Here is a 56,595-nt window from a genome sequence, read left to right as displayed (position 1 = left end):
ACAACCTTATCACGGGTGACAAAAAGAATATAGAACACCTTTTCAGGCTCGAGAATTTTGAATTCTACCATCACGATGTGACCACTTTTGTGCATGTGCCGGGAGAGCTCGACTACATCCTGCATTTCGCTTCTCCTGCCAGCCCTATAGATTACCTCAAGATTCCCATTCAAACCTTAAAAGTGGGCTCTTTGGGAACTCATAACCTTTTGGGGCTCGCCATGGTAAAAAAGGCGAGGATACTTATCGCTTCTACTTCGGAAGTCTACGGCGACCCGCTGGTGCACCCCCAAACCGAAGAATACTACGGGAACGTGAATACCATTGGCCCCCGCGGTGTGTATGATGAAGCTAAAAGGTTTCAGGAAAGCATCACCATGGCCTATCATCGTTTTCACGGCCTGGAAACCCGAATAGTGCGTATCTTCAATACCTATGGGCCGCGAATGAGGCTGAATGACGGGCGCGTGATCCCCGCTTTTATTGGTCAGGCGTTAAGGGGCGAAGACCTCACCGTCTTTGGGGATGGTTCACAAACCAGGTCGTTCTGTTATGTAGATGACCAGGTAGAGGGAATTTACAAACTGTTGCTGAGTGATTATGCTTACCCGGTAAATATTGGAAACCCGCATGAGATCACCATAAAAGATTTTGCCGAAGAAATCATAAAACTCACCGGTACCAGTCAAAAGATCATCTACAAACCCCTGCCCGAAGATGACCCTATGCAGCGGCAGCCCGATATTTCCAAAGCTAAAGAAGTTTTAGGCTGGGAGCCTAAGGTGTCCCGTAGCGAAGGCATGAAAAAAACTTACAATTACTTTAAAGATCTTGGAAAGGAAGAACTTTATCGAAGCGAGCATAAAGACTTCTCAAAACACATTAGAAAATAGCATTTTTGAAGCCTTATGTTTTGGCTGTTTCGCAGGATTTTTTATAATGGCTAAAACCTGAAAATGAAGAAAAAGCCGCTGGTTTCTGTCATTATGCCGGCCTATAATGCTGCCGGTTTTATTGCTGAAAGTATTCGCTCTGTACAGCAGCAAACCCATGCCAACTGGGAATTGCTGGTGATAGACGATGCTTCTCAGGACGCTACTTCAAAAATAGTCGAAGCTTTTAAAGCCGATGATGACCGAATCAAACTGCACGTGCTGCCCACCAACCAGGGAGCCGGTTTCGCCCGAAATATCGGAATAAAAGCAGCTGCAGGAGATTTTATCTCTTTTCTGGATACCGATGACCTCTGGAAGCCTCACAAGCTGGAAAAACAGCTTAAACTGATGCAGCAGGAGCGTATTCAGGTATGTTATGGGAGCTATGAACTTATGAACGAAGATGGGAAAAGCCTTCACCAGCAAATAAAAGCTCTCAAAACCCTTACTTTTTCTAAGCTGAAAAAAGCCAATTATATAGGCAACCTTACCGGCATCTATAACGCCCGTACCCTGGGAAAGATCTACTGCCCGCTCATTAGGAAAAGGCAGGACTGGGGGCTATGGCTGCTGGCCCTCCAAAAGGCTGGCGAGGCAGGGGGTATCGGGGAGCCGCTGGCAATATACCGCCAACGCCGGGGTTCAATTTCTCAGAACAAAATGGAAATGCTTCAGTACAACTACAAAGTTTATAGGGAGGTGCTGGAATATTCTGCTCCAAAAAGCCTTTTGTGGATGCTATTGTTTTTATGGGAGCAGTTTTTTGTTAAACAAAGGCAGAGAGTTCCTTTACAGAAGTGATTCAAACTGCTTCAGTTTACCTCTATTACTGCGGTCAAGCAGCGTTTTGTGCTCAAAATGCAGCTCTAATCCCTTTTCCAGGTAAGTTTCCATGGCTGCTTCAATCTTTTTCTTTTGTTGAGCCTGCAGTTCCTCTCCAGAAACATAAATGATCCTGAAAGAGCCCCGCGCGGTTTGCTGTACAACGAATTCTTTGATTTTTCCGGTGTTTTCTATCACCGTTTTGGTGACGTAATAGAAGGTGAGCCCCGGAACTACTTTTCCGCCAGGCAAAACAGCCACATCGTTAGTCCTGCCAAAAAGTTGCTTTAAAATGGCCTTTTTGGGGCCGGAGTTTTCAGCAAAAGCTCCGCTGTCGCCAATCTCATAGCGGATGAACGGATGGGCTTTGTTGTAGAGGGAAGTAATTACAATACGGCCTTTTTCACCCGGCGCAACGGCTTTTCCTGCCTCATCGAGCACCTCTACAAACTGGGTTTCGCTATTGATTATCATCTCGCCTCCAGTATTTTGAAAAGCCAGCAGCCCGGTTTCACTTGCCCCGTATTCATTGACCACAGCAACTCCAAATACCTCTTCCAGCAGCTTTTTATCTTCCTCAAACAGCATTTCACTGGTAACTATACAGAGACCTAAACTGGGGCAGAGTTCTTTTAAAACCAGGTTTTTTTTCTGAAGGAATTTTGCAAAGAGCACAATTGAGCTGGTGTACCCGTTTATGTATTCGAAAGGCTTTTTCTGAAAATCTTTCAGGAAAGCCTCCATTTTCTTATCGCTGAGGTCAAAGATGGGAAACCTGTACCTCCTGCCCAGGTAATCCTTCAGGCGCTCCCGGTAATACCCGAACTGATCGTGCGGAATTCCGTAGAAACGGGCCTGCAGAGACCGGTCCAGGTCAATGTTGTACCAGCGGTAACGATCGTAAAATTCGGCCCAGGAGAGGGCGTGGCAGAATTTATCTTTGGCAAAAATAAAAGGATGTCCGCTGGATCCGGAAGTTTTTCCCACATGGCTGTTTCGGGTGTTAAATCCTTTGCTGAAGCGCTCTTCCAGCGGTCGTTGCAGATGTTTCTTCTGCATTAGCGGCACATTTTCCCAGGTCTCAAACTGCCCTTTTCCGAAGAATTCCCGGTAAAAAGGGTTGTGTTTTAAGTGGAATTCGACTATTTCCCGCTTTTTGTTTTCTATGTGAGCAGGGTAGTGTGCCGGGGGGATGTTTTGTATCTCTGCCAGCACTTTTCTGGCCGTTTGAATAGGGAAACCCTTGAGTTGTAAAGAGAGGCCGAACCAGTTCAAGATTTAAATTATGTGTTTTTTACGCCAATTAGTTGGTGCTTCAATTTACAAACATTTATTTTTGAGCCAAGAAAGAAAACACACACCTATGAATATTCTCATCCTTGGTTCGGGAGGCCGCGAGCACACCTTCGCACACCAGCTGTCACAAAGCAGTCGCTGCGACAAACTCTTTATAGCTCCCGGTAACGCCGGCACCGCAAAAATAGCAACAAATGTTCCCTTAAGTGCAACCGATTTTGAAGCTGTAAAGAAGCTGGTCTTAAAAGAGGGTATCGAGATGATGGTGGTGGGGCCCGAAGACCCGCTGGTCAACGGGATTGTAGATTTTTTTAAACAGGATGAGCAACTAAAGCAGGTACGCGTGATAGGCCCTTCTAAAAGAGGCGCCCTGTTAGAAGGAAGCAAAGAGCGGGCTAAAGAGTTTATGGCCATGCACAACATTCCAACCGCAGCCTATGAAAGTTTTACCAAAGAAAGCCTGGAAGCCGGTAAGGAGTTTCTTACTACTCTTAAGCCACCTTACGTGCTTAAAGCCGACGGACTTGCTGCCGGAAAAGGGGTTTTGATCCTTAATTCTTTAGAGGAAGCCCAAACCGAGCTGGAAAACATGCTTTCCAACAATAAATTTGGTACTGCCGGGAATACGGTGGTGATCGAAGAATTTCTTGACGGCATTGAGCTTAGCGTTTTTTTGCTTACCGACGGGAAGAATTACAAGATCCTGCCCACGGCCAAAGATTACAAACGTATTGGCGAAGGGGACACAGGGCTTAACACCGGCGGAATGGGCGCAATTTCCCCTGTTCCTTTTGCCGATGAGGTCTTTATGCAGAAGGTGGAAGAGAGAATTGTAAAACCTACCATTGCTGGTCTTGAAGCCGAAGATATAGACTATAAAGGTTTTGTGTTTATAGGGCTTATCAAAGTAGGAGAGGAGCCTTACGTGATTGAGTACAATGTGAGAATGGGTGATCCTGAAACCGAAGTCGTGCTGCCGCGGCTAAGCTCTGATCTTGTTGAGGTTTTTGAAAAAGTTTCTGAAGGAAAACTAAGCGAAATAAATCTCAAGATAAAAGAAGAATCGGCTGCTACACTCATGCTGGTATCAGGCGGGTATCCCGAAGCATACGAGAAGGGAAAGGAAATTACCGGGCTAAACAATATTGACCAATCAATCGTATTTCATGCCGGAACCGTTGAGAAAGACGGGAAGGTCTTGACTAACGGAGGTCGCGTGATTGCGATCACTTCATTTGGGAAAGACTTCAAAGAGGCCATAAAAAAATCTTATCAAAATGCCGAAAAACTTCATTTTGATAAGATGTATTATAGAAAGGATATAGGTTTTGACCTCTAGCCCAGGAAAGAATGTGCGCTGGTTTCGCGCTTTTCTTCGTTGCGGTCATTGAATTTTTTCAACTGCTTCATCCAGTAGATGAAAGCGGCAAATGCGATAAGAATAAATATCCAGTTTACAGCGTTTGCCAGCCACCAGCTATCCAGTTCTAAACTGGCCAGCTCGTTGAACGGTGCAAACAGGTAATCTTCAAAAATGGTCTGTATCCCCTCGAAAAAATCCTTCATAGTAGCTATATTTAATGCCACAAAAATATAAAAAACCCTAATGCTAACAAGCTTTTTTAGCAATTCCAGGCCCATTAACTTTATTGTGGTGGCCATCTATATCCTTATTTTTTATCTTTTTGCCAACCTGCAGGCCCTGTTCCAGGCAGCTTTTTGGGGCATTTGGCAGGAGGTGGGAATGTTCCTGGTATTGGTGTTGAGCGTTTTTATACTCAATTTTATTTCGGGAAGAAACGAGCTTACGGGGCGAAATGCCTATAAGAGCATTTTGTTTGCGGGTTTTCTCTGCATGTTCCCGGCAGCATTGCAAAACAACGACGTTATCGTGGCAAATCTATTTTTGCTGCTTGCCCTGCGTCGTATCCTTTCCCTAAAATCGCAGCGGGAAACGGTGAAAAAGATCTTTGACGCTACCTTCTGGATTGGGGTGGCATCACTGTTCTATTTTTGGAGCATCCTTTTCTTATTCGTGGTGTACTTCGGGCTGCTGGTGCATGTGGGCCACAGGTTCAAGAACTGGCTGGTGCCCCTGGTGGCGCTGCTGGCACTGCTTTCTATTGTCACCAGTGCCGATCTTTTGATCACCGATACTTTCTATAGCCTTGCCGACTGGTCGCAGAGCATGAACCTCAATTTTGAACAGTACCGCAGGCCCGGCCTCCTCATTCCTGCGGCTTTCCTGTTTGCCCTTACGTTATGGTCAGGGTTTTTCTATGTTTTGATCATTCAAAAAGTAAGTGCCAACGCCAAGTCTTCGCTCTTCATTATCCTGCTTTGTGCAGGTGTGGCCTTGACTTTAGGGGTTTTGGCACCCACCAAAAATGGCAGTGAATTGATGTTCTTTTTTGCCCCGCTGGCCATAGTAGTGACCAATTATTTTCAAAGCATGAAAGATAAGTGGTTCAAAGAAATCCTTTTTGTTTGCATTGTGCTGCTTCCGGTGCTGCTTCTGCTGGTGTAACTATGCTTCAGAAGATTCAAAAACACCCTTTAAAAAAGCTAAAAATCCGGTACCTTTGCCAGAATTGTTAATCGGTGGTTTTTCTTCCGAAGAACCTCTAAAATTTCAGCATATGTTTTCAGATAAAGCAAATAAGATCTTTCAGGAAGTAATAGAGAAATACCATGAAATAAACACTGTAGGGCAGGAGTTTCACAATCCTTACAATGAAAAAGACGAGTTGCTGGAGCACCTTTTGTACCGCAAGTGCTGGATTGATACCGTGCAGTGGCACTATGAAGATATTATTCGCGATCCAAACATTGATCCTGTAGCCGCCCTTAAGCTCAAAAGGCAAATTGATGCTTCAAACCAGGATCGTACCGATATGGTGGAGTACATAGACAGCTATTTTCTTGATAAATACAAAGATGTAGAACCAAAAGAAGGCGCTACCATCAATTCCGAAAGCCCCGCCTGGGCCATAGACCGGCTCTCTATCCTGGCGCTCAAGATCTACCACATGAACGAAGAGGCCAATCGCGTTGACGCCGGCCAGGAGCACATGATAAAATGCCAGGCAAAGCTCGATGTCTTGCTCGAGCAGCGCGTAGACCTTTCTACGGCTATAAATCAGTTACTCGGCGATATCGCAAAAGGAGACAAATACATGAAGGTGTACAAGCAAATGAAGATGTACAACGACGATGAACTCAACCCGGTTTTAAGAGGGGCCAAAAAATAGCATTTTTGGATGGGAAGACCGCGGCACATACTGGTAATACGCCTCTCGGCCATGGGAGATGTGGCGATGATGCTGCCGGTGCTAAAGGCTTTTACTGAAAAATATCCCGATGTTAAGCTTAGCCTGCTCACCCGCAGGTTTTTCACGCCCATGTTCAAAGATCTTCCCAATGTTCAGGTTTTTGAAGCCGAAGTAAAAGGAAGGCACCAAGGTTTACGCGGACTCAAAAGGCTTTCTTCGGAATTGCTGGACCTAAAAATTGAGGCCGTCGCCGATTTGCACAATGTGCTGCGATCTAATATTCTGAAATTCTTTTTTAAGCTGAAGGGCATCCCGGTGCGACAAATCGACAAAGGCCGCAAAGAGAAAAAAGCCCTCACCCGAAGCAATAACAAGGTCTTCAAACAGCTTAAAGCAACCCAGCAGCGTTATGCCGAAGTTTTTGATAAACTTGGCTATCCCGTAGACATTAGTGCTGTGCAGGTACTTCAAAAGCAGGAATCCACTGAAAACCTGAGGGCAGTTACGGGTGAAAAAGCTGAAAAATGGTTGGGAATAGCCCCTTTTGCCCAGCATGCTTCCAAAGCTTACCCCGAAGATCTGATGAAAGAGGTACTGCAGGAGCTTCAAAAAGGGCAGAATTTGAAGATATTTTTGTTCGGCGGAGGAAAAGAGGAAACCGGGAAACTGGCGGCCTGGGAAAAGACATTTCCCAAAGCCGTTTCGGTAGCCGGGAAATTGTCTTTTGAAGAAGAACTGGCACTTATCTCAAATCTTGACCTTATGCTGTCTATGGACAGCGGGAATGGGCATCTGGCAGCCAATTTTGGCGTGCCGGTGATCAGTATTTGGGGGCTCACCCATCCCTACACCGGATTTGCCCCTTTTCGACAGCCCGCAACAAACTCCCTGCTGCCAAACCTTCAGAAATATCCCGCCATCCCCACCTCCATCTATGGGAAAGACATTCCGAAGGGGTATGAGGAGGTGATGAGGAGCATTCCGCCGCAAAAGGTAGTGGAGAAAATTAAAGAACTCCTGGGCAGAAGCTGATTGTAGATAGGAAGCTGCTGAACAAGTAGCAGCTTTTTTGCCGAAAACCTCAAATTACAGGCACCAAATCCCAAATAAAAGAAGTTCCAAAAATGACATTTCTGGAACTTCTTTTAGTAAGCTGAGAAGTCTCAGCTCTCAAATTTTATATCGGAAATTTATCTAGACATCGTCATAATCCACTTTCAACCTGCTTGAAGTGGGGTGTGCCTGGCAGGTGAGCACAAGGCCTTCTTCGATCTCGCTATCTACTAAAATGGAATTTTTTTCCATTTCGGCGCTACCTTCTACGATTCGGGCTACACAGCTGCTGCAAATCCCGCCCTGGCAGGAGTAAGGCACGTCAATACCTTCGTCGAGTGCCATTTGCAGTACCGTTTTGTTGCGTGGCATGCTTAGGGTCACCTCTTCTTCGTCAACTTTTATGGTGAGGCTTGTTTCCCCGTCAAGATCGGCCTCAACTTTACCTTCAACTTCAGTATTAAAAAGTTCAAAGAGGATCTGCTCTTTTTGAACCTCATTTTTCAGGAGCACTTCAGAAACTTTATTGATCATTTCTTCGGGTCCACAAAGATAGAAGCGGGTAAAAGAGGTGTCTTTAAACCTGTTTTTAAGCACATAATTCACCGTGCCTTCATCAATCCTTCCGTAGTGACAATTTTCTTCGTTGCAACGGCTGTACACGAATTCAATAAAAAGTCGGTCGGGGAAACTGGCCTGAAGCTCAAGCAATTCCTTAAAGAAGATAGTGTCTTTTGGGGTGCGGTTACCGTAAACCAGTACAAAGCGGCTGTGTTTCTCCTGCTGCAGCACAGTTTTTAAGATAGACAGCACGGGGGTGATCCCGCTCCCGGCAGCAAAGGCGGCGTAGGTGTGCGGGTGGCCGTCCTGCACGGGTTCAAAGATAAATTTACCTTCGGGAGGGTGCACATCCAGGGTGTCACCGGCTTTTAACCTGTTATTGGCCAGTACAGAAAAAGTTCCGCCTTTAACCTCTTTTACAGTCACCTTAAAAGTATCATCTGTTGGCGGCGTGCAAAGAGAGTAGGCGCGGCGTACTTCTTTGCCTTCTATAGTTGTTTTTAAAGTTACGTATTGACCTGCTTTAAAGGAAAATTTGCTTTTTAGTTCCTGCGGTATTTCAAATTCAAGGCTTACCGCCTCTTCTGTTTCCCTGATGATATTTTTGATCTTTAGCGAAAAGAATTTGCTCATTTTTTGGATGTTTGGCGCAAAAATACAAAGTATGTGAATTTATTTCTGTAACAAAACTGTAAATTTCAGTACTTGTAAGATAAAGTAAAACAATGTATCAAAGGTTTATTTCTCTACAGTGGAAGGCTTTTTACCGCTCGGCCAGCTTTGGCAGGAGCATGGGGCTCAAGATATTCATGGCCTTTATAGCAATTTATTTTTCACTGGTGTTCCTTACGCTGGGAATAGGCTTGTACCCCCTGCTCAAAGAAGCTTTCCCCGAACAGGAGCCGCTGCAAATCGTCAACCGGTTTTTACTGGTCTATCTGGTACTCGAATTACTAATGCGCTTTATGCTGCAAACGCTCCCGGTAATGACCGTAAAACCTTTACTTTCTTTACCCGTTGGCAAAGGCAAGGTGGTGAACTACGTGTTGTTGCGCTCTTTATTCTCCTTTTTCAACTTTTTGCCGCTGCTGCTATTTATTCCTTTCGCGGTCTTTACAGGATATAAGACTGAATATTCCCTGCTTTCCATAACGGCCTGGACGGTAGCAGTGATTGGGCTTGACCTTAGTGTAAATTATCTCAATTTTCTGCTGAAAAAGAGGTTTGCCGATGACCTTAAGGCGCTGCTTCCATATTTAGTAGTGGCTTTGGTATTGTATGCCCTGGAGAGGTTTGAGGTTTTTAGTATCACTGAAGTTTTTGCCGAGGGCCTAAATTATGTGCTCGAAATGCCATTTTTGGCACTCCTGCCCCTGCTGCTCGTCTTTGGGCTGTACAGGTGGAATCAAAAGGTTCTTAAAAGCAGGTTATATCTGGATGAATCCTTAAGGGAAAAAGTGACCGAAGCAAAGTCCCAGGATTTTGCCTGGCTTCGCCGCTTTGGAGGCATAGCGCCTTTCCTTCAGCTCGACCTTAAACTTATATGGCGCAATAAAAGGCCCAAAACGCTTATCTATATTTCGCTGCTCATCCTGGGGTACGGGATGATCTTTTATCCGCAGGACACTTACCAGGATATGCCTTCAGTCTTTGTGTTTGTGGGCATCTTTATGACCGGCATTTTTATGATCAACTTCGGGCAGTTTATTCCAGCCTGGGATTCTTCGTATTATTCTATGATGATGTCGCAAAACATTCCGCTTAAACAGTATTTAGACGCCAAGGCGGCCCTTATTATTTTCAGTATAGTGATTTTAACCATACTTACCACGCCTTATGTTTTCTTTGGGTATAATATCCTTATAATCAATATTGTATGTGCTATTTACAATATTGGTATCAATGTTCCGGTACTTTTGTTTGCCGGATCTTTTAACAGAAAAAGAATTGACCTTGAAAAAAGCCCTTTTATGAACTATCAAGGTACGGGGGCAGCGCAATGGCTGGTGGGATTGCCTTTGCTTATCGTGCCTATCCTCATTTTTTGGGTGCTGAATAAATTTGTTTCCTTTGAAGTTGCCACCCTGGTTTTGGGAGCTCTCGGTTTTTTGGGAATAGTATTCAGAAGCTCTATTATGAAACAAATAACAGAGGCTTACAGGAAGAATAAATATGCCATGATCAATGGTTTTAAACAAACAGGAGAATAAGATGATAACAGCTACAAACCTTACAAAAGTCTACGCCGGCACAAAGGTGCTTGATATTGAACATCTCGAGATCCAGAAAGGGCAGAGCTTTGGCCTGGTGGGGAATAACGGAGCCGGAAAAACCACTTTTTTCAGCCTCCTTCTAGACCTTATTCAGCCAACAACCGGCAGTGTTTTCAATAATGAAATCACGGTAAGCCAAAGCGAGGCCTGGAAACCTTTTACCTCTTCTTTTATTGATGAGAGCTTTCTTATTGGTTATTTAACCCCCGAAGAATACTTCTATTTTGTGGGGGAGCTCCGCAACCGAAACAAGGCAGATGTGAATGCATTTCTGCAGAATTTTGATGAATTCTTCAATGGGGAAATCCTGGGCAGGAAAAAGTACCTGCGCGACCTTTCCAAGGGAAACCAGAAGAAGGTGGGTATAGTAGCCGCTTTAATTGGAGATCCAGAAGTAGTGATTCTCGATGAGCCGTTTGCAAACCTCGATCCAAGTACGCAGATACGCCTTAAAGCACTCATCAAGAAACTCACCGCGGGTTCAGAAATGACCGTTTTGATCTCAAGCCATGATCTAATTCATGTCACAGAGGTTTGCGGGCGCATTGTGGTGCTCGATAAAGGAAAGGTGGTGAATGACATAAAGACTTCGGAAGCCACCCTCAAAGAACTGGAGCAGTATTTTGCCGGGGCAGCGGTACAGGTGAAAGAGGAGAAGCAGGAGCAGGATGATTCTGTTAAGACCGAAGCTTAAGGAGTAATTACATTCCGGTATTTTAACAGCATTTGATGGGTACAAAAGAGTTCAGGATTTCAGGCTGGGCAAGAATACTTCTGTTTTTGTTCCCTTATTTTTTGATAGTGGTTGTTTTTCAATTTATAGGGTTGGTAGTAGCCGGCATTTCTATTGATGATCCTCTGTCGAGCATTAGCTCTCAACAACACCTGATTTCCTCCTTTTTTGATCTTTCAGGCACTTTCCTGGTGCTCTGGATATTCATGAAGTACATCGATAGGGAGAAATTTACGGAGCTGGGTTTTCAGATGAAAGGCAGGCTTAGCGACTTCGGTTCGGGAACATTGGTGGGATTTATTACCATGCTTTCCGGATTTCTTATCCTGATGGGAATAGGAGAAATACGTTATTCGGGAGTGAATTTCAATGTTTCTGAATTATTGATATCAATACTGTTCTTCCTCATAATTGCAGTTGTTGAAGAAACTTTAATCAGAGGATATGTGCTGAAGAATTTAATGCTGTCAACCAATAAGTATGTGGCACTTGTTATTTCTTCTGTTATTTTTTCTTTAATGCACGGGGCGAACCCTAGTATGAGCCTTTTTAGTTTTATTGATCTGTTTTTTGCCGGAATGATCCTGGGAATTTCTTACCTGTACACAAAGAATTTATGGTTTCCCATTGGGTTGCATTTTGGCTGGAACCTTTTCCAGACGCATTTTGGGTTCAATGTGAGTGGCCTGGATGTCTACTCCCTTATTGAGATTAATTACACTTCAGCGAATTTATTCAATGGCGGGGAGTTTGGGTTTGAAGGCTCTGTGTTTTCTGTGGCTGCTCAGCTTCTTATTTTTGCAGGGATTGTAAATTATTACCAGGATCCTGCCCAAAGATTTTTTCTGCCAGGCCTGCTTTTTAAGAGAAGTAAATAGGATGGGTTTTTCAGCTGAATAAATAAAGCCTGCCTAAACAGCAGCTTTTATCTTTGCGCTTTGGAGGGCTCAAAAAGCCGGTTTTTTTCGCTATTTTTACCCGCCCCAATAATAATTACAGCACTTATAAGTTATTGCTAATAAGAAGGATCACTTGATTTGAAACTATCTATAAAGGTTACTGCCATTTTTTTCCTGTTGGTTGCCTTAACAGGCTGTTCGAGAAAGAAAAACACTTTCCTGAACCGTAACTGGCATGCGGTTACTGCCGAGTACAACACGCTCTATAACGGAAATCTCGCGCTTGATCTTGGTATTGAGGCACTTAATGAAAGCTATCGCGACAATTACTGGCAGGTGCTTCCGGTAGAACGAATGGAAATTCGCGATGAGGTTATGGCTCCCGGAGAAACCCTAAATCCAAACTTTCTGGTAGCCGAAGAAAAAGCGGTAAAGGCAATCCAGCGGCATTCCATGCTGATTGAAGGCACCGAGAAAAATCCGCAGATAGACGAGGCATACCTGTTGCTGGGAAAAGCCAGGTATTACGACCAGCGCTTTGTGCCTGCGCTTGAAGCATTTAACTACATTCTTCATAAATACCCACTTAGCAATACCATTAACGAAGCCCGGATTTGGAGGGAAAAGACCAATATGCGGCTGGAATTTGACGAGCTTGCCATTAAGAACCTGAAGAAGATACTGGAAGGTGAAAGGCTGGAGGAGGCTGATCGTGCAGAGGCTTCAGCTACCCTGGCGCAGGCTTATATCAATATCAATTCGCCAGACAGTGCCGTAACCCAACTTCGGAAGGCTGCCGAACTTACCGACATTAAAGACAAAGAAGGGCGATACTGGTATATTACCGGCCAGTTATACGATGTGCTGGGGGAAAGTGACAGTGCATCATACGCTTTTAACCGGGTGATAAACCTGAACCGAAAAATCCCACGTATATACCTGGTCAATGCCATGATCAGGCAAATAGAGTACAGCAATGCCACCGCCCAAAACAAATCCCTGATCCTGGAGGAGCTCAATTCCCTCGCTAAAGATCGGGAAAACCGGCCTTATCTCGACAAGATCTATTTTCAGCTGGCCGAATTCCATTATCAGCAGGATTCTGTAGAACTGGCCATAGATTATTACAACCGCTCCCTTCGCACACCTTCGGGCAACACTTACCTGCAGTCGCTTGACTATCAGACGCTGGGAAATATCAACTTTGATGCTGCGCGCTATGAGGTTGCAGGTGCCTATTACGACAGTACCCTTACAATGCTGCCCGGGAACAGCAGGGAATTCAGGTTGATAAAAAGGAAGAGGGATAATCTTGACGATGTGATCTATTACGAACAAATGGCTCAGCATGCCGATAGTATTTTACATCTGGCCTCTCTTACTAAAGACGAACAGCTCGATTACTTCACGCTGTACACCAATCAGTTAAGGGAAGCGGCAGTTGATGCGGCAGCACAACCCGAACAACAACAGGCGGCCCAGGAATTCTTTGAGAATAAACGCCCTGCCATGCTCGGCGTGCCCAATCCGGGATCTTCTTTTTATTTCTATAACCCTACGGTGGTTGCCTTTGGGAAGCAGGAATTTTTCAGATTGTGGGGTAACAGGGAACTTGCCGATAACTGGCGTACCCGCCGCATAAGCGGAGGTGGGGAAGACCTTGCAACCGAAGGTGTGGCCGAGCTTATTGATAATGATCCCAGGTTCGATCCGCAGACCTACATCAGTAAAATTCCACAGGATAAGGCGGTGCTTGACAGCCTTAAAAGCGATCTTAATTTTGCCAGTTATCAACTCGGGTTGATCTACAGGGAAAAATTCAATGAGAATGAACTGGCTGCCCACAGGCTGGAGTTTGTTCTGGCAAACCAGCCCGAGCAAAGACTGTTACTGCCCGCAAAATACAACCTCTATAAAATTTATTCAGACCTGGGGATGCCTGGAAAGGCACAGTCTCTTAAGACAGAAATTTTGATGGCTTATCCCGATTCCCGTTATGCTGCAATTCTATCCAATCCCGAAAGTCTGTTGGAGGATGAGAATAATCCCACGGCTATTTACGAAGAGCTTTATGCGCAGTACGAAGATCAGGAATACGAAACTGTTATTGCTGAAAGTGAGAGTTTGGTAGACCAGTTTGCCGGTGATGAGATTGTTCCAAAATTCGAACTTTTAAAGGCTATGGCCGAAGGTCGCCTGTACGGTTTTGAAGCTTACCGGGAAAGCCTTAACTATGTAGCACTTAACTACCCGCAGACCGGGGAAGGGAAAAAAGCCCAGGAGATCATAGACAGGGCTTTACCCTCTATGGCAACGGCAAAATTTGTTTCGCAAGATTCCGGTAATTCCTTCAAACTGATCTTTCCGGTAAATAAAATGGAGGAAAAAGAAGTTGACAGCCTGCAACAAATTCTGCTCAATGCCATGCAGGATTTGGGGTATTCAGGAGAGGTTTCACGAGATGTTTATGATCCTGCCCAAAATTTTGTGGTGGTTCACGGATTTTCTTCAGCAGCGGGAGCTAATTTGTTCGCTCAACGCCTTGCCGAAGACACAAAATACGCTATTGATAAAAAATCTTTCTATATTTCAACCCCAAATTACAGGATAGTACAGATTCACAAGAATATAGAAACCTATTTAGACACATTAAACACCCCCTCACGCTAATGTTTAAGCAGGAAAAAACAAAACTGGCAGTAGAGAACAGCAAGGAACAAAATAAAATTTCCCAGGGCACAAAAATTACCGGAGACATTGAGGCTAAAGGCTGTTTTCGAATAGATGGATGTGTTGAAGGAAAAGTCACCACTCCCGGAAAAGTTGTTATAGGCAAAGCCGGCTCTGTGACAGGAGAACTGAGTTGCGAAAATGCCGATATTGAAGGAAATTTTAATGGCAAGCTTAAAATTTCGGGAACATTAAGCCTTAGAAGTACTGCAGTAATAGAAGGAGAAGCCGTGGTTGCAAGACTGGCTGTAGAGCCGGGCGCAACATTTAATGCAACCTGTACTATGCGCGGCGGGGTGAAAGCGATTCATAATGAAAGAGGAGAAAGAGAAAGACAAAAACAAGAACAGTCAGCTTAAAAACTGGGCTGTCTTTACCGGAATTGCCTTTCAGATGGGGGCCACTATCTTTGTGTGCGCATGGATTGGAAAGAAGCTCGATGAAAGATACTCCATGGAGAAGAACTGGTTTACCATAGGTTTTGTCCTCTTTGGTCTGGTAGCATCGGTATATGTGGTTTTAAAACAGCTTAAACGCTACAACAATTGAATCCTCTTATTCTTAAAGATCTTTTCAGGTTCATTCTCTTTCTTTTTCTTGTTGCAGGATTGAGCTACGGGATACATTATTTCGTGGTCAGCTCCTACTTTCCCAATGAGATATTTGAGCTCGTGAACTTTGCCTATAAGTTCAACGTGGGGATCACGCTCCTGTTCACTTCCAGTATTATTTTGGCCAGCGGGCAGCTCAAAGAGCAGCTTGGGTTTATCTTTCTTATTAGCGGGATGGTGAAGTTGGGAATCTTCTATTTTCTAATTAAGACCTCCGGATTTGTTCTGGACAAATCTGTCTTTTTACATTTTTTTGTTCCTTATGCTCTTTCGGTGGTGGTTGAAATCATCTATATCAGCAAAATCCTAAACCGTACTAACTTCTCAAAAGACAGATGATTAGCCGGAGTTAGGGCCCAAAAAACAATTAAGGGACATAGGCTGTGTTTTTTTATTTAATTATGTACATTTGCAGCCAAATTAAAGGACTGTAATTCACCCGGAAAATGCAAAAGGAAAACGTTGCGAAGTTTTTATTAGCCTGTCTTTTAATGTTTGTGAGTTTTAACTCACAGGCATTTAGTGTTAAAGAACCTCAGGAAGGAGAGGACGCTAAAGTTAATACAGAGGAAGAGATTCAGGCGTACATTGATCACCATTTACAGGATTCTTACTATGTGAATTTCTTTTCCGACGGGGAGACAGGGGCGCATTATGGGTTTCCGCTGCCTGTTATTCTTTTTGATAACGGCTTAAAGATATTTTCCTCCGGAAAGTTTCACCACGGGGAAGACCTTGTGGAGGTTGATGGTCAGCACTACCGTCTTTACCACTCCCACATTTATAAAACCGATGCCGAAGGAACCATTAACTATAATGAGAATGGTTTTCCTGAAAACGAAAGGCCATGGGATTTTTCGATCACCAAGAACGTTTTAACGATGATGCTTGTTGGGCTTTTGATGCTTATCCTGTTCAGCCAGCTTGCAAAAACCTATAAGAACAGGTCAATTCCGAAGAAATTCGGCCGTGTTCTAGAACCGCTTGTGCTTTATGTGCGAGATGATATCGCCAGGCCAAATATTGGCAAGAACTACAGGAAATACACCGGCTTTTTACTCACCGTATTTTTCTTTATCTGGATCCTGAACCTGCTTGGGATGACCCCGCTGGGAGTGAACGTTACGGGGAACATTGCCGTGACCTTTGCACTTGCGCTCATCACTTTTGTCATTGTTCAGTTCAGCGGAAACAAAGATTACTGGAAACACATTTTTTGGATGCCGGGTGTGCCGGTTCCTATGAAGATCATTCTTGCGCCTATCGAGGTGCTGGGAATGTTCACTAAGCCTTTTGCACTTATGATCCGACTTTTTGCGAACATGACTGCAGGGCACGTGATCGTGATGACGCTGCTTGGGTTGATCGTGGTATTCCAGAACTGGATCGCAGGACCTGCTTTCTTTGGGTTCACCATTTTTATCTCTGTTATAGAATTACTGGTTGCATTTCTGCAGGCATATATCTTCACCCTTCTTAGTGCCCTTTACATTGGAATGGCAGTTGAGGAACACGACGATCATCACCCTGCCGACAATGAAGACATTCCGGTAGTATAGTATAAATACATTTAAGAGTAAGTTTAATTTTTAATAAGTAAGTATGGAAGCCTTAAATTTAGATTTGATTGGAGCTGGTTTAATTATTATTGGAGCCGGTTTTGGTCTTGGTAAGATTGGTAGCGCTGCAATGGAAGGAATTGCACGTCAGCCAGAAGCTGCCGGTAAAATCCAAACTGCAATGATCATCATCGCTGCACTTTTGGAAGGTGTTGCTTTTGCTGCTCTTTTCGCAGTTTAATCAAACACAAAGAACTTCAAGCTTTGCAGCGGTTGGCTGCAAGGCTTGAATTATTAAAAAATTAAACAATAGAAGAAATAAGATAGAATATGGAAAAGTTAGTCAACGATTTTTCTTTTGGATTGTTTTTCTGGCAGATCATTATCCTGGTTGTGCTGGTGATTTTGCTGAAAAAGTTTGCCTGGAAACCCATTTTAGACGCCCTTAATGCAAGAGAGCAGGGCATACAGGATGCACTTGATTCGGCTGAGAATGCGCGTAAAGAAATGCAAAACCTGCAGGCAGATAACGAAAAGTTATTGCAGGAGGCCCGTATGGAGCGCGATGCCATGATCAAGGAGGCCAGGGAGATCAAAGATAAAATGATTTCCGAAGCTAAAGAAGACGCTCAGAGAGAAGGAGAGAAAATGATCCAGCAGGCCAAGGCGACCATTCAAACTGAAAAGAACGCAGCCCTTGCCGATATCAAGAATCAGGTGGCTACACTATCTGTTCAAATTGCTGAAAAAGTGGTAAGAGAAGAGCTTTCAACCAAAGCTAAACAGGAAAAGCTGGTTGAAGATATGCTTGATGATGTTACCTTAAACTAAGAAAATGCAGGGAAGTAGAGCAGCAGCGAGATATGCCAAAGCCCTTTTGAGCCTGGCGAAAGACAAAAATGTAACTGGTGAGGTAAACGATGATATGTCCCTTATTAGTTCAACTATAAAGAACAGCGGTGATCTTCAGGCCTTTTTAAAGAGCCCGGTGGTGAAGAATACCATGAAGAAAAATGCCCTTTTAGAGATCTTTAAATCTGTGAATGGGGTGACTTCAGGTTTATTTGAGATCTTAATTGAGAATAACCGTTTAGATATCCTAGCTTTGGTTGCTTCAAACTATCAGCGTCTTTACGACGAGATGAGTGGAGTGCAGGTAGCCAAGGTAACTACAGCTATTCCGCTTACTCCTGCCCTTGAAGCAAAGATTCAGCAAAAGGTAAAGGAGTTGACCGGGAATGAGGCGAAGATCGAGAACATCGTTGATGAAAGTATCATTGGCGGGTTTATCCTGAGAGTAGGTGACATACAGTATAACGGAAGTGTGAAGTCACAGCTTACCGGCCTCAAAAGAGAATTACAGAATAATACATACGTAGCAAAAATTTAATTAAAACCGCTGCGCCGGCGCGCAGCATTTTATTCTAAATAATTATGGCAGAAATTAATCCGGCTGAAGTATCAGCAATATTAAAGAAACAGCTTTCCGGGTTTGAGGCTAAAGCTTCCCTTGACGAAGTAGGTACGGTTCTCAATGTTGGGGATGGTATCGCTAACGTCTATGGACTTTCCAACGCTCAATACGGGGAGTTAGTTGAATTTGAAGGCGGATTGGAAGGAATTGTACTTAACCTTGAAGAAGACAACGTTGGGGTGGTACTTTTAGGTCCATACAAACAGGTAAAGGAAGGGGCAACCGTTAAAAGAACACAGCGTATTGCTTCTATTAATGTTGGAGAAGGAATTGTTGGGCGTGTAGTAGACACTCTTGGGCAGCCTATAGATGGGAAAGGACCAATTGAAGGGGAGACATTCCAGATGCCATTGGAGCGTAAGGCGCCGGGGGTAATTTACCGTCAGCCGGTAACCGAGCCGCTTCAAACCGGGATCAAGTCAATCGATGCCATGGTGCCAATTGGACGTGGACAGAGGGAGCTTGTAATTGGTGACCGTCAAACAGGTAAAACTACCGTGGTTATCGATACAATCCTAAACCAGAAAGAATTCTATGATGCAGGGGAACCTGTGTATTGTATATATGTTGCAGTAGGGCAAAAAGCTTCTACTGTTGCAGGTATTGCAAAGACTCTTGAAGATAAGGGAGCTCTTGCTTATACCACTATTGTTGCAGCAAACGCATCAGATCCTGCACCTATGCAGGTATATGCTCCGTTTGCAGGTGCTGCGATTGGGGAGTACTTCAGGGATACAGGACGTCCTGCATTGATCGTTTATGATGATCTTTCAAAGCAGGCTGTTGCTTACCGTGAGGTATCTTTGCTTCTAAGACGTCCACCGGGACGTGAGGCATATCCTGGAGACGTTTTCTTCCTTCACTCAAGACTTCTTGAGCGTGCTGCAAAAGTGATTGCAGATGATGATATCGCGAAGAACATGAACGACCTTCCGGAAGTTTTAAAAGACAAAGTTAAAGGTGGTGGTTCGCTTACTGCACTTCCGCTTATTGAGACCCAGGCAGGTGACGTTTCGGCTTATATCCCGACCAACGTAATTTCGATTACCGACGGACAGATCTTCTTAACCTCCGATCTTTTCAACTCAGGGGTTCGTCCTGCGATCAACGTAGGTATCTCTGTATCACGTGTAGGTGGTGCGGCGCAGATCAAGTCGATGAAGAAAGTTGCCGGTACATTGAAACTTGACCAGGCACAGTTCCGTGAACTTGAAGCATTTGCCAAATTTGGATCAGATCTTGACCCGGCAACCCTTAACGTGATAGAAAAAGGTAAGCGTAACGTAGAGATCCTGAAACAGGCCGAGAATAATCCTTACCCTGTAGAGAACCAGATCGCGATCATCTATGCAGGATCCAAGAACCTGTTGAGAAACGTTCCGGTAGAGAAAGTAAGGGAATTTGAAAAAGATTACCTGGAGTACCTTGATGCCAAGCACAGAGATGTACTCGATCAGCTAAAAGCTGGTAAATATACAGATGAACTCACCGACGTGCTTACAAACGCTGCGAAGGAGATTTCAGCTAAATACAAGAAATAGTTTTGCAAGTGCAGAGTTAAGAGTTATGAGCAAGCTGGAAGATAGTCCAATTAGGAAGAAAAGCTTTCAGTTTGCTTGTGACATTGTCTTTTTTACTCGGGAACTTAAGAAACAGAATGAATTTGAACTGGCCTCCCAGCTTCTTAAGAGCGGAACAAGCATTGGTGCTAATGTGCGGGAAGCACAGCGGGGAGTAAGTACAAAAGATTTTAAAAATAAATTCGGGATTGCTTTAAAAAGAGGCCGATGAAACCAAATATTGGTTAGAGCTAATAGAAGCAACTTCTGATATTGATTGCAAAATTTTAATTGCTAAGTGTGAAGAGTTGATAAGGATGATAGTTTCAATTATAAAAAACTCCTAACTCTCAACTCCTAACTCATAACTTGAAAAAATGGCCAATTTAAAAGAATTAAGAAGCAGGATTACCTCGGTGTCTTCAACCATGCAGATCACCAGTGCCATGAAAATGGTATCGGCTGCAAAGTTGAGCAAGGCCCAGGATGCCATTACCGCCATGAGGCCGTATTCAGAAAAACTTTCTGAATTACTTCAGTCACTCAGCGCGACGCTAGACAGTGACCAGTCGAGCAAATATGCCGAGCAGCGTGAGGTGAACAAGGTGCTTATGGTAGCCATCTCCTCGAATCGCGGATTGGCAGGTGCTTTTAACTCAAATATTGTAAAGGCATCGAAATACGTTACAAATCGCGATTACAGCGATAAAAACGTAGAGTTCTACACCATTGGAAAGAAGGCAAATGACATTCTGAAGAAGACGTACAACATCTACAAAACCGAAACCGGTATTTATGACGACCTTAGTTTTGAAAATGCCGAAGCTGTTGCCAAAGAACTTATGGAACTTTTTGTAGAAGGCCGGTTTGATAAGATCGTTTTGGTGTACAACCAGTTCAAAAATGCCGCTACTCAGGAAGTACAGGTAGAGCAGTTTCTGCCTATCGTTCCTGTTGAAAAGGATGAAAATGTGACTCTTGATTACATTTTTGAGCCTTCAAAAGAAGAGATCGTGATGGAGCTAATTCCGAAATCTCTTAAAATGCAGCTTTACAAAGCCCTTCGTGATTCTTTTGCTTCTGAACACGGGGCGCGAATGACGGCAATGCACAAAGCAACCGATAATGCCCAGGAACTCAGGGATTCCCTTAAACTGTCTTACAACAAGGCTAGACAGGCTTCCATTACCAACGAAATCCTTGAAATTGTTGGTGGAGCTGAAGCTTTGAATAATTAAGATTCAGCCTGCAACAATTGGACGTAGCGGTAGCGGAGTCAAATCAGCCCCTGCTGAAGCTTTGAATAATTAAAATATACTGGCCAAAAATGCCATTTTTGAAACTCCGTATCACCCGATGCGGAGTTTTTAATTTTTAATATATTTAATCAATACCTGTCTTGTCTCTTGTCTCTTGGCTCTTGGCTCTTGGATCTTGGCTCTTGATTCTAAAACGACAGCACACTGAATTGGTATTAAAATTGAAGAACTAGCTCCTGAACATTAAACCCTCGACCCATGAAACCTTTCTTTTTCTCATTTTCCGCACTTTTAGTCCTTATGAGCTTTAGTAACTGTGCCAATGGTAAACAAATTCAGGAAGAGCCGCCCAAGGCTGTGGGACAAGCCTTTTACACTACCTGGACCGGTGGCGTTAGGGGCGCAGGTTCGGGCGTCAATTTATTCGTTCCTGTGGCAGGGGATTCAGAAATTAAAATGGACAGCGTCTATTTCCGCGGAAGAAAAGGCTTGCTCGAAAAAGATCCTTCAGACCCCAACCTCTATGTTGCCAGGTTCAAAACTCCCGGGGCCGCAAAAGATTTCGTGATGCACAAAGATCCAAAAATGGAATATGGCAATGAAGTCCCGGAAAGGATCGAGAAGATACCTTTTGAACTGGCCGAAGGCGAAGCCGTAGTGCGCTATACCAGGAATGGGAAAGAGAAATTCTTCAGGATAAAAGATATTCAGAAAAAAGACAGCGAAGAAGTGCGCCTAAAAAACCCTGAAAACATTCGGCATTAATAGTACATTTGTGAGGAATTTTCAAGCAGGAACTATTGGCGCTTTTTCAAAAGCTATTTAAACAAACCTTTATTTACGGTATTGCCACAGTGGTGCCCAGGATGCTATCATTCCTGCTGTTGCCGCTGTATTCTGCATACCTTCCTACGCAAGGTTTTGGAGAAGTAGCTATTGTTTTTTCCTGGATGGCGGTGTTTAACGTGCTGCTGGCCTATGGCATGGAAACCTCTTTTTTCAGGTTTTTTCACCAGCAAGAATTTTCCAAAGAGGTCACAGCCACCTCTGCAATCTCCTTAATAGCATCTACAGGCATATTTTTATTGCTGGGCTTCCTCTTTATGGAAGAAATATCTGTGGCCACGGCCATTGCGTCTCATTACGTTTTGTACGTAATTCTCATCCTGGCGTTGGATGCACTTGCAACCATACCTTTTGCCTGGCTGCGGGCTAAAGAGAAACCCATGCTCTTTGCCGTCATTAAGATTGGGAACGTTGCTGTTAACCTGGGGCTTAATATTTTTTTCATCGTCTACCTGCCCGAATTAGCGTCCAAAAATGCCATTTTTGAGCAGCTTTATCGGCCCGACTTTGAGATCGCTTATATTTTTATTGCCAACTTGGTTGCCAGCGGGCTAACGCTGCTCGTAATGTTGCCTTTTTACATTAAGCTGCCGTATTCGTTTAACAGTGCCCTGTGGAAAAAGATGCTCAGTTACGGTACGCCTATTTTAATTGCGGGAATTGGGTTTGTCATAAATGAAGTTTTCGACAAGATCCTGCTGGGAGAGCTGCTTCCGGAAAATATCGCAAAGTCTGAAGTTGGTGCCTATGCCGCCTGTTACCGGCTGGCGCTGTTTATGACTCTTTTCGCCACGGCCTTCAGGTTAGGGATTGAGCCATTCTTCTTCAGCCATGCCAAAGAAAAGAACGCACCTCAAACCTACGCGACAATTACCAAATATTTTGTCATTTTTGGAGCCCTTATCCTGGTGCTGGTCACCATTTTTTCAGACCTTTTGAAATTGCTGCTCATAAGGGACTCCGCTTACTGGGAAGCTATGGTGGTGGTGCCAATGATTTTGGCCGCCAATTTTTTCCTGGGCATTTACCACAATCTTTCGGTATGGTACAAGGTGAGCGACCGCACAAAATTCGCCGGCTATATTTCCCTTTTTGGAGCCGCGGTCACGCTGGTGTTGAACTTCTGGCTTATTCCGCATTACAGTTATGTGGGCTCGGCCATTGCAACCATGGCAGCCTATGGCAGCATGATGCTGCTGTCTTTTTACTTCGGAAGAAAATATTATCCCATTCCCTATGACCTGAAGCGAATTGGTGGCTACCTGCTCATTTCACTCACTTTTTCGGGCATCTATTTCTACCTTTTTAGGAATAATTATTACTTCGGAAGTATATTAATCCTTATCTTTTTTGCCCTTATTTATTACGCTGAAAAGGATCAGTTAAAACAACTTTTGAAGAAGTCATAATTTAGAACTGCTTCCGAAGAAAACTAACAAAGCATGAACGTAAAGATTATCAACAAATCTAAACACGAATTGCCGGCCTATGAAACCGGATCTTCCGCAGGAATGGACCTGCGCGCCAGTATTTCTGAACCTGTTACCCTGGCACCCCTCGCCCGGGCCATCATAAAGACCGGGCTGTTCATAGAGCTGCCTGTGGGTTACGAGGCACAGGTGCGCCCCCGCAGTGGCCTGGCTGCCAAAAAAGGCATTACCGTACTCAATTCTCCCGGCACCATTGATGCCGATTACCGAGGGGAAATAGGAGTGATCCTGGTGAACCTGTCTAATGAAGAATTCACGGTAAACGATGGGGAGCGCATTGCACAGATGGTGATCTCCCGTCACGAACACATCAGCTGGAAAGAAGTTGACACACTTGAAGAAACTTCACGCGGGGCAGGCGGCTTTGGGAGCACGGGGGTCTAGTACGCAGTGCTCAGTGTTCAGTGCTCAGTTGGCCGTTTTCATTCAATGAACATTGAACATTGAATCTTGAACATTGAATCTTGAATTCTTTGAAACCACAAACAATAAACTATAAACAAAAAGGTATGAGTCTCACATCTCATATCTCACATCTAAAATCTAATAAATGAAAATCATAGTTCCCATGGCGGGTCGCGGGTCGCGGCTTCGTCCACATACATTAACCGTTCCAAAACCATTAATCCCAATTGCCGGTAAGCCTATCGTTCACCGGCTTGTTGAAGACATTGCGAAGGTGCTCGATGAAAAAATTGATGAGATCGCTTTCATTATCGGGGAAGACTTTGGTGAAAAAGTGGAGCAGGACCTAAAGCAAATCGCCAAAACTTTGGGTGCAAAAGGCACTATCTACTATCAGGATAAACCTCTTGGCACCGGCCACGCCATTATGTGTGCCAAAGATTCTCTTGAAGGGCCAGTAGTAATTGCTTATGCCGATACACTTTTTAAAGCCGATTTTACGTTAGATAAAGAAGCTGATGGGGTGATATGGGTAAAACAGGTAGAAAACCCTTCAGCCTACGGTGTAGTACAGTTAAACGAGAAGCGGGAGATTGTTGATCTTGTTGAAAAACCTTCAGAATATGTGTCAGATCTTGCCGTAATAGGGATCTATTATTTCAGGGATGTGGCGGTTCTTAAAAAAGAACTGCAAGGCGTGCTCGACAATAATATTATTCGCGGCGGTGAATACCAGATCAACGACGGGATTGAGGCGATGAAACAAAAAGGAGCGCGCTTTGTTCCCGGAAAGGTAGATGAATGGATGGATTGCGGTAACAAGCAGGTGACAGTAGAAACCAATACGCGCATGCTTAACTTCCTTCAGGAGGATGGCGAAAACCTGGTGGCTTCCAACGTTGAAATGGAAAATTCAGAAATTATCGAACCCTGTTTTATTGGTGAGAACGTGGTGCTCAAAAATGCCAGAATCGGGCCCAATGTTTCTGTCGGGAACGGAACCAAAATTAGTAACTCAAGCATCAAAAACAGTCTTATCCAGACTTTTGCTGAAGTAGAGAACGCTAATCTCAACAATGCCATGATTGGCAATTTTGCAAAGTTCAATGGTGAATTTACCGAAATTAGTATTGGCGATTATTCGGTGCTCGAATAGTGTTTTTCGCCTTTAGAAATGCATGAAAAAAAGGCTTTACATCATAGCATTTTTGGCCCTGCTGCAACTGGGTAGTTATTCCTATGCGCAGGAAAAACCTGTGGTAGAAATGGCCCAGGATGACCTGGGAAATGTAACGGATGCCTTTCAGGAACATTTTTTTGAGGCGCTTAAGCAAAAGGCCATAGAAAATTACGAAAAGGCCATAGATGAACTGGTGCAAAGCCTTGCGATAAAGCCCGACGAGCCGGTGGTGTACCTGGAGTTGGGAAAGAACTACAACGCCCTTGGCAAATACTCGCAGGCAGCAGTTTACCTGGAAAAAGGCAGAAGAGCAGTGCCAAAAAACACGCAAATGCTCGAGGAGCTTTACACCACTTACTTTGAGAGCAAGGAATTTAATAAAGCCCTGCCGGTGGTGAAAGACCTGGCCGGGCTAAATGCGGCTTTTTCAGAAGATCTCGTGAACCTGTATATTCAGACTGAAAAATATGATGCAGCTTTAAACCTTCTCGATTCACTAGACAAGGTGAAGGGATCCAGCACCTATCGGGAAAGCCTCAGACGGCAGGTTTATGCCCGCACCAACAACGTGGAGGCACAGATAAGTGATTTGGAAAAGAGTATTGAAGAAAATCCTCAGAACGAACAGGATTATCTCAACCTCATCTTCGTGTACAGCGAAAACGGGCAGGAGGAAAAGGCTTTTGCAACCGCTAAGGAACTGCTGGAAATGAAGCCCGATTCCCGGCTGGTGCACCTGGCCCTTTACAAGTTCTACATTGCCGGTAATGAAGCCGAAAAGGCGGTAAACTCCATGGAAATTCTGCTGAATAGTGATGAGATAGATGAAGTCACAAAATATCAGGCTTTAAACGATTTTTTAATTTATGTGACCCAGAACCCTTCTTTGGAAGAAGATTTGATAAAGCTGGTGGAGACCTTTTCAGAAAAAGAGAATAATCAAAAAGTTTATAAACAACTGGGAGTTTTCTTCCTGGAAAAAGGCAACGAAGAACTGGCCCTTGACTATTTTAAGAATGCGCTTGAAAATGACCGGGATGATTTTGGTTTGTACCGGAATGTGATCCAACTGGAGGCTCAAAAAGGGCATTTTGAAGAGGTAATTTTGCTGGCAGAAAAAGGCCTTGAAATCTTCCCTACACAAGCGTGGTTGTTTCTTATGCAGGGAAATGCCTTTAACGGCCTTAAGGAATATCGAAAAGCTGAAGAAAGCCTCCTTACAGGGCTTGATTACTTAATTGATGACCCGGAAACTGAAAAAGAATTTTACCGGCAGTTAAGCCTTGCCTATAAGGGTCTTAATAACAATACAAAAGCTACAGAAGCTCTAAAAAAACTGAAAAATTAGAAAAATAACGCTGAATGACCTACAAACGATTAATTCCCGTACTTCTACTTTCACTAATCCTGTTCTCTTCCTGTGGCGGTGCCCGAAAGGCAAAAATGGGTACTGTTGCCCCCGAAGATGCTGCCGTAGCCGCGGTGGTTGACCGGCATTACGAAAGCGAAGTAGATTTTAACACGCTGCAGGGAAGGCTTAGCCTTAACTACCAGACCGAGGAACGCAGCCAGAGTGTTACGGTGAATTTCAGGATGAAGAAGAATGACACTATCTGGATGAGCGGGCAATTGCTGGGCATTCCGCTGGCTAAGGTGCTAATTACCCCAAATTCGGTACAATTCTATGAAAAGATCAGCAAAACCTATTTTGATGGGGATTTTAGCCTGTTAAGTGATCTACTGGGAACTCCCCTCGATTATGAAAAGGTGCAGAACCTTTTGTTGGGTCAGACCATTTATGACCTTAGGGAGGAAAGGTATAAGTTGACCGAATCTTCAAGAGGTTACCAGCTACAACCTGAACAGGAAGGTTTTTTGAAGCGTATGTTCCTGCTCGATGCCGGAAATTATAAAGCCCTGGCCCAGCAACTGGGGCAGGAGCAGGGCAACAGGAGCGTAACAGTGACTTATCCCGAATATCAGAAGATCAATAATCAGCTTTTTCCATTGCAAATCAACATTATAGCTTCGGAAGGAACTCAAAGTACGCGAATTGATATGAGCTTTAGAAACATTGAGTTCAATGTTCCTGTTTCTTTTCCTTTTTCAATACCTTCGGGCTACGAAGAAATTAGCATAGAATGAAGATAAAGGTTCTACTACGGCATAGCGTTTTTGCTGGATTTTTATTGTTGAGCCTTCATGGCTTTTCCCAGGATAATAAGCGGGAAGAGCTGGAACAAAGAAGGCTGGAGCTGCAACAGGAGATCAAACGGATCAATTCTTTGCGGACTTCCAACTTAAAGAAGGAAAAATCTATACTCACCCAGGTAGAAGATCTTGACCAGCAAATTCGCAGTACCGAGAAACTCATTCGGGTAACCAATCAGCAGGCGAATTTACTCACCCGGGAGATCAATACTAACCAGAACAGGATTGGAGAGCTCCGTAAAGAACTGGAGCAGCTCAAGGAAGATTACAGCAAGATGATCAGGAAATCTTACAAGAGCAAATCTCAGCAGAGCAGGGTCATGTTCCTGCTTTCTTCGGAAAACTTCCTGCAGGCCTATAAAAGGCTTCAATACATGAAGCAATATGCTAACTACCGGCATCAGCAGGGGGAAGAGATCAAAGCGCGCACTGAAGAACTTCAGCAGCTAAATCAAAGCCTGGCAGAGCAGAAGAAAACAAAGGATAAATTAATTGCCGAGAACCGCAAGACCAGGGCGCAGCTTGAAAGCAGCAGGAAAGAGCAGCAGGTGCTTATTGCTGAAGTGCGCAAAAAAGAAGGCCAGTTTGCCTCACAACTCAGAAAGAAACAGCAGGAAATAAACTCCATAGACCGGGAGATAGAAAGGATCATTGAGGAAGCCATTGCAGCCAGCAACAAAGCTGAAGGATCTACGTCCCGAAGCGTGTTTAAACTTACTCCCGAAGCCAAAGCCCTTGCAGCCGATTTTGAAAAGAACAAAGGCAAACTTCCGTGGCCGGTAAGAACGGGTACTGTGGTACTTCGTTTTGGAACCCAGCCACACCCAATTGTAAAGACTGCTACCATGAACAGTAACGGGGTGAGAATAGCAACCGATCCAAATTCAAAGGCCCGGGCAGTTTTTGGAGGTACGGTAAGTGAAATTATTGCGGTAAAAGGTTCCAGCCTTATGGTGATGGTGCGGCATGGAGATTACATCACTATTTACAACCACCTGGAAACGGTAGATGTGCGTAAGGGGCAGCAGGTAGCCCTGGGCCAGGATCTTGGCAGTATTGCCATTAACAAGACCGATGGTAGAACCACGCTGTACTTTGTGATGTACAAGAACAACCAGAAGCTCAACCCCGAGGACTGGATTTACCAAATGTGATTTTTGTCTGAACCCGGGATAAAGTTTGCAGTGCTCAGTAGTAGGCGCTTTTAAGAAACAAGGGTCAGGAGCCAGTACCTATTTTTTGGAATCTAGTGCTAAAAAGAAGAACTATTTAAGCTCCGGGGGAGCGGCATATTTTTCTCTAGAATAGCATAGCAAGATCAAGAATTTACGAACAGGGCTTTTAACTCTGTAGCTTCTCCGGGTTTCAACTTCCCTGCAAGAACCAGACTTAATTGTTTACGGCGTAAAGCGGCTTCAAAACGCTGCTTTTCCAGTTCGGTTTCAGGCTCCAATGGGGGGACGGCTACAGGGTGTCCTGTTTCATCTACCGCCACAAAGGTATAAATAGCCTCATTGGCTTTGCTGCGGTGGCCACTTTCCCGGTCTTCTACCCACACGTCTATATAGATTTCCATAGAAGATTTAAAAGCCCTTGAAACCTTTGCTTCCACAGTAACCACACTTCCCAGGGGCACGGCTTTGTTGAAAGCCACATGGTTCACCGAAGCGGTAACTACGATCCTGCGGCTATGGCGTCTTGCGGCGATGCTGGCTGCCCGGTCCATTCGTGCAAGGAGTTCCCCTCCAAAAAGGTTGTTTAGCGGGTTGGTTTCGCTTGGTAATACAAGGTCGGTAAGGGTGGTTTTAGAATCTTCTGGAGTTCTGGATTGCATTTTTTAAATTTTCGGCAAAGTTAAGGTGCTTTAATCTAAAAGCCGTTAAGGAGGTATTAAAAAAGTGGGCAGTAGGCAGTGGCTCAGGTGCCAGTTAGAAATTCAGTGTTCAGTGAGCAGTGGTCAATTGGCTGAAAATCAGGTTTAGAACCTTCAATTTGGAATTTGGTGCTTGGAATTTGAGACTTCGCAATCGTAATTCTAAACTCGTAAGTCTAACTTATCAATTACAGCTCCTGCACCAACAACCATGCTCCAGGATTGGTCTTTTTTACCCTGTACAGCTCATTGGTAGCTTCGCGGCGGGTCTCATGACTGCTGGAGATCACCTGGTGCAGCCCAAATTTATTCTCTCCAATTTGACGGGCTTTAAATCCCTGGGCTTTGAGTTCTTCTACGGCTTTGGCGGCATTTTCGGCCTCTCTGAAAGCACCGGCTACTATATGGTAATTTCCGGTTTGTTTGGAAACTTTTAAAGTAACAGCAGGAAGCGGATTATCGATCACAAAAGTGGCCTGCTGAATTTGATCTTCAAGCTGGGATGCAGCTTTTTGTTGCTCGGCTATGTTGTGCTCGTTTACCTGCTCACTGTAAATGTTCAAACCTGCAGCACCGCTAAGGCCAATAGCCACCAGGCCAACAGCTGCATATTTTAACCAGCGATTTGCCCTTCTTTCAGGGGTAAAGGCAACAGGTGCTTTTGCTTCGATTTGCTCTGCCTGTTGTTTGTACACTTCACGGGAAACAGCATTTCTCTTAAAAGAATCAAGACCAAATGCCTCTTTCATGAAATTTTTTCGGGCAGCAGGCTCAAACTGTAGTTTTCCTGCTTCGGTCAAAGAAAAGGAACCTACATTTTCAAAGTCTGCTGTTTTGTTCTTTTCAAGAACGAGCTCGAGATCCTGTACAAATTGATTTAAATGTTCAATAGCGGTATTGTACGATACCTTTTCAGCTTCCATGATATAATTGGCCAAAAGCCCGTCATTCTTAACCAGCTGACGGTTAAAAGAAACTGTTTTCTTGGGAGGAAAAAATTCTCCTGTAGCTGGATGAATGCCTGCGGAATGCTGTTGAGTTATAAAAGCACCAAAGCCAGGAAGGATGACGCATTCATACCTGTATAGTAGATCGTGGATGTAATTTGCTATTGCCATTAAAACAAAAGTAAAAATTTTTATTTTCTGAAAAAACAGGCACTCCATATTTTATTAACAAATTTTTGCGCTACTTTTCAGGCTTTAAAATGGCTATGAAAGTTTCTGATTTACAGTATGTTTTGGCTCTGCAGCACGTGCCCAATCTGGGTGATGTTTCAGCTAAAAAACTCATCCGTCACACCGGGTCTGCCGAGGCTGTTTTTAAAGAGAAAAAATCGGTTCTGCTCAAAATTGGCGGTATAGGCAATACGAAACTCAGCTATCTTTTTTCTTCTGAAAACCTCAAAGCTGCCGAAAAGGAACTGGAGTTTATCCTCAAAAACAGCATAAAAACTCTTTACTACGAGCACAGTGATTACCCAGAAAAATTAAAGCACTGTACAGACGGGCCTATCCTCCTTTTTCAAAGGGGGAATATTCAACTTATCAACAGGAAGATCATTAGTGTTGTGGGTACCCGAAAGGCCACACCCCACGGTATTAACTTCTGCGAACAATTGCTTGAAGAGCTCGCACCTCTTGATCCTGTTATTGTTTCAGGCTTTGCCTATGGAATAGACATAGCCGCACAACGAGCTGCCCTTAAGCATAAGCTGCAAACCATTGGCTGCCTGGCTCACGGCCTGAACCAGATGTATCCCGGGCTTCATCAAAAATACGTGGCGGAAGTGGAACGTAACGGCGGGTTTCTAACCGATTTCTGGAGTACTGATACTTTCGACAGGAACAATTTTCTCAAGAGAAACCGCATCATTGCCGGCATGTGTGAAGCAACCATTGTTATTGAAAGTGCCGAAAAAGGGGGGTCTCTGGTCACTGCCGATATTGCCAATTCGTACAACCGGGAAGTTTTTGCAGTTCCCGGAAGGCCGGGAGATCTTCAAAGCAAGGGCTGTAACATGCTTATCAAGTCTCAGCAGGCACACGTTTTAACCAGCGCAGTTGATCTTGTTTACATGCTCAACTGGCGCTCTCAAACTCCTGTTAAACCTGTACAAAAGCAGCTGTTTGTAGAGCTTGAAGAGGAAGAGCAGGCACTCTATGGCTACTTAAAAGATAAGGGGAAAGAGCAGCTTGATCTTATTGCGCTTAACTGCAGTATCCCTACCTTTAAAGCAGCCACTTTACTGCTCAACATGGAGCTTAAAGGCGTGGTAAGGCCGTTGCCGGGCAAACTTTTTGAAGCGGTTTAGTAACCCAGCTTTTCTCTAACCCGTACCAAAACTTCATCTGCTACCTTACGGGCCTTTTTGGCACCTATGGCAAGAGCTTCTTCTACTTTATCGGGATTTTGCATGTAGAAATTATACTGCGCACGCTCCCTTTCAAAGCGGGTGATTAAAAGCTCATAAAGTGCCTGTTTGGCGTGCCCGTACCCATAGCCTCCAGCTTCATAGTTCTTTCTCATCTCTGCCGTTTGCTCTTTAGAGGCCACCAGTTTGTAGATGTTAAAGACATTGTCGGTATCGGGGTCTTTAGGCTCTTCAAGAGGTGTGCTGTCGGTTTGTATCGCCATGATCTGCTTTCGCAGTTGCTTATCGGGTAAAAACAAGTTGATGATGTTGCCTTTAGATTTGCTCATCTTTTCGCCATCGGTACCGGGTACGTACATAGTTTCTTCAGAAACGCGGGCATCGGGCATTACAAAGGTCTCACCCATTTTTGCATGGAATCTCGAAGCTACATCCCGGGTCATTTCCAGGTGCTGGAGTTGATCTTTTCCTACCGGAACAATTTCAGCATCATATAGAAGAATATCCGCAGCCATTAAGATAGGGTAATCAAAAAGTCCGGCGTTAACATCCTCAAGCCTGTCGGCCTTATCTTTAAAAGAATGCGCAAGAGTTAAGCGTTGATACGGGAAAAAGCAGTTTAGGTACCAGGTTAGCTCGGTAACCTGCGGAATATCGCTCTGCCTGTAAAAAACGGTTTTTTCAACATCGAGACCAAAAGCCAGCCAGGTAGCTGCAGTAGAGAGCGTGTTCTCCCTTAGCACCTTTGAATCTTTAATTTGGGTTAAAGTATGGAGGTTTGCTATGAATAAAAATGAATCATTCTTTGGATCATTGGCCATTTCCACTGCGGGAATTATAGCTCCTAAAATGTTCCCCAGGTGAGGAGTACCGGTACTTTGTACCCCTGTGAGAATTCTTGACATTGGCTTTCTGTATTTTTCTACAAAGGTATCTTTTTTAGAGAAGACGTTCAATTCAATTCATTACTTTTGGCCATATGCACATCCTTAGGTCTTTCCTGGTAATCTTGTGGAGAATATGGTTCTACATTTTAATGGCCATTCCCATTATAGTTTTTTTTCCGTTTTTATTACTGTTTACTTCCAGGACGAGATTCTATCCGCAGTTCTTTATGATTGCGCGCTGGTGGGCCTATTTTATTTTATACGGGATGGGTTTTTTCCCAAAAATAAGGCGCGAGCGTAAATTTGTGAAAGGTGAAAGTTATATGCTCGTGGCCAACCATACTTCCATGACCGATATTATGCTCATGCTGGTGGCTGTAAAAAACCCTTTTGTTTTCGTCGGAAAAAAAGAACTGGTCAAAATTCCCCTTTTTGGATACTTCTATAAACGAACCTGTATCCTGGTAGACCGTCAGAACCAAAGAAGCCGAAAGGAGGTTTTTGACAGCGCCCAACGCCGTTTAAATAACGGCACCAGTATTTGTATTTTTCCTGAAGGTGGCGTGCCCGATGATACCAGTGTTCTGCTCGACAGTTTTAAAGATGGTGCCTTTCGCCTGGCCATAGATCACCAGATTCCCATAGTTCCTATGGTATTTTACGACAATAAAAAACGCTTTCCTTACATTTTTACAAAGGGTAGCCCGGGTAAAATGCGGGTAAAGATCAAAGAATTCATACCCACCAAAGGTCTTGGGCAGGAGAGTAAAAAAGAAATTCGGGAGAAAACGAGGGAGGTGATCCTTCAGGAATTAAAATCTGATAAGCTGTTTTAAAATTTATAGCTAAAGCCGGTGTACACGCCCATAAAATAAGGTTGCACATCTCCGCTGGGCTGGTCAAAAGTTTTAAGCTGGTACTTCAGCATAGGTTCAAAATTGAGCCTGAACCTTTCCGAAAGGTTGTAATCAAATCCCAAACCTATGTTGGCACTAAAGCTCACTTCATTCAGGTTATTGGCTTTTCCGGCTGCCGAAGTGTTACCTGTGTTGACCACCACTTCATTATCTTCTAAAATAAGCGTGCTACCACCCCCAATAAGGTTCACCCCAAATTTGTCCTGCCACAGGTTCACCTCAAATTCCAGCGGCACTTCTATATAACCAATTTTCTGGCTTAAATTTCCCTGTGTAAAGCTGCCGGCCTGGGTGCGGTTGCTGCTGGTTTGGTTTTTTGACCCCACATTGGAGGCAATCATCTTAACATCGGTGTCATTTACCTTTATGAGGGACACATTTCTCACTGCGTAGATTCCGGCGGCCGACTGGTATCCAATGCCATTGGTGCTGTAACCAAGGTCAACACGGCTAATCCCCGAGCGCACTTTCACTTTGTCACTAATATTCAATGCCAGTTTTACCCCGTATGAATAAGTGATCTCGGCCTGCCTGCGGTCGTTAAAACCAACATCCAGCGGATTGGCAGTCCCCATTTTTCCGTAGTAAATGGGGGTGGCATGGGTAGACAGCTCAAAATGGCTTTTTTCTTCGGTGCTGGCAATTTTAGTGTCTTCAGGTGTTTTTACGGCATCAAAGATCGAAGGCTTTAGATCTTCAGCCTGGGCCTTTTTGGGAGTTGTTTTTTTCTGCTGAAGAGGGATAGAGGCTACAGCCAGAGGGGTGTCAAAAATGGCATTTTTAGCACCTATTTCTGAAGCTGTTTCTTCAGCCGTTCTTGATTTTTTTTCTGAAGTAGTATCTTCTGAAGATATGATAGTGGCAGCAGGTTTTGAACTGCTGCTTAAACCTTCAGAAGGAATACTAACAGCGGCGGTGCTTTCTTCCGAAGCAATTGGAATAACGGGGAATACCGGTGAAGCTGCCCCATTGGTTGCCGGCTCTTCGATTTCTTCCCCGGCCACGGTTGTTGAGGTTTTTACGGGTAAGATCCAGTCTCCAATCATAAAAAAGAAGGCCAGTACTGCGGCAACGCCGGCATAGCGGTACCAAAGCGGGATTACCGCCCTGCGCTTTTCCTTTTCCCGAAGTTTTGCTTCAATGTTTTTCCATACGGCATCTCGCGGTGCCGCTTCAAAATCGCGAAACTTCTCCTGATAGAGCCGGTCTATGTATTTTTTCTCTTTCATTATACAGATCGTGCGGCTGTTTTATATAGACTGCTTTCTATTTTCTCTTTCAGGATCACTCGGGCCCTTGCAAGGTTTGATTTTGAAGTTCCGGTGGTAATATTTAGCATTTCGGCGATCTCTTTATGGGAAAACCCGTCGAGTACGTACAAATTGAAGACCTGCCGGTAACGGTCGGGCAGTTGTTGTATGATCTCCAGTAAATAGTCAACGGACACTTCATCTTCTTCTACTTCAATTTCGGGGTCTTTGTGAAAGTCATCTCTAATGATCTCAAAGACGGTTTGTTTTCTGTATTTTTGAAGGGCTGTGTTGATCACGATCCTTTTCATCCAGCCTTCAAAGGAACCTTTGTTTTTGTACTGGGGCATGCTTTTGAAGATCATCAAAAATGCGTCCTGCAGGTTGTCTTCTGCCTGTTGGTAGGTAGAAGAGTACTTGAGGCAAACAGGGAACAATTTATGCGCAAACATCTTGTAAAGCTGCTCCTGCGCTTTAATGTCCTGTTTTTTGCATTTTTGTATGAGTTGTTTGATGCCCAAAATCCCAATATTTAAGTGCTGTTGAAAAACGGGGGCTGTACAATGGCCCGCCGGTAGCTCGCCCGGGCTCGATGTGGAGCTTCAGGAAACCTAAATATAGGAATTTCAGCCGGTTCTGCAACAAAATTTACAAGCGGCCCAATATTCTGCAATCTCAAAAAATCTACAGGGGGGAGAGGTATTTTAAAAAAGGAAGATCGGGAATCGTGAGAGGTTCCCGGTCTTCCGGAGGAATTAGCCTTTAAATTTTCCCTCTTTAGTCTGCCGTTTTCACAGTAGGTTTCGCTGTCATAGATCTGGGGTTGATTCATCATAACGGCATTGGCTGGTTGGGGTCTCTGTTAAAGAGATGCACAAATTGCCAAATGGTTGCGCCCAAAAAAGAGAAAATCCCGAAAAAATTCGGGATTTTAAGATTTTTTTATGCTTTTGCCACTGTCATGGCTTCTTTTATCCTGCTTTCCAGCTCTTCCATTAGATCTGGATTATCTTTTAACAGGGTTTTCACCGCATCGCGGCCCTGCCCAAGTTTGGTGTCTTCATAGCTAAACCAAGAACCACTCTTTTTAATGATCTCGTAGTCTACCCCTATATCTATGATCTCTCCAATTTTAGAAACCCCCTCGCCGTACATAATGTCAAACTCGGCAGTTTTAAAAGGAGGGGCTACTTTGTTTTTAACCACTTTCACCCTGGTCTTGTTCCCCTGAATTTCGCTGTTGCTGTCTTTGATCTGGGTAGATCGGCGAATGTCAAGCCTTATGGAGGCATAGAATTTCAATGCGTTACCACCGGTTGTGGTCTCAGGGTTTCCAAACATTACCCCAATCTTCTCCCTTAGCTGGTTAATGAAGATCACGGTACAATGGGTTTTGCTGATGGAAGCAGTAAGTTTTCTTAGCGCCTGGGACATTAAACGTGCGTGCAAGCCCATTTTTGAGTCCCCCATTTCCCCTTCAATCTCCGATTTTGGAGTAAGTGCGGCAACAGAATCCACTACAATAATATCTATGGCTCCCGAGCGGATAAGGTTGTCGGCAATCTCAAGGGCCTGCTCCCCGTTATCGGGTTGGGAAATGATGAGGTTCTCAAGATCTATCCCCAGCTTTTCGGCATAAAAACGGTCAAAGGCGTGTTCTGCATCAATAAAGGCAGCGATGCCTCCTGCTTTTTGTGCTTCGGCTATTGCGTGTAAAGTAAGGGTGGTTTTTCCTGAAGATTCAGGCCCGTATATTTCTATAACCCTTCCGCGGGGATATCCTCCCACACCAAGGGCGAGGTCAAGCCCCAAAGACCCACTGCGTATCACATCTACATCTACTACACTCTGGTCACTCATCTTCATCACGGTACCCTTACCATAGGTTTTATCCATCTTGTCAAGGGTGAGTTTGAGGGCTTTTAATTTAGCTTCTCTTTCTTTCTCGTTGCTCATTTAATTCGGCTTCTTTAATATGATATTGCTGCTAAAATACTATAAGTTTTTATATGTGCTAAATTTAATACGCAACCTTTTTGGCTTTTGTGCATCTATAAGATAAACAAGATAAACCAACTATTAACTGCATGAAATTTTTAAAGCGGAATATTATTTTAAGTATTTCCGGCAGTCTGGCTGTAGTTAACCTCAGTTGCAGCTGCCGGATGGACGGTGGCTAACGTTATTTTTATTTTTAGTTGAAGAATTAGAAGTATTAATAACGAATTAGCCGTTCGAAAAAAATGCCCCGATATCGCATCCGGGCATTTTTTCATTTAAAGCCTTATCTTTGCGCAAAATTCTTTAACCTTAAATCGTTAGTATAGCATGCAACTGTACAATAAATTAAGCGCTAAAGAAAGGGAAGCACTACTTGAGGAGGCCGGGGAAGACCGGCTTACGCTCTCTTTCTATCAATATGCCAAGATTGGGAACCCGCAGCTTTTCCGCAACCACCTCTTTGTAGCCTGGGACCAGATGGAGGTGCTGGGAAGAATCTACGTGGCTCACGAGGGAATCAACGCCCAGCTCTCTGTTCCCGCAAAAAACTTCGGGAAATTTAAAGAATTCCTTGATGGGATTTACTTCCTTGAGAATGTTCGCCTCAACATTGCCATAGAACACGATATCAAATCCTTCCTGAAGCTGAAGGTGAAGGTTCGCGATAAGATTTTGGCCGATGGTCTTAATGATGCCACTTTTGATGTGACCAATAAAGGAGTTCACGTTGATGCAAAAGCTTTCAATGCACTGCTTGATGATCCAAACACCATACTCGTAGACATGCGAAACCATTACGAGAGTGAAATTGGGCATTTTAAAGGCGCCATGACGCCCGACGTTGATACCTTTAGGGACAGTCTTGACATCATTGAAAAAGATATTCAGGATCACAAGGAAGACAAGAACCTGGTGATGTACTGTACCGGCGGAATTCGCTGTGAAAAGGCCAGTGCCTATTACAAGCACAAAGGTTTTAAAAAGGTGTACCAGCTTGAAGGCGGAATTATTGAATACGCCCGCCAGGTACAAAACCTGAAGCTCGAAAATAAATTCCTGGGAAAGAACTTTGTGTTTGACCACCGCCGGGGAGAACGCATTAGTGAAGACGTGATTTCTAATTGCCACCAATGTGGTAAACCCTGTGATACCCACGTGAATTGTGCCAATGAAGCCTGTCACCTTTTGTTCATTCAGTGTGACGAGTGTGCAGAGAAGATGAGCAGCTGCTGTTCTTCAGAATGCCAGGAGATTGCTGCACTGCCTTACGAAGAACAAAAAGCTTTGAGAAAAGGCAGGGGTAACAGCAACAAGATCTTCAAAAAAGGCCGTTCTGAAGTACTTAAGTACAAGAATTGACAATTAGTTTCTCAAGAGTGCGTTCCATAAATAATGGTATATTTACCTCATTAGTTTTTAATTAAGATTCAATCCGGAAAGGGGATAATTTCCTGTCTCCAGGATTTCAATATATAGATTATGGGATGTAACAGTTGCTCGACCGGCAAAGACGGTCAGCCCAAAGGATGTAAGAACAACGGTACCTGCGGCACCGATGGCTGTAACAAGCTCTCGGTGTTCGACTGGTTATCAAACATGGCCCTTCCGCAGGGAATGGAGCCTTTCAATATAGTGGAAGTGCGTTTTAAGAACGGGCGGAAACACTTTTTTAAGAATTCAGACAATTTGAGCCTTAGCATTGGCGATGTGGTGGCCACCGAGGCCGCTCCCGGCCACGACGTGGGCGTGGTTTCCCTTGTGGGCGAGCTTGTGCGCGTGCAAATGAAGAAGAAAAAGGTGCGGCAGGACAGCAATGAGGTGCTCAAGGTGTACCGCAAAGCTACCCAGCGCGATATAGATATTTGGCAGGAGGCCAGGGAGCGGGAAGAAAAAATGAAGGTACGCGCCCGGGAGATCGCCATTCGGCTTAACCTTCAAATGAAGATTAGCGATATCGAATTCCAGGGAGATGCTTCAAAAGCCACTTTTTATTATACTGCGGAAGAAAGGGTAGATTTCAGGCAGCTCATCAAAGAATTTGCGCGCGAGTTCAACACGAGAATTGAAATGCGGCAGATAGGCTTCAGGCAGGAAGCTTCCCGCTTGGGAGGAATTGGTTCCTGCGGAAGGGAATTGTGCTGTTCAACCTGGTTGACAGACTTCCGAAGTGTAAATACTTCCGCAGCGAGATATCAGCAGCTCTCATTGAACCCCCAGAAGCTGGCGGGTCAATGCGGAAAGCTGAAATGTTGCCTCAATTACGAACTCGACACCTATCTTGACGCGCTAAAAGACTTTCCGAAGACAGAAGTGAAGCTGCATACCAAGAAAGGTACTGCAGTGTGTCAAAAAATTGACATTTTTAAAGGTTTACTTTGGTATGCTTATGAAGGCGACTGGAGCAACTGGCACACGCTTACGGTAGAACAGGCAAACAAGATCATCAAGGCAAATTCCAAAAAGGAACCGGTCAACAGCCTTGAAGAATACGCCGTAGAACTGCAGCAGGAAGAAAAACCAGATTACCACAACGTGGTGGGGCAGGATAGCCTTACGCGTTTTGATACTAAGGGAAGCGGCAAGAAAAAACGCAAGAGCAAACGCAAAAAGAGAAAACCTAAGAAGGATGGATAAAAGACCGGCTTTTTTGCTCTTTTTGGGACTTTTACTTTTTGCGTCCTGTGATGAAAAAAGGGTTTTTGACAGGTATGAATCCATACCCGACGGGGAATGGCAAAGAGATTCTGTTATCGGTTTCAGATTTGAAGCGCCCGATACGCTTAAACAATACAACCTTTTTATCAACCTCAGGAATAATTCGAAGTACAACTTCAGCAATATTTATTTAATAACCGAGTTAAACTTTCCAAACGGGAAGGTGATAAGCGATACCCTTCAATATGAGATGGCTGCACCTTCGGGAGAATGGCTTGGCACAGGCTTTGGTGATGTAAAGGAAAGCAGGCTCTGGTATAAAGAGAACTTCAGGTTTAATGAGACAGGTGAATATCTGGTGACTGTACAGCAGGCCATGCGCAGGCGCGACAGCATACAGGGCATTAAAAACCTTGAAGGTGTAACAGAGGTTGGTTTTAGAATAGAAGACATTAAACAACAACAATAATAGATGGCAAAAACATCTGGGAAAGCAAATAAAGAAGCGGCTAAAAGAAAAGAATACGGCCGTTATAAAACCTGGTTCTGGTCAATTTTCGCATTGGGGATTTCTGCTGTAGTACTCCTTTTCCTGCTGGCAAGCTGGGGAGTTTTTGGCCCCATGCCCACTTTTGAAGAACTTGAAAACCCCGAGACAAACCTGGCTACGGAAATTTTTTCTTCAGACGGGGAAACCCTTGGGAAATACTATAACGAGAACCGCACGCCGGTAAAGTATGAAGACCTGCCCCAACATCTTATAGACGCTCTGGTGGCCACCGAAGATGAACGTTTCTATGAACATTCGGGCATAGACGCGCGCGGAACTTTGCGCGCTGCGGTTTTTCTTGGGAAAAGGGGAGGAGCCAGTACCATCACCCAGCAGCTGGCAAAGCTTCTTTTTACCGATAATGTTTCCCGAAATCCGCTCTCCCGCGGAATTCAAAAGGTAAAGGAGTGGATCATTGCCACCCGCCTGGAGCGACAGTACACTAAAGAAGAGATCATCACCATGTACCTCAACAAATACGACTTCCTGTACCAGGCGGTCGGGGTGAGGTCGGCGGCCAAGATCTATTTCAATAAAGAGCCTAAAGACCTCAATGTAGAGGAAGCTGCGGTTCTTGTAGCCATGCTTAAAAACCCTATTTTATACAACCCTCAAAAAGAGCAGTTCAAAGAGAATTCTCTGCAGCGTCGCAATGTGGTGCTTAGCCAGATGGAGGCTAACGATTATATCACGGAAGCTGAAGAAGATTCCTTACAACAGCTGCCGTTGCAGATCAAATTTTCCCCGCAGGGTCATGACGAGGGGGTAGCGACCTATTTCAGGGTGTACCTTCAGGGATTCATGAAAGAATGGATCGAAGAAAACCCAAAACCCGACGGTGGAAAATACAACATCTACCGCGACGGATTAAAGATCTACACCAGCATTGACAGCCGCATGCAGGAATATGCCGAAGAAGCGGTGCAAATGCATATTGCAAATCTGCAAAAGGAATTCAACAGGCAAAACAGGAACAACAAAACAGCGCCATTCAGGGATATTTCACAAGATGAGGTAGGGAAAATCATTTCTGATGCCATGCGCCGCAGTGAGCGTTGGAGAGTTTTAAGGGAAAAAGGCCTTTCAAAGGAGGAAGTTATTAAGTCTTTTGATACCCCTACGCAAATGGAAGTGTTCTCATGGAAAGGCAACATAGATACTACCATGACACCAAGAGATTCAATTTTCTACTACAAATCGTTCTTCCAGGCCGGGATGATGTCTATGACCCCGCAAACAGGTGAGGTAAAAGCCTGGGTAGGAGGTACCAACTTTAAACACTTTAAATACGATCACGTAAAACAGGGCAGGAGACAGGTAGGTTCTACATTTAAACCCTTTGTATACGCTACGGCCATAGACCAGTTGCACCTTTCGCCCTGTGATACTTTGCCAAAAAGCCTTCACACCATTGAAGCCGGAAAACACGGAAACCAAAACGACTGGACTCCCCGAAACAGTGGGGGGAAAGACGATGACTATATAGGAATGGTAAGCCTTAAGGAAGGTCTTGCCGAGTCTATCAACACGGTAACGGCCAGGTTGATAGACCGCACTGGCCCCAAACCGGTGATAGATCTTGTTGAAAAACTGGGTATTGACACCCAAAATATTCCTGAAGTTCCTTCCATCGCCCTTGGAACAGCCGATCTTAGTGTGTTCGAAATGGTTTCGGCATACAGTACCTTTGTCAATGAAGGGGTGTATGTGAAGCCGGTGATCGTGACCCGTATTGAAGATAAGAACGGGACCATTCTCTATCAGCATGTGCCCGAAACCCGTGATGTGATAAGCAAAGAAACTGCCTACGTTACCGTGAACCTGCTTGAAGGGGTCACACAGTATGGTTCGGGAACGAGGTTGAGAGGCAACTGGGCGGTAAACGATCCGTATTACAAAAGTGTGGTTACCGGTTACCCGTATAATTTCAACAGGGAAGAAGTTCCTATTGCAGGTAAGACCGGGACCACTCAAAACCAGAGTGACGGCTGGTTTATTGGGATGGTGCCAAACCTCGCCACCGGAGTTTGGGTGGGGGCCGAAGACCGGGCAGTGCATTTTCCCTCAATAAGGTATGGGCAGGGTGCCGCCATGGCATTGCCAATCTGGGGAATCTACATGAAGAAGGTGTACAACGATAAGGAGCTGAATGTGGCAAAAGGGCCGTTCCCGAGACCCGAAGTTGTGACTATTAGAACCGATTGCAGTTCTTATGGAGTTGATGAAAGCGAGGAGGAAGACCGGCTTCCCGATGAGCTGGATTTTTAAAAAATAGCGTTTTCATTACGAAAAATGTAACAGAGGGCCCTTCATATTACGAAGGGCCCTTATTTTTTCGTATTTTTCGGAATAAAACCATCAACAATGATCAATAAAACTGTACAGAATGTTACTGAAGCACTCGAAGGGGTTCATGATGGAATGACTTTCATGCTGGGAGGATTCGGGTTAAGCGGAATTCCCGAAAATGCCATTTCTGAACTTGTTCGTCTCAACCTGAAGAAGCTCACCTGTATTTCCAATAATGCGGGGGTAGACGATTTTGGTCTTGGCCTGCTGCTTCAGAAGAAACAAATAGATAAAATGATCTCTTCTTACGTGGGGGAGAATGCCGAATTTGAGCGGCAAATGTTAAGCGGAGAACTTGAAGTTGAACTCACGCCCCAGGGCACTCTGGCAGCCAAATGCCAGGCAGCACAGCAGGGCTTTCCTGCCATCTATACTCCTGCCGGTTACGGCACCGAGGTGGCCATGGGCAAGGAAACCCGAGAATTCAACGGCAAGATGTACGTGCTTGAAGAAGCCTATAAAGCCGATTTTGCCTTTGTAAAAGCATGGAAAGGAGACAAAGCCGGAAACCTCATTTTTAAAGGAACAGCCAGGAATTTTAACCCGGTAATGTGTGGTGCCGCTACAATTACGGTAGCCGAAGTCGAGGAGCTGGTAGAACCCGGTGAACTCGACCCCAACCAGATTCACATTCCCGGAATTTTTGTACAAAGGATTTTCCAGGGGAAAGATTACGAGAAGCGGATTGAACAGCGAACGGTAAGACAAAAAGAATCACTTTAAGCCCCCTCTGTGGGTTTGGGGCTCAATCTTCAAATTAGACAAAATGTTAGATAAAAACGGAATAGCAAAAAGAATAGCACAGGAAGTAAAAGACGGCTACTACGTCAACCTGGGGATTGGTATTCCCACTTTGGTGGCCAATTTTGTGCGAGACGATATAGAGGTAGAGTTTCAAAGTGAAAATGGTATTCTGGGCATGGGGCCTTTTCCTTTTGAAGGTGAAGAAGACCCCGATCTTATTAACGCCGGGAAACAAACCATTACCGCTTTGCCCGGAGCCAGTTATTTTGATTCGGCTATGAGCTTTGGCATGATAAGAGGGCAGCACGTAGACCTCACCATTCTCGGGGCTATGGAAGTAGCCGAAAACGGCGACATTGCCAACTGGAAGATCCCGGGGAAAATGGTTAAAGGAATGGGCGGCGCAATGGACCTTGTTGCAAGTGCCGAAAATATTATTGTGGCCATGATGCACACCAATCGTGCGGGGGAGTCAAAGCTGCTAAAAAAATGTTCCCTGCCGCTCACGGGGGTGGGCTGTGTTACAAAAATTGTGACTAACCTCGCGGTGATAGAGGTAACCCAAAAAGGCTTTAAACTGCTCGAAAGAGCTCCCGGTGTGAGTGTAGAGGAGATTCAAAATGCCACCGAAGGCACTCTTATTATAGACGGGGAAATTCCTGAAATGAAATTATAGCAAAAAACAGACCTGCCAGGTTTTCAAATCCCTGCAGGCCTGTTTTATATGGAAAAGTAAACTTCATTCAAACCTATAAGGTTTAAAAAAACCTTGCAGCTCACTTGAATTTAATCCAGAATAGAAGTCGAATGTTTTTCAAGGTTCACAAGAAAATCCATGGCTTCATTTAAAGGAAGCAGTTTTCCGCGGGTATTTACCTGGCTAAAATATTTATGCCAGTGGGCTTCTTCAATTCCGTCTTCAAACTTTTCCACGGCTTCAAGATTTGGCAGTTTCCAAATGGCAAAATACCTGTAGTCACTTCTGTAAGGGGTGTGTTCGTCATTCATGGCCCAGCCCACATTTTCAACACCGCCACGGCTCATTTCAGCAATGGCATCTTTCACTTTATTCATATAGGCGCGACGATCTTCTTTAGAAAGATCCATCCAGTCTTTGGTTACATTCCATTGTTCTACGTATAAATACATCACAGGTTCGTTAGGTTAGACATTCAGTAAGGGGTCTCAAAAATGGCATTTTTGAAACTCTCTATCTTAAATATACTAAAACTTTGACAGGCAGCAGGATAAATAACAGTTCCTTAAGGAATATTCACGTGCATGATCTCATCACTTTCAAGAAGCGGCTCCTGCCTTAACCGCAAAACCACCTGTGCAATGGCCACCACATCTCTCTCGCAATAAGAAACGATCCTGTTAAGGTCATTTTCCTCATAAAACACCTTGCACACCTGGCTGCCGTCAATATCTTCTTTGGGAGAAGGTATTCCCAGCACATTACAAAGAAGTTTTAGCGAGGTGTAGTGTTTGTGGTCGCCAAACTTCCACAATTCGAGCGTGTCTAAATGTGGCACTTCCCAGGGTTTTTTTCCAAACAGGTTCAATTTGTTGGGCAGTTCCATATGGTGAATAAGCATTCTCCTGGCGATGTACGGGAAGTCAAATTCTTTTCCGTTATGGGCGCAGAGCAGGTGTTGAGGTCGCCCAAAATGGCTTTCCAGCAGGTTCTTAAAAGCCGTGAGCAGCTCTTTTTCCTCCCCGCAGAAGGTTGTTGTTCTAAAAGTTCTTTTCTCCCCCTGAAAAGCAAAATATCCTACAGAGATGCAAACAATTTTACCAAACTCGGCCCAGATCCCGGCCCGGTCGTAAAATTCTTCGGCAGTGAAATCATCCTTTCGCAGATACTGCGATTTTGATTCCCACAACTTCTGCTTTTCTTCAGAAAGTTCGGCAAAAGTGGCATTTTCGGGCACTGTCTCAATGTCCAGGAACAGCAGGTTGCGCAGTGAAATTTTCTTGATCATGAGCTTCAAGGCTGTTTAACACCTCCTCAAGATAAAAATAAAAATCATTGGGATGTTCTTTATCTTCAGGAACTTCTCCGCCTTCGTGCCCCAAACGTACTATGATGATATTTTTCTTCGGAAGTACGATCACATACTGCCCCAGAATTCCGCGGAAGTAAAACACTTCCTGCCCTTTAAATTCTTCCAGCCATATGCCAAGCCCGTAATGCCTATAATCCTTCAGCTGCGGCCGCATGGATGCTGCCACATAAACCGAATCGAGCAGTTGTTTCCCATTCCATTTTCCGAAGTCATTGTAAAGCTTTCCGAAGCGGGCAAAATCGCGCGCATTCGAGCCAATACAGCAAAAAGCCTTTTCCATGCCGCTCTCCTCGCTGTCAAGCTGCCACAGGCCGTAAGTTTCCATGCCCAGAGGTTTCCAGAAGCTCCCGCTCATATATTCTGAAATATTTTGCCCGGTGGCTTTTTCGAGTACCATGGCCAGCAGCTGCGTGTTCCCGCTCAAATATTTAAATTCTTCTCCCGGCTGCTCCACCACTTTTAGATCCATGATCATGGGCCTTATGTTTTCATCGAGATAAGCCTTAATGGTCATTGAAAAGGGGTTATGGTAGCTCTCATCCCAGTTAAGTCCCGATGACATGGAAACCAGGTGGCGCAGGGTCAAACCTTCATCAAACTGCGGAAAAAAGTCAGCAACCGGTTGGTCGAGGCTCTTGATATGACCTTCAAAAATGGCTTTTCCAAGCAATGCTGCCACCAGGCTTTTTGCGACCGAAAATGAGTTGGTGCGGGAATGAGGGCCGTATTCTTCGGAATAACTTTCATGCCAGATGCTGTCATTCTTAATGATCAGAAAAGCAATGGTTTTGGCGGCTTCATTCTTTTCGCGCAGCGCTTCAGAAAGTTGAAATTTGTTATAATTTTTATGCTGCGGCCAGGGCTGGGGCACTCCGGCTTCAATTTTCCGGTTGTCGAAGAATTTGTGGTCATCAATATGGGCGCTAAGGTGACCCTGCAGGTAAGTAGCCTGTATGCCTTTAAAAATATATTCAAAATTGAATAAGTAGATGAGGCCAACCGCAAAGGCCAGGAAAAGCAGGCTTCCAAAAATGCCTTTTTTGACACTTTTCATAGTCTAAGGCTTTGTTGTTTGACCGGCTGTTCGTGATCAAGCAGCCATTTTTTTCGCCACAGCCCGCCGGCATAGCCTGTGAGCGAGCCGTCACTGCCAATTACCCGGTGGCAGGGAACAAAGATCCACAGCGGATTTCTCCCATTTGCCGCTGCCACCGCTCTTATCGCCAGCGGGTCGCCCAGTTCCTTTGCCAGCTCCATGTAAGAAGCAGTTCTTCCGAAGGGGATTTTTTGCAGGGCCTGCCAGACTTTCTTCTGAAAAGCCGTGCCCTGCGGATTGAGTTTCAGGTGAAATTCCTTGAGTTCACCCGCAAAATACTGCTGAAGCTGCTCTATTGCCTCCTGAAGCTGAGGCGTGGCAACTGAAGTGCTTTCGGGGCTTTCTTCGGTGAGGTAAAGCTTAGAGATCCCATTGGCATCCCCCTCTAAAATGGCATTTCCAAGCGGTGTTCTTACCGAAGCTTTATTCATTGGGTTTTTTGTTGATATCAGACTGGTCCTGCTTTAAAAGCCCCAGTTTACGGGCTCTTTTTTCCCAGTTCTCGCGGGCCAGTACCTGCATATCCTGTACATTGTCGCTCTCGTCCATGATCTCGAGCCCCATTAGGGTCTCAATAATGTCTTCCATAGTAACAAGACCAATGGTATTGCCGTAGTGATCTACCACCATGGCCAGATGCGTCCTTTCCTGTATAAAACGGTTGAATAACTGCGGAATTGGTGTGTCTTCAGCAGTCATGGGGATATCCCTTTTTAAGGTGGCTAGCGGCTCGGGCCCTTTCTGGTCTACCATTTCTTCCAGAATGTCGTCTTTTAAGACAAATCCGGTGATGTTGTTCTGCCGCTTATCGTACAGCGGGATTCGGGAAAACTTGAGGTTTCTGTGCTCGCGGTGAAATTCTTCGATACTGGTATTTTCATCTTCGGTCACGGCAACAGAGAAAGGCGTCATCACATCTTTGGCCTTCACTTTTTTGAACAGGAGCATGTTCTTGATCACGGTGGTTTCCTGTTCTTCAAAAACGCCTTCTTCTTCGGCAACATCGGTGATCGCAATAAATTCTTCCCGGCTCATGGATGAAACGTGAGCCGACTTCCCAATGAGTTTTGTCGTGAGCATCATAAGCCAGAGTATACCGGTGTATTTTAAGGGGATAATAAAGGCGGTGAGGGATTTTGCTGTAAAATTCCCGAGGTTTTTCCAATAGGTGGCACCAATGGTCTTCGGGATAATTTCAGAAACAATTAAAATTGCAAGGGTCATGATAGCCGAAACGATGCCCACGGCGTTACCGCCGTCACCATACACTTTTTCGGCCTGCACCCCCACAAGAATTGCGCCCACGGTGTGGGCTATGGTGTTGATGGTAAGAATTGCGATTAGAGGTTTGTCAACGTCCTGCTTCAGTTTGGTGAGCGTGCGGGCATATCCTTTGCCTTCTCTCAGTTTTATCTTTAAAAAGGAGGGTGTAAAGCTCAAAAAAGCTGCTTCCAGGATAGAGCACATAAAAGAAAAAAATATGGCCAGGACGGCGTATAAAATGAGTAATTCCATTCAGGTTTTTTTGGTTAGTAATCTTTAAAACATGATTGCCACAAGGTCATCTTCGCTAATCTTGTTGAAATATTCTCCCAGGTCAAACTGAGACAGTTTCTCCCGTATCATCTTTTCTTCGTGCCGGGTATTTTCCAGGGCTGCTTCTATGGGGCCAATATCGCGAATGTGGAAAAAGTCGCCGGTGATCTTAACTTTTTGAATGATGCCGTTGGTCACGTTCATGTTCATCTCTACCGTACCTCCGGGGGTGCGGGCACCCTGCTTAAAATTATAATCGGGAGAATAGCCAAAGTTCCATTCCCAGGTGCTGTATTTCTCATCCCTTATTTTCTGGATTGTTGCCAGGTCTTCATCGGTAAATTCATAAGGGCGCGCATCTTCAAAATTGCGGATAATGTAATCCATGATCTTATCGGTGAACGCATCAAGACTAATCTTTTCCGGCAGGTGATCGCTGATATTGGTCACGCGGTTGGGAACCGATTTTACGCCTCTGTCCTTGTATTTTAACGGGTTGATCTTAAGTGCCCCGCTTACATCTGTCATTTCTGAAGCGAACAGCAGCGTGCCGTGATGCAGCACCTTGTTTTTGAACACGTGCTCGGCGTTGCCCGAAAATTTCTTTCCTTCTATGGTAAGGTCGTTGCGGCCTTCAAATTTGGCGTTCACCCCAAGTTCCTTCAGCACGGCAATGATTGGCCGTGTATAGCGTTCAAAATCTATCATCTCGTAATTCTCGCCCGTGCGGGTAAACGAGAAGTTGAGGTTGCCCAGGTCGTGATAAACCGCCCCGCCACCAGAAAGCCGCCGCACCACTTTTATGCCTCTTTCCTTTACATATTCGTGGTTGATCTCTGCCTGGGTGTTCTGGTGTTTCCCCACAATGATCGCATTGTCATTGCGCCACAGCATAAAACAGTCTTCTTTAATGTGTTTAAAAATATACTCATCTGTAGCGATATTGAAGTAGGGATCGGTAGAATGATGTTTTATACAAAGCATGGTATGGTAGTATTTCTTCAAAAATAAGAAAGCTGAGGCGGAAACTTCCCAAAAGTGAATTAATTCTGCCCTTTTTGACAGGTAAAAGGAGTATTTTTTACAAAAACTTCTTTGTGTATCTTGTCGCTGAAGTTTTCCAAAATAAAATCATGAGAAAAATCCCATTTTTGAGCAGCCTGTTTTTGCTGATGTTTTTAAATACCTTCGCACAACAGCCTGAAAAACAGGTAACAGCTGAAGATTACGAACAGGCAACAAAATTCCTCAGGTTCAATACAAATGATCTGGTTTACAGGGCTAATGTAAGGCCCGCCTGGCTTGAAGATGGCCGTTTCTGGTACAGGATAAATACTTCGGAAGGGACGCAGTATGTACTGGTAGATCCTGCTTCAGGACAAAAAAAGACCGCTTCTTCTTTGGCCGAATTGCTTCCGGAGAAAGAGGAAAAGAAAACCACGCCCGAAGTTTCACGAAATGAGATCCTGTCGCCAGATGCCAAGAAGGTAGTTTATATCAAAGACTGGAACCTGTGGCTGCGCAACCTCGAAACCGGGGAAGAAAAACAACTCACCAAAGACGGGATAGAAAATTTTGGCTACGCTACAGACAATGCCGGGTGGAGAAAGAGTGACAGGCCTATTGTGCTCTGGTCGCCCGATTCCAAAAAGCTCGCCACCTACAGGCAGGATCAAAGGCACATTAGCGATATGTACTTGGTGGAGACAAAGGTGGGTGCGCCAAACCTGCAAAAGTGGAAATACCCGCTGCCCGAAGATGAAGAGGTGATCAGGATACACCGGGTGATCGTGGAAATTGATGATCCAAAGGTGATTGAACTGCAAACCGGGCCCAATGCGCGCCGCGGAACCTTATGTGACGATATTTCCTGCAGCGGTGCTTTCGACGATAATTACTGGAATGAAGATGCTACAAAACTCGCCTTTGTTTCTACTTCCCGCGACCATAAAAAGGCCAAACTGCAAATTGCCGATGCTGCTACCGGCGAGGTAAAAGAAATTTTTACTGAAACGGTAGAAACTCAGTACGAATCGGGGCAGGGCAGCATCAACTGGAAGTATTTGCCAAAGAGCAACGAGATCATCTGGTATTCGGAAAGGGATAACTGGGGGCACCTGTTTTTGTACGACCTCAATACCGGTAAACTGAAGCAGCAAATTACTAAAGGAGATTTTGTGGTGACCCGGCTGCTTCATGTAGACGAGAAAAACCGGGTGCTATATTTTGAGGCCAATGGCAGGGAAGCAGGCCGCGACCCCTATTTTTCACATTTGTACCGGGTAGATTTCAGCGGAAAAAACCTGAAACTCCTAACCCCCGAAAATGCCAATCACAACATCTATTTTTCTCCAGATCACGAATATTTTGTTGATAGTTATTCCACGCCCACCACGCCACCAGTTGCAGTGCTTCGGAATAAAAAGGGAAAGAAAATTGCCATTTTAGAGGAGTCAGATATTTCCCGATTAAAGGCAATAGGCTGGAAAGCGCCACAGCCCGTAACGGTAAAGTCGGCAGATGGGCAGTGGGATCTTTACGGCCTCATGTTCACGCCCACTCATTTTGATGAAAACAAAAAGTATCCGGTGGTGAATTATGTTTACCCGGGGCCGCAGGGAGGTAGTGTGGGAAGCCGAAATTTCTCGGCTGCACGAAGCGATCATCAGGCGCTGGCCGAACTGGGGTTTGTGGTGATCTTAATTGACGGTTCGTGTAATCCGGGTCGCTCAAAAGCTTTCCACGATGCCTGCTACGGAGATATTTCAGGAAACACCTTAGAAGATCAGAAGGCCGGAATAAGGCAACTGGCTCAAAAATATCCTTTTATAGATGCCGAAAAAGTGGGGATCTGGGGGCATTCGGGAGGTGGTTTTGCAGCCGCTGCAGCTATGTTCCGCCATCCCGAATTTTATTCGGTAGGGATAGCAGAGTCGGGGAACCACGATAACCGCAATTACGAAGATGACTGGGGAGAGAGGTATATAGGGTTGATGACCAAGGGCCCCGAAGGCAAAGACAGTTACGAGGCCCAGGCCAACCAGAACTACGCTGAAAACCTGCAGGGAAAGCTCCTGCTGGCCCACGGCGGATTAGATGACAATGTGCCGCCTTACAATACCTACCTGGTTGTTGACGCACTTATTGATGCGAATAAGGATTTTGACCTTATCATTTTCCCCAATGCCCGTCACGGGTTTGGAGAAGATTCTTACTACATGATGCGCCGCCGCTGGGATTATTTTGTGGAGCACCTGCTGGATGCGACTCCTCCCGAGAATTTTGAGATTGAACCTGCAAGATAATTAAAAGACCTTCGAGGTTTTCAAAACCTCGGAGGTCTTCTTTTTTTAAAATTTACAGTTTTATTTTGCTTCGGAGCCGCAATATATTGCGGCTTAACTACTTTCGGGTCTTTTTATCTACCTCTTCTTTCCAGTCTTTACCAACTGCCGAGAGGTATTCAGAATAATTCCAGGTATCGAGGCTGGAGTGCAGCGAGGCATCTTTTTTGGCTACATAGGTTTCATCTTCGGGCATGGCGGTTACTTTGAGTCCGCAGCTTTGCAGCATCGAGATAATGCCCTGGTGGTTTGGAGCCCACCAGTTAGTGGGGTCTCCCGCAAGTTTATGCTCAATAAATGCCATTTTTGGCCAGGCATCTTCTTTCATGATCTCCCGTTTGTGAAATTCCACATCTTCGGGTACTTGCATTTCTTCCTGCCCGGGCAGGGAAAGCGTTTGGAAGACCATCATTTTTTTCACTTTTTGAGATAAAATGTCAAGGGCCAGCATAGGGTAGCGCAAATGGTAAAATACGCCCATAAACCAGATGAGGTCAAACTTTTCTTCGGAATGGGCAAGGTCATACACCTGCATTTGTTTAAACCTGATCTTATCGTCAAGGCCAAATTTTTTTGCTGCCCATTTTGCCTGCTTCAGGTAATGTTCATCAAGATCTATGGCCAGCACATCGGCGCCACGTTTTGCCAGTTCGAGCGAGTAGAACCCGGCGTTGCAGCCAATATCCAGCACCTTCCAGCCTTCAAGATCCTGCGGAATACTCTCTCTGATCTTTTCCCACTTAAAACCGGGAAAGTCTCCAAGAAAATGATTGGGAGCCGTTTGAGTGCCATCGGGTAAATGAATATTATGAAACCAGGGTTCCAGTTCTTTTACTTCAGTTTGTGTAGACATGTTTTAAACTTTTTCTGAAGGCTGATGCACTTCCTTCACATAATTTACCAATTCTTTTGCTCTCGCCCGTGCAGTGTGAGATTTCAGGACTTTTTGCCTGGCGTTTTCGCCAATCTCTTTTCTCCTGGATTCCGAAGTATTTCTGAAATATTCCTCTACATCATCGCTGCTTCGGGCAATGAGGATCTCGGTGCCCTGCTCAAAAATGCTGTGTATGCCATCCCAGTGATCTGAAATTATCGGCACACCGCAGGCGGCAGCTTCAAACAGCCGCACGCTGGGGGAATAACCTGCCTTTATCATATCCTGCCGGGTGACATTCAGGGTAAATTCCTGGGAGTTGTAAAACTTACGATGTTCAGCAGGCGGGAGATGGTCAATGCGCTCTACATTCTTAGCCCATGCATAATCTTCGGGGTATTGCGGCCCTGCAACCACAAATCTTTCCGAAGGAAAATTAGCAGCAGGTTTGTTGAGCAATTCTTCTACCGTAGGCTGCCTGTCATCGCTGTAAGTGCCAAGGTATCCCAGCTTCCAGTCTTTAGAGCGGTCTTCGGGATAGTAAAGATCGGGGTCTACCGAGCAATACAGGGCCCTGGCCATGGGAGAACCGTAGTGATCTTCGAGATGCTTCAGTATCGGGCCTCCCGAAAATGACAAATAAAGATCATATTTTTGGATGATATTGGGGTCGAGATACTCGTAGTCTTTCCTTTCCAGTTTGGCCAAGGTTACTGGTGTGTCAATATCGTAAAAGGCGGTAACCCCGTTAGCAGTTTCTATGGCCCAGTTGCCCACTTCAACGCCCTGCTGTACATAAGAACCCACTATGACCACATCGGCTTCGGCAACTTCTTTTTTGTACTCAGATTTTAATTCCTCGTTGGTTTTATAGAGGCCCAGTTTGCAGAAATCGGGTGCTGGCATATCGCGATGGGGCGCATACCAGGGCACGTCTTTTTCAAGGAACAAAATGTCGTGCCCCAGGGCCTTGAGCTCTTTGAGTAGCGCACGGTAGGTGGTGGCGTGCCCGTTTCCCCATGATGAGGTGACCGAAAGTCCTATAATTACAAATTTCATTCGTTAATGTTTTTATTCAACAGGTTTGGCTTCGGTTTTTAATTTCTCAGAAATAACCGATTCCAGCAATTCGGCCCTGTGTTCGTAGGTGTGGGCAGAAAGCACTTTTTTGTAGGCCGCATCGCCAATTTTCCTTGCTTTTTCTGAAGTAAGGCCGGCAAGGATCATTTCTACCTCTTCCCCGCTGTTGGCTACCAGGATCTCCTTGCCCGGTTCAAAAAAGGTCTCGATCCCTTTCCAGGAATCGGTGATAAGACAGGCCCCGGCACCGGCGGCTTCAAAAACGCGGGTGGCAGGGGAAAAGCCGTACTTGGCCATACTGTCACGGCTTATGTTCAACACTGCTTTTGGGGTGCAGTTAAAGGCGTTGTGATCTTTGGTGTAAACATGCCCCAGGTATTGTATGTTTTTAGGCATAGATTTATCGCCCCAGCCGCTGCCACCAAGCAGGAACTTCTCGTCAGGGAGATTTTGCGCAGGCTTGATAAAGAACTCTTCTACCCGCTTTTCACGGTCGGGGAGGCGGTTGCCCAAAAAGGCCAAAGTACCATGAAATTCTTTTTGGGGCTCCACAGGAAAATGGGTGTCGGTATCTAAAGCGTTATAAATTGGGATACACCTCTTTGCACCGTTGCGCTCGTAGGCGTCAATAACCGGTTGCCCGCCCCCGTAGGTGAGCACAAAATCATATTCCGGAACAAGGGCATTAAAAGGATCGGAAGGGTTTGATTCAATCCTGTCTAGCGTGGCAGGGGCATCAACATCCCAAAAGATAATGAGGTTATCGTCTTTCTTCAGCTGCACTACGGCCTCTTCAAGAAAGTCATCAAATGCGCCCACGCCACTGGCTTTTATGATCACATCGGCTTCCGAAGCTTCTCTTAGCAGTGCCTGCAGGCTCACTTTATCTTCAGGATAGACCACCACTTTACACCAGTCGGGGTCTTCTATATCCCGGTGCTTCTGGCGTTCGTAAATATCGGGTTCGTAAAATGTCACTTCGTGGCCCATTTTATGGAGCGCCTTTACAATTCCGCGGTAATAAGTAGCGGCACCGTTCCAGTAAGCCGATACGATACTGGAGCCAAAAAAGGCAATTTTCAGGTCTCTTTTCATGCTTGCATGGTTTTGTGGTGAATGGGAAAGACCTTTTCATGTGGCAGGCCTAATTCCTGTAAGATGTTTTCTAAAGCAGTTACCCGGTGGGCGCAGGTGTGGTTGTCGAGTATGGTTTTTCTTCCGTTATCGGAAAGGCTTTTTGCCAGGTGCGGACTCTTTAGCACTTCGGCAAGTTTGTACCCCATATCATTTCCGTCTTTTGCGATCAAATAATCTTCCCCGGGAGTGAAGAGGTTTTCGGCATCATTCCAGGGAGAGCAAATGAGCGGAATTCCGCAGGAAAGGGCTTCAAAAGGCCTTATGGTAGGAATTCCCGGCAACATTTCAACATAAGGCCGTCGCGGCACGTGTACCGTGACCTTGTATTTTGCAAAAACTTCGGGCACCTTGTAGTTTGGCAGGTAACCGCCATATTCAATGCCGGCATTGGCCAGGGCTTTTTTAGCTTTTTCGGGATAGCGCACACCGTAGACCTTTGCTCTAAGTTTCAGCTCTTTTATGGGGCCTATGAGAAACTCCATAAGTTCTTCGGTGCGTTCGCCATCGCCCCAGTTGCCAATCCAAACCAGGTCGCCTTCTTTTTCTTCATCGCGGTTGGGGCTAAAGAAATCGGCGTCGGCTGCTTCGTGCCAGGTCCAAACCCTGTCTACCCAATTCTTTTCTTCGTAGATCTTTTTAATCACCTCACCAAAGACAAGTGCGCCGTCAAAGTGCGAAAAATCAAATTTTTTCATCTCTTTTTCAGCTGAAACTGCCCGGTGATGGGTATCGTGAAATAGCAGTTTAAAGCCGTATTTTTCCTTTTTCCGGCCTATTTCAGCAATAAGTTCGGGTTCGTTCCACTCGTGAACAATCACAAGGTCGGCTTTGCTCAGTATGTTTTGATAGTTCAGTTTTTTTTCGGGATTGTAGAACTGCGGGTTGAGCGAAGGGTAGTACTGCCTGAACTCATCAAGCTGCTCGGCCCCATGATCTTTCAGCAGGTTTTGCAGGCTCCAGCCACCTTCGGGTTCATAGACATCTACATCGTGCCCGCGTTTTTGAAGTTCCTTTACAATTCCGCGTAAAAAATGCGCATTCCCGTGATTCCAGTCAGAGTAGAGGGAATGGTAAAACATCACTATTTTCATAGGCTCATTATTTTATATTCTTTTTCAAGTATGTCGCGATAGAGGTCGTTATAGACGGCCCCCATTTTTTCTGCGGAATACTGTTTTGCCCGTTCTCTTGCTTTTGCTGAAAGCTCCTTCAAAAATTCGGGGCTTTCCAATAACCGGACGATGGTCTTTTCGGCTTCTTCTTCGTTTTCGGGGTCAAAGAAAAGGGCAGTATCTTCCCACAATTCCTGAAGGGTGTCAAGCTTGCTCAATACCAGTGCACAGCCGTTTCCGGCAGCTTCAAGAATGGCCAGCCCAAAAGGCTCGTAGCGGGTTGGGCTCACAAAGATGCTGGCGCGCTGCATCCAATGCTGCACTTCTTCGGGGGTTAATTTTCCGAGGAATTTGACATTTTCGAGCCTGCATTTTTTTCCTGTGTCAGGGTGAACTGCTGCACCGGCAACATATACCGGCCAGGGCAATCTTTCGGCTATGTTAGACAGCAAAGGCAGGTTTTTGGCTTCATCCCACATCCTGCCCATGCACAAAATGAATTTTTCTTTTGGCACTTCAACTTCCGAAGGAAAAACACGGCCATTATTGATCACTTTTGATTGAGAACTAAAGCCGTGTATCTCCTGTGCCTTGTCAAGAATTGCTTTGGTGGGAGCAATGACCATGTTTGAAGCCTCCAGCGACTTCTTAACGGTTTGCGTGTAATGATCCCATTCATGAGGTGCTTTTATGCCCTTTACTGCCTGCCACCAGGTTTGCACACAGGAGTGGAAGATTGTTACCACCGGCGCTGTCCATTCCTCTTCTACCTGGGCGTAGTTGTTTAGGTGAACTATATCGGGCTGTATGGTTTGATAAATACAGTTGATCCATTTGCGCGACCGCTCTACGTCTTCCCAGGGGTCTTCCATCCACTCGAGCTTAAAGTCACTCTTGTAAAAAGTGAGGTTGGGGATATTTTCGGCTTCCACCTGTTGTGCCGGCGAAGGCCAGGCGCCCATGGCTGCCAAGTGCACCTGCACATTATACTGTGCCAGTGCCTTGCAGAGTTCGAGGGAATACACCCAAACCCCGCCTACCGTGTCGGTAGTCATTAGGATCTTCATTTGCTTATCTTCCATAAATTCGGTCTATTACCTGGGCTGTTTTTATAAATTGAGTGGCAGTTCTCTCGTCAAAAGTGTCATTTTGCAGAAGGTTTTCTACCCATACCACTCCGGCACGGCCACTCCACTCATCGGGTGGTGTTACAAGAGTTTCGGTTTGGGTGCCGTGGTACTTTTCGGCTTTAAAATCGTAGAAAGAGCCGTTGATATTTTTGAAGGAAGCACCTCCTTTGGTGCCGTAGAAAGTGGCTTCTATAATGGCATCTTTTCCGGCAGAAACATGCCAGGAACATTCGAGGTTTATAACCTGGTCTTTTTCTGAAGTCATTGCCACACTGGCAAAATCTTCAACGTGCTCTTCAAAAGAGGTCAGTTTTTGTCCTTTGTGGTATAAGCGGCTCTGTACATCTTTGATTTCAGGAAAATCAAGGCTCCACAGGGCGAGATCTACCAGGTGAATGCCCAAATCCATCACGCAGCCGCCGCCAGATCGCTTAATGTCGTAGAACCAT

Annotated in this window: 59 protein-coding genes (2 of these 59 cut by a window edge); 37 read left to right on the top strand and 22 right to left on the bottom strand. The window is 45.0% G+C overall.

The genetic code is table 11. From position 1 onward, the window contains the following. Both JRG66_RS07200 and JRG66_RS07195 read left to right on the top strand, forming a co-directional pair. Positions 1-893, top strand: the 3' portion of a protein-coding gene (locus JRG66_RS07200) for a UDP-glucuronic acid decarboxylase family protein (protein WP_265165230.1). 97 nt of this gene lie to the left of the window's left edge; only the last 893 of its 990 coding nucleotides appear in the window; the start codon falls outside the window, past its left edge; the stop codon is at positions 891-893. 63 nt (positions 894-956) lie between these two features. Then, a complete protein-coding gene (locus JRG66_RS07195) occupies positions 957-1,736 on the top strand; it encodes a glycosyltransferase family 2 protein (RefSeq protein WP_265165228.1) in 780 nt (259 codons plus the stop codon). On the opposite strand, the gene JRG66_RS07190 is transcribed toward JRG66_RS07195, so the two are convergent. After that, positions 1,725-3,032 carry a phenylacetate--CoA ligase family protein gene (locus JRG66_RS07190; RefSeq protein ID WP_265165226.1) on the bottom strand — a complete coding sequence of 436 codons (1,308 nt, stop codon included), beginning with the start codon at positions 3,030-3,032 and terminating at the stop codon, positions 1,725-1,727. The genes JRG66_RS07195 and JRG66_RS07190 overlap by 12 nt on opposite strands. A gap of 88 nt (positions 3,033-3,120) precedes the next feature. Here JRG66_RS07190 and purD point away from each other — a divergent pair, with 88 nt between their 5' ends. Continuing rightward, a complete protein-coding gene (gene purD / locus JRG66_RS07185; RefSeq protein WP_265165224.1) occupies positions 3,121-4,392 on the top strand; it encodes a phosphoribosylamine--glycine ligase in 1,272 nt (423 codons plus the stop codon). Here purD and JRG66_RS07180 read toward each other — a convergent pair. Next, positions 4,389-4,619, bottom strand: a complete 231-nt coding sequence (locus JRG66_RS07180) for a DUF6341 family protein (protein ID WP_265165223.1) — start codon at positions 4,617-4,619, stop codon at positions 4,389-4,391. The two genes, purD and JRG66_RS07180, sit on opposite strands and share 4 nt — an antisense overlap. A 40-nt stretch (positions 4,620-4,659) precedes the next feature. Between JRG66_RS07180 and JRG66_RS07175 the strand changes: the two genes are divergently transcribed. The 3 genes from JRG66_RS07175 (at position 4,660) to JRG66_RS07165 (ending at position 7,357) form a co-directional block, all read left to right on the top strand. Continuing rightward, a complete protein-coding gene (locus JRG66_RS07175; RefSeq protein ID WP_265165221.1) occupies positions 4,660-5,580 on the top strand; it encodes a DUF6427 family protein in 921 nt (306 codons plus the stop codon). A 112-nt stretch (positions 5,581-5,692) separates the two neighbouring features. Next, positions 5,693-6,304 carry a DUF4254 domain-containing protein gene (locus JRG66_RS07170; RefSeq protein ID WP_265165220.1) on the top strand — a complete coding sequence of 204 codons (612 nt, stop codon included), beginning with the start codon at positions 5,693-5,695 and terminating at the stop codon, positions 6,302-6,304. A 9-nt stretch (positions 6,305-6,313) separates the two neighbouring features. Continuing rightward, positions 6,314-7,357 carry a glycosyltransferase family 9 protein gene (locus tag JRG66_RS07165; protein ID WP_265165219.1) on the top strand — a complete coding sequence of 348 codons (1,044 nt, stop codon included), beginning with the start codon at positions 6,314-6,316 and terminating at the stop codon, positions 7,355-7,357. Positions 7,358-7,519: 162 nt separating this feature from the next. Here the strand turns inward: JRG66_RS07165 and JRG66_RS07160 are convergent, their stop codons facing one another. Continuing rightward, complete coding sequence (locus tag JRG66_RS07160) at positions 7,520-8,572, bottom strand: ferredoxin--NADP reductase (RefSeq protein WP_265165218.1); 1,053 nt, start codon at positions 8,570-8,572, stop codon at positions 7,520-7,522. Between the two features lie 92 nt (positions 8,573-8,664). Between JRG66_RS07160 and JRG66_RS07155 the strand changes: the two genes are divergently transcribed. The 22 genes from JRG66_RS07155 to JRG66_RS07055 all read left to right on the top strand — a co-directional run bounded on the left by JRG66_RS07155 (position 8,665) and on the right by JRG66_RS07055 (position 28,322). Beyond that, a complete protein-coding gene (locus JRG66_RS07155) occupies positions 8,665-10,149 on the top strand; it encodes a DUF5687 family protein (protein WP_265165217.1) in 1,485 nt (494 codons plus the stop codon). Between the two features lies 1 nt (position 10,150). After that, positions 10,151-10,906 (top strand): ABC transporter ATP-binding protein, encoded by a 756-nt coding sequence (locus JRG66_RS07150; protein ID WP_265165215.1) that lies wholly within the window; start codon positions 10,151-10,153, stop codon positions 10,904-10,906. Positions 10,907-10,941: 35 nt separating this feature from the next. After that, on the top strand, positions 10,942-11,823 hold the full coding sequence (locus tag JRG66_RS07145; RefSeq protein ID WP_265165214.1) for a CPBP family intramembrane glutamic endopeptidase: 882 nt from the start codon (positions 10,942-10,944) through the stop codon (positions 11,821-11,823). Positions 11,824-11,982: 159 nt separating this feature from the next. Further along, the gene (porW, locus tag JRG66_RS07140; protein ID WP_265165213.1) at positions 11,983-14,514 is read left to right on the top strand and encodes a type IX secretion system periplasmic lipoprotein PorW/SprE; all 2,532 of its coding nucleotides are present in this window, start codon (positions 11,983-11,985) and stop codon (positions 14,512-14,514) included. Next, positions 14,514-14,933, top strand: a complete 420-nt coding sequence (locus JRG66_RS07135; RefSeq protein WP_265165212.1) for a bactofilin family protein — start codon at positions 14,514-14,516, stop codon at positions 14,931-14,933. Before porW ends, JRG66_RS07135 begins: the two co-directional genes overlap by 1 nt. Next, positions 14,887-15,123, top strand: a complete 237-nt coding sequence (locus tag JRG66_RS07130; RefSeq protein WP_265165211.1) for an AtpZ/AtpI family protein — start codon at positions 14,887-14,889, stop codon at positions 15,121-15,123. The genes JRG66_RS07135 and JRG66_RS07130 overlap by 47 nt, the downstream gene beginning before the upstream one ends. Next, positions 15,120-15,524 (top strand): hypothetical protein, encoded by a 405-nt coding sequence (locus tag JRG66_RS07125; protein ID WP_265165210.1) that lies wholly within the window; start codon positions 15,120-15,122, stop codon positions 15,522-15,524. Before JRG66_RS07130 ends, JRG66_RS07125 begins: the two co-directional genes overlap by 4 nt. Positions 15,525-15,631: 107 nt before the next feature. After that, on the top strand, positions 15,632-16,744 hold the full coding sequence (gene atpB, locus JRG66_RS07120) for a F0F1 ATP synthase subunit A (RefSeq protein ID WP_265165209.1): 1,113 nt from the start codon (positions 15,632-15,634) through the stop codon (positions 16,742-16,744). Between the two features lie 43 nt (positions 16,745-16,787). Further along, complete coding sequence (gene atpE / locus JRG66_RS07115) at positions 16,788-16,985, top strand: ATP synthase F0 subunit C (protein WP_029036344.1); 198 nt, start codon at positions 16,788-16,790, stop codon at positions 16,983-16,985. An 89-nt stretch (positions 16,986-17,074) separates the two neighbouring features. Beyond that, positions 17,075-17,575, top strand: coding sequence for a F0F1 ATP synthase subunit B (locus tag JRG66_RS07110; RefSeq protein ID WP_265165206.1), 501 nt, complete (start codon positions 17,075-17,077; stop codon positions 17,573-17,575). A 4-nt stretch (positions 17,576-17,579) separates the two neighbouring features. Next, positions 17,580-18,134 (top strand): ATP synthase F1 subunit delta, encoded by a 555-nt coding sequence (atpH, locus tag JRG66_RS07105; RefSeq protein ID WP_265165204.1) that lies wholly within the window; start codon positions 17,580-17,582, stop codon positions 18,132-18,134. A gap of 44 nt (positions 18,135-18,178) precedes the next feature. Continuing rightward, positions 18,179-19,759: a F0F1 ATP synthase subunit alpha gene (gene atpA, locus JRG66_RS07100; protein ID WP_265165203.1), complete on the top strand. Its 1,581-nt coding sequence runs from the start codon at positions 18,179-18,181 to the stop codon at positions 19,757-19,759. Between the two features lie 25 nt (positions 19,760-19,784). Beyond that, on the top strand, positions 19,785-20,009 hold the full coding sequence (locus JRG66_RS07095; protein WP_307726316.1) for a four helix bundle protein: 225 nt from the start codon (positions 19,785-19,787) through the stop codon (positions 20,007-20,009). 22 nt (positions 20,010-20,031) lie between these two features. Further along, the gene (locus JRG66_RS15585; protein WP_307726320.1) at positions 20,032-20,124 is read left to right on the top strand and encodes a hypothetical protein; all 93 of its coding nucleotides are present in this window, start codon (positions 20,032-20,034) and stop codon (positions 20,122-20,124) included. A 30-nt stretch (positions 20,125-20,154) separates the two neighbouring features. After that, positions 20,155-21,015: an ATP synthase F1 subunit gamma gene (gene atpG, locus JRG66_RS07090; protein WP_265165201.1), complete on the top strand. Its 861-nt coding sequence runs from the start codon at positions 20,155-20,157 to the stop codon at positions 21,013-21,015. A gap of 279 nt (positions 21,016-21,294) precedes the next feature. Beyond that, the gene (locus JRG66_RS07085; RefSeq protein ID WP_265165200.1) at positions 21,295-21,801 is read left to right on the top strand and encodes a hypothetical protein; all 507 of its coding nucleotides are present in this window, start codon (positions 21,295-21,297) and stop codon (positions 21,799-21,801) included. A 35-nt stretch (positions 21,802-21,836) separates the two neighbouring features. Continuing rightward, positions 21,837-23,291 (top strand): oligosaccharide flippase family protein, encoded by a 1,455-nt coding sequence (locus tag JRG66_RS07080; RefSeq protein ID WP_265165199.1) that lies wholly within the window; start codon positions 21,837-21,839, stop codon positions 23,289-23,291. Positions 23,292-23,324: 33 nt separating this feature from the next. Beyond that, a complete protein-coding gene (dut, locus tag JRG66_RS07075) occupies positions 23,325-23,756 on the top strand; it encodes a dUTP diphosphatase (RefSeq protein ID WP_265165198.1) in 432 nt (143 codons plus the stop codon). A gap of 166 nt (positions 23,757-23,922) precedes the next feature. Then, positions 23,923-24,933, top strand: a complete 1,011-nt coding sequence (locus JRG66_RS07070) for a sugar phosphate nucleotidyltransferase (protein ID WP_265165197.1) — start codon at positions 23,923-23,925, stop codon at positions 24,931-24,933. A 22-nt stretch (positions 24,934-24,955) separates the two neighbouring features. Beyond that, positions 24,956-26,305: a tetratricopeptide repeat protein gene (locus JRG66_RS07065; protein WP_265165196.1), complete on the top strand. Its 1,350-nt coding sequence runs from the start codon at positions 24,956-24,958 to the stop codon at positions 26,303-26,305. 14 nt (positions 26,306-26,319) lie between these two features. Beyond that, positions 26,320-27,102 carry a lipoprotein insertase outer membrane protein LolB1 gene (lolB1, locus tag JRG66_RS07060; protein WP_265165195.1) on the top strand — a complete coding sequence of 261 codons (783 nt, stop codon included), beginning with the start codon at positions 26,320-26,322 and terminating at the stop codon, positions 27,100-27,102. Beyond that, complete coding sequence (locus JRG66_RS07055; RefSeq protein ID WP_265165194.1) at positions 27,099-28,322, top strand: murein hydrolase activator EnvC family protein; 1,224 nt, start codon at positions 27,099-27,101, stop codon at positions 28,320-28,322. The genes lolB1 and JRG66_RS07055 overlap by 4 nt, the downstream gene beginning before the upstream one ends. Positions 28,323-28,486: 164 nt before the next feature. Here the strand turns inward: JRG66_RS07055 and JRG66_RS07050 are convergent, their stop codons facing one another. Together JRG66_RS07050 and JRG66_RS07045 are read right to left on the bottom strand one after the other, a co-directional pair. Further along, positions 28,487-29,002, bottom strand: a complete 516-nt coding sequence (locus JRG66_RS07050; protein ID WP_265165192.1) for an acyl-CoA thioesterase — start codon at positions 29,000-29,002, stop codon at positions 28,487-28,489. Between the two features lie 227 nt (positions 29,003-29,229). Then, positions 29,230-30,159, bottom strand: a complete 930-nt coding sequence (locus JRG66_RS07045; protein ID WP_265165190.1) for an HU domain-containing protein — start codon at positions 30,157-30,159, stop codon at positions 29,230-29,232. Between the two features lie 95 nt (positions 30,160-30,254). Here JRG66_RS07045 and dprA point away from each other — a divergent pair, with 95 nt between their 5' ends. Then, positions 30,255-31,355, top strand: coding sequence for a DNA-processing protein DprA (gene dprA, locus JRG66_RS07040; RefSeq protein ID WP_265165189.1), 1,101 nt, complete (start codon positions 30,255-30,257; stop codon positions 31,353-31,355). Here the strand turns inward: dprA and trpS are convergent. Continuing rightward, complete coding sequence (gene trpS / locus JRG66_RS07035; protein WP_265165188.1) at positions 31,352-32,320, bottom strand: tryptophan--tRNA ligase; 969 nt, start codon at positions 32,318-32,320, stop codon at positions 31,352-31,354. The two genes, dprA and trpS, sit on opposite strands and share 4 nt — an antisense overlap. Positions 32,321-32,394: 74 nt before the next feature. On the opposite strand from trpS, the gene JRG66_RS07030 reads away from it, so the two are divergent. Further along, positions 32,395-33,138 carry a lysophospholipid acyltransferase family protein gene (locus JRG66_RS07030; RefSeq protein WP_265165187.1) on the top strand — a complete coding sequence of 248 codons (744 nt, stop codon included), beginning with the start codon at positions 32,395-32,397 and terminating at the stop codon, positions 33,136-33,138. On the opposite strand, the gene JRG66_RS07025 is transcribed toward JRG66_RS07030, so the two are convergent. The 4 genes from JRG66_RS07025 to recA all read right to left on the bottom strand — a co-directional run bounded on the left by JRG66_RS07025 (position 33,135) and on the right by recA (position 36,425). Continuing rightward, on the bottom strand, positions 33,135-34,448 hold the full coding sequence (locus JRG66_RS07025) for a hypothetical protein (RefSeq protein ID WP_265165186.1): 1,314 nt from the start codon (positions 34,446-34,448) through the stop codon (positions 33,135-33,137). The two genes, JRG66_RS07030 and JRG66_RS07025, sit on opposite strands and share 4 nt — an antisense overlap. Then, the gene (locus tag JRG66_RS07020) at positions 34,448-34,990 is read right to left on the bottom strand and encodes an RNA polymerase sigma factor (protein ID WP_265165184.1); all 543 of its coding nucleotides are present in this window, start codon (positions 34,988-34,990) and stop codon (positions 34,448-34,450) included. Before JRG66_RS07020 ends, JRG66_RS07025 begins: the two co-directional genes overlap by 1 nt. Positions 34,991-35,001: 11 nt before the next feature. After that, positions 35,002-35,304 carry a hypothetical protein gene (locus JRG66_RS07015; protein ID WP_265165183.1) on the bottom strand — a complete coding sequence of 101 codons (303 nt, stop codon included), beginning with the start codon at positions 35,302-35,304 and terminating at the stop codon, positions 35,002-35,004. Between the two features lie 107 nt (positions 35,305-35,411). Then, a complete protein-coding gene (recA, locus tag JRG66_RS07010) occupies positions 35,412-36,425 on the bottom strand; it encodes a recombinase RecA (protein WP_265165182.1) in 1,014 nt (337 codons plus the stop codon). A gap of 372 nt (positions 36,426-36,797) precedes the next feature. Here recA and trhO point away from each other — a divergent pair, with 372 nt between their 5' ends. From trhO to JRG66_RS06980, 6 genes are all read left to right on the top strand, one after another. Beyond that, positions 36,798-37,829 carry an oxygen-dependent tRNA uridine(34) hydroxylase TrhO gene (trhO, locus tag JRG66_RS07005; protein WP_265165181.1) on the top strand — a complete coding sequence of 344 codons (1,032 nt, stop codon included), beginning with the start codon at positions 36,798-36,800 and terminating at the stop codon, positions 37,827-37,829. Positions 37,830-37,949: 120 nt separating this feature from the next. Next, the gene (locus tag JRG66_RS07000; protein WP_265165179.1) at positions 37,950-39,104 is read left to right on the top strand and encodes a PSP1 domain-containing protein; all 1,155 of its coding nucleotides are present in this window, start codon (positions 37,950-37,952) and stop codon (positions 39,102-39,104) included. Continuing rightward, complete coding sequence (locus tag JRG66_RS06995; protein ID WP_265165177.1) at positions 39,097-39,594, top strand: gliding motility lipoprotein GldH; 498 nt, start codon at positions 39,097-39,099, stop codon at positions 39,592-39,594. The genes JRG66_RS07000 and JRG66_RS06995 overlap by 8 nt, the downstream gene beginning before the upstream one ends. A 3-nt stretch (positions 39,595-39,597) precedes the next feature. Next, positions 39,598-41,943, top strand: a complete 2,346-nt coding sequence (locus tag JRG66_RS06990; RefSeq protein WP_265165175.1) for a penicillin-binding protein 1A — start codon at positions 39,598-39,600, stop codon at positions 41,941-41,943. Between the two features lie 96 nt (positions 41,944-42,039). Further along, on the top strand, positions 42,040-42,747 hold the full coding sequence (locus tag JRG66_RS06985; protein WP_265165173.1) for a CoA transferase subunit A: 708 nt from the start codon (positions 42,040-42,042) through the stop codon (positions 42,745-42,747). A 43-nt stretch (positions 42,748-42,790) separates the two neighbouring features. Continuing rightward, complete coding sequence (locus tag JRG66_RS06980; protein WP_265165172.1) at positions 42,791-43,444, top strand: CoA transferase subunit B; 654 nt, start codon at positions 42,791-42,793, stop codon at positions 43,442-43,444. A gap of 110 nt (positions 43,445-43,554) precedes the next feature. Here the strand turns inward: JRG66_RS06980 and JRG66_RS06975 are convergent, their stop codons facing one another. From JRG66_RS06975 to lplA, 6 genes are all read right to left on the bottom strand, one after another. Next, positions 43,555-43,917, bottom strand: coding sequence for a DUF6616 family protein (locus tag JRG66_RS06975; protein WP_265165417.1), 363 nt, complete (start codon positions 43,915-43,917; stop codon positions 43,555-43,557). Between the two features lie 113 nt (positions 43,918-44,030). Beyond that, positions 44,031-44,753 (bottom strand): 3'-5' exonuclease, encoded by a 723-nt coding sequence (locus JRG66_RS06970; protein ID WP_265165171.1) that lies wholly within the window; start codon positions 44,751-44,753, stop codon positions 44,031-44,033. Further along, positions 44,707-45,891, bottom strand: coding sequence for a serine hydrolase domain-containing protein (locus JRG66_RS06965; protein ID WP_265165169.1), 1,185 nt, complete (start codon positions 45,889-45,891; stop codon positions 44,707-44,709). Before JRG66_RS06965 ends, JRG66_RS06970 begins: the two co-directional genes overlap by 47 nt. After that, the gene (locus JRG66_RS06960) at positions 45,888-46,364 is read right to left on the bottom strand and encodes a methylated-DNA--[protein]-cysteine S-methyltransferase (protein WP_265165168.1); all 477 of its coding nucleotides are present in this window, start codon (positions 46,362-46,364) and stop codon (positions 45,888-45,890) included. Before JRG66_RS06960 ends, JRG66_RS06965 begins: the two co-directional genes overlap by 4 nt. Further along, the gene (locus JRG66_RS06955; RefSeq protein ID WP_265165167.1) at positions 46,357-47,448 is read right to left on the bottom strand and encodes a CNNM domain-containing protein; all 1,092 of its coding nucleotides are present in this window, start codon (positions 47,446-47,448) and stop codon (positions 46,357-46,359) included. Before JRG66_RS06955 ends, JRG66_RS06960 begins: the two co-directional genes overlap by 8 nt. Positions 47,449-47,472: 24 nt before the next feature. After that, on the bottom strand, positions 47,473-48,453 hold the full coding sequence (gene lplA, locus JRG66_RS06950) for a lipoate--protein ligase (RefSeq protein ID WP_265165165.1): 981 nt from the start codon (positions 48,451-48,453) through the stop codon (positions 47,473-47,475). Between the two features lie 149 nt (positions 48,454-48,602). Here lplA and JRG66_RS06945 point away from each other — a divergent pair, with 149 nt between their 5' ends. Further along, a complete protein-coding gene (locus JRG66_RS06945) occupies positions 48,603-50,774 on the top strand; it encodes a S9 family peptidase (protein ID WP_265165164.1) in 2,172 nt (723 codons plus the stop codon). 97 nt (positions 50,775-50,871) lie between these two features. Here JRG66_RS06945 and JRG66_RS06940 read toward each other — a convergent pair whose 3' ends face one another. The 6 genes in view from JRG66_RS06940 to JRG66_RS06915 are tightly spaced (at most 12 nt apart) and all read right to left on the bottom strand, a layout consistent with a single transcriptional unit that may run on beyond the window. Continuing rightward, on the bottom strand, positions 50,872-51,666 hold the full coding sequence (locus JRG66_RS06940) for a TIGR04290 family methyltransferase (protein WP_265165162.1): 795 nt from the start codon (positions 51,664-51,666) through the stop codon (positions 50,872-50,874). A 3-nt stretch (positions 51,667-51,669) separates the two neighbouring features. Next, positions 51,670-52,746, bottom strand: coding sequence for a CgeB family protein (locus JRG66_RS06935; RefSeq protein WP_265165160.1), 1,077 nt, complete (start codon positions 52,744-52,746; stop codon positions 51,670-51,672). A gap of 12 nt (positions 52,747-52,758) precedes the next feature. Beyond that, positions 52,759-53,862 (bottom strand): CgeB family protein, encoded by a 1,104-nt coding sequence (locus tag JRG66_RS06930; RefSeq protein WP_265165159.1) that lies wholly within the window; start codon positions 53,860-53,862, stop codon positions 52,759-52,761. After that, positions 53,859-54,995, bottom strand: coding sequence for a CgeB family protein (locus tag JRG66_RS06925; RefSeq protein WP_265165158.1), 1,137 nt, complete (start codon positions 54,993-54,995; stop codon positions 53,859-53,861). Before JRG66_RS06925 ends, JRG66_RS06930 begins: the two co-directional genes overlap by 4 nt. Beyond that, on the bottom strand, positions 54,992-56,098 hold the full coding sequence (locus JRG66_RS06920) for a glycosyltransferase family 4 protein (protein WP_265165156.1): 1,107 nt from the start codon (positions 56,096-56,098) through the stop codon (positions 54,992-54,994). The genes JRG66_RS06925 and JRG66_RS06920 overlap by 4 nt, the downstream gene beginning before the upstream one ends. Next, positions 56,088-56,595, bottom strand: the 3' portion of a protein-coding gene (locus tag JRG66_RS06915) for a Gfo/Idh/MocA family protein (RefSeq protein ID WP_265165155.1). Its footprint extends 506 nt past the window's final position; 508 of the gene's 1,014 nt are visible here — the last part of the coding sequence; the start codon falls outside the window, past its right edge; it ends in the stop codon at positions 56,088-56,090. The genes JRG66_RS06920 and JRG66_RS06915 overlap by 11 nt, the downstream gene beginning before the upstream one ends.

Source organism: Salinimicrobium tongyeongense (genome assembly GCF_026109735.1).
In the GTDB taxonomy this organism is placed as follows: Bacteria; Bacteroidota; Bacteroidia; order Flavobacteriales; family Flavobacteriaceae; genus Salinimicrobium; species Salinimicrobium tongyeongense.
This window is presented reverse-complemented; position numbering and strand designations above follow the sequence as displayed.

Bases quoted from the DNA above. Each gene is read 5' to 3' on its own strand.
- JRG66_RS07195 (WP_265165228.1), top strand. From the start codon at position 957: ATGAAGAAAAAGCCGCTGGTTTCTGTCATTATGCCGGCCTATAATGCT.
- purD (WP_265165224.1), top strand. From the start codon at position 3,121: ATGAATATTCTCATCCTTGGTTCGGGAGGCCGCGAGCACACCTTCGCA.
- JRG66_RS07180 (WP_265165223.1), bottom strand. From the start codon at position 4,619: ATGAAGGATTTTTTCGAGGGGATACAGACCATTTTTGAAGATTACCTG.
- JRG66_RS07175 (WP_265165221.1), top strand. From the start codon at position 4,660: ATGCTAACAAGCTTTTTTAGCAATTCCAGGCCCATTAACTTTATTGTG.
- JRG66_RS07170 (WP_265165220.1), top strand. From the start codon at position 5,693: ATGTTTTCAGATAAAGCAAATAAGATCTTTCAGGAAGTAATAGAGAAA.
- JRG66_RS07165 (WP_265165219.1), top strand. From the start codon at position 6,314: ATGGGAAGACCGCGGCACATACTGGTAATACGCCTCTCGGCCATGGGA.
- JRG66_RS07160 (WP_265165218.1), bottom strand. From the start codon at position 8,572: ATGAGCAAATTCTTTTCGCTAAAGATCAAAAATATCATCAGGGAAACA.
- JRG66_RS07155 (WP_265165217.1), top strand. From the start codon at position 8,665: ATGTATCAAAGGTTTATTTCTCTACAGTGGAAGGCTTTTTACCGCTCG.
- JRG66_RS07150 (WP_265165215.1), top strand. From the start codon at position 10,151: ATGATAACAGCTACAAACCTTACAAAAGTCTACGCCGGCACAAAGGTG.
- JRG66_RS07145 (WP_265165214.1), top strand. From the start codon at position 10,942: ATGGGTACAAAAGAGTTCAGGATTTCAGGCTGGGCAAGAATACTTCTG.
- JRG66_RS07135 (WP_265165212.1), top strand. From the start codon at position 14,514: ATGTTTAAGCAGGAAAAAACAAAACTGGCAGTAGAGAACAGCAAGGAA.
- JRG66_RS07130 (WP_265165211.1), top strand. From the start codon at position 14,887: ATGAAAGAGGAGAAAGAGAAAGACAAAAACAAGAACAGTCAGCTTAAA.
- atpB (WP_265165209.1), top strand. From the start codon at position 15,632: ATGCAAAAGGAAAACGTTGCGAAGTTTTTATTAGCCTGTCTTTTAATG.
- atpE (WP_029036344.1), top strand. From the start codon at position 16,788: ATGGAAGCCTTAAATTTAGATTTGATTGGAGCTGGTTTAATTATTATT.
- JRG66_RS07110 (WP_265165206.1), top strand. From the start codon at position 17,075: ATGGAAAAGTTAGTCAACGATTTTTCTTTTGGATTGTTTTTCTGGCAG.
- atpH (WP_265165204.1), top strand. From the start codon at position 17,580: ATGCAGGGAAGTAGAGCAGCAGCGAGATATGCCAAAGCCCTTTTGAGC.
- atpA (WP_265165203.1), top strand. From the start codon at position 18,179: ATGGCAGAAATTAATCCGGCTGAAGTATCAGCAATATTAAAGAAACAG.
- JRG66_RS07095 (WP_307726316.1), top strand. From the start codon at position 19,785: ATGAGCAAGCTGGAAGATAGTCCAATTAGGAAGAAAAGCTTTCAGTTT.
- atpG (WP_265165201.1), top strand. From the start codon at position 20,155: ATGGCCAATTTAAAAGAATTAAGAAGCAGGATTACCTCGGTGTCTTCA.
- JRG66_RS07085 (WP_265165200.1), top strand. From the start codon at position 21,295: ATGAAACCTTTCTTTTTCTCATTTTCCGCACTTTTAGTCCTTATGAGC.
- dut (WP_265165198.1), top strand. From the start codon at position 23,325: ATGAACGTAAAGATTATCAACAAATCTAAACACGAATTGCCGGCCTAT.
- JRG66_RS07070 (WP_265165197.1), top strand. From the start codon at position 23,923: ATGAAAATCATAGTTCCCATGGCGGGTCGCGGGTCGCGGCTTCGTCCA.
- JRG66_RS07065 (WP_265165196.1), top strand. From the start codon at position 24,956: ATGAAAAAAAGGCTTTACATCATAGCATTTTTGGCCCTGCTGCAACTG.
- lolB1 (WP_265165195.1), top strand. From the start codon at position 26,320: ATGACCTACAAACGATTAATTCCCGTACTTCTACTTTCACTAATCCTG.
- JRG66_RS07055 (WP_265165194.1), top strand. From the start codon at position 27,099: ATGAAGATAAAGGTTCTACTACGGCATAGCGTTTTTGCTGGATTTTTA.
- JRG66_RS07050 (WP_265165192.1), bottom strand. From the start codon at position 29,002: ATGCAATCCAGAACTCCAGAAGATTCTAAAACCACCCTTACCGACCTT.
- JRG66_RS07045 (WP_265165190.1), bottom strand. From the start codon at position 30,159: ATGGCAATAGCAAATTACATCCACGATCTACTATACAGGTATGAATGC.
- dprA (WP_265165189.1), top strand. From the start codon at position 30,255: ATGAAAGTTTCTGATTTACAGTATGTTTTGGCTCTGCAGCACGTGCCC.
- trpS (WP_265165188.1), bottom strand. From the start codon at position 32,320: ATGTCAAGAATTCTCACAGGGGTACAAAGTACCGGTACTCCTCACCTG.
- JRG66_RS07030 (WP_265165187.1), top strand. From the start codon at position 32,395: ATGCACATCCTTAGGTCTTTCCTGGTAATCTTGTGGAGAATATGGTTC.
- JRG66_RS07025 (WP_265165186.1), bottom strand. From the start codon at position 34,448: ATGAAAGAGAAAAAATACATAGACCGGCTCTATCAGGAGAAGTTTCGC.
- JRG66_RS07015 (WP_265165183.1), bottom strand. From the start codon at position 35,304: ATGATGAATCAACCCCAGATCTATGACAGCGAAACCTACTGTGAAAAC.
- recA (WP_265165182.1), bottom strand. From the start codon at position 36,425: ATGAGCAACGAGAAAGAAAGAGAAGCTAAATTAAAAGCCCTCAAACTC.
- trhO (WP_265165181.1), top strand. From the start codon at position 36,798: ATGCAACTGTACAATAAATTAAGCGCTAAAGAAAGGGAAGCACTACTT.
- JRG66_RS07000 (WP_265165179.1), top strand. From the start codon at position 37,950: ATGGGATGTAACAGTTGCTCGACCGGCAAAGACGGTCAGCCCAAAGGA.
- JRG66_RS06995 (WP_265165177.1), top strand. From the start codon at position 39,097: ATGGATAAAAGACCGGCTTTTTTGCTCTTTTTGGGACTTTTACTTTTT.
- JRG66_RS06990 (WP_265165175.1), top strand. From the start codon at position 39,598: ATGGCAAAAACATCTGGGAAAGCAAATAAAGAAGCGGCTAAAAGAAAA.
- JRG66_RS06985 (WP_265165173.1), top strand. From the start codon at position 42,040: ATGATCAATAAAACTGTACAGAATGTTACTGAAGCACTCGAAGGGGTT.
- JRG66_RS06980 (WP_265165172.1), top strand. From the start codon at position 42,791: ATGTTAGATAAAAACGGAATAGCAAAAAGAATAGCACAGGAAGTAAAA.
- JRG66_RS06975 (WP_265165417.1), bottom strand. From the start codon at position 43,917: ATGTATTTATACGTAGAACAATGGAATGTAACCAAAGACTGGATGGAT.
- JRG66_RS06970 (WP_265165171.1), bottom strand. From the start codon at position 44,753: ATGATCAAGAAAATTTCACTGCGCAACCTGCTGTTCCTGGACATTGAG.
- JRG66_RS06965 (WP_265165169.1), bottom strand. From the start codon at position 45,891: ATGAAAAGTGTCAAAAAAGGCATTTTTGGAAGCCTGCTTTTCCTGGCC.
- JRG66_RS06960 (WP_265165168.1), bottom strand. From the start codon at position 46,364: ATGAATAAAGCTTCGGTAAGAACACCGCTTGGAAATGCCATTTTAGAG.
- JRG66_RS06955 (WP_265165167.1), bottom strand. From the start codon at position 47,448: ATGGAATTACTCATTTTATACGCCGTCCTGGCCATATTTTTTTCTTTT.
- lplA (WP_265165165.1), bottom strand. From the start codon at position 48,453: ATGCTTTGTATAAAACATCATTCTACCGATCCCTACTTCAATATCGCT.
- JRG66_RS06945 (WP_265165164.1), top strand. From the start codon at position 48,603: ATGAGAAAAATCCCATTTTTGAGCAGCCTGTTTTTGCTGATGTTTTTA.
- JRG66_RS06940 (WP_265165162.1), bottom strand. From the start codon at position 51,666: ATGTCTACACAAACTGAAGTAAAAGAACTGGAACCCTGGTTTCATAAT.
- JRG66_RS06935 (WP_265165160.1), bottom strand. From the start codon at position 52,746: ATGAAATTTGTAATTATAGGACTTTCGGTCACCTCATCATGGGGAAAC.
- JRG66_RS06930 (WP_265165159.1), bottom strand. From the start codon at position 53,862: ATGAAAAGAGACCTGAAAATTGCCTTTTTTGGCTCCAGTATCGTATCG.
- JRG66_RS06925 (WP_265165158.1), bottom strand. From the start codon at position 54,995: ATGAAAATAGTGATGTTTTACCATTCCCTCTACTCTGACTGGAATCAC.
- JRG66_RS06920 (WP_265165156.1), bottom strand. From the start codon at position 56,098: ATGGAAGATAAGCAAATGAAGATCCTAATGACTACCGACACGGTAGGC.